The organism is Microcoleus sp. PH2017_08_TRC_O_A, assembly GCF_020738665.1.
Taxonomy (GTDB): domain Bacteria; phylum Cyanobacteriota; class Cyanobacteriia; order Cyanobacteriales; family Microcoleaceae; genus Microcoleus.
Genome location: NZ_JAEQCE010000023.1, coordinates 27,094 through 84,764, shown reverse-complemented (window position 1 = coordinate 84,764; position 57,671 = coordinate 27,094). Strand labels below are relative to the sequence as shown.

The following is a 57,671-nucleotide window of genomic DNA, read 5'->3' as shown; positions in this document are numbered from 1 at the left end:
CATGAAGACTATTGATGGTAAGGAATTTTTGCAGACTCGAAAAGTGCCCGTAGGATCGAATTGGCCTCTTAAAACAGTTAATAATCCACCTAAACCTGCGGTGGTGGCAATTCGGCGGGTGAATTCGCAGCCGTTGACTTAGTTTCAATTTGAGCGCAAAGGGCGATCGTCCTTTGCGCTCAAATCCGTCAATCGAAAACCTAAGTATGTCGGGTGCTTGTGTCTGCACCTTACTGCTATTGGGCATCTTGCAGGCGATCGCTTATGGCTTATGGCTTATGGCTTCTGCTATGAATTTGTACGATCGATAAATTACCACCACAGCCCAAAGCTTGCACTCCCGGCACTTTGACTTAAAAAGTGCAACAAATGACCCAGCGCTCGCAATATTACCTCTATTTATTGTAGAATCGAAAGCAGGCGTTTGTATTTATTCATTCATGCACTAAAAAATGTTGTAGAGTCGAGCGGTGCACGCTTCTGTTCAAAAGTTGCACCTCAAAAATCAGCAGACTCTGGCAAGACGGAATAACCAGAATAAAACTTACGAAAAGAAACCGGGTTTTTACAACAAATCTTGGTTTGACAGCGACGAATCTGGTTGCTAAATCGGTTTCTCAACTCCTGTGCATCCCAAAGAGAGCGAAATACGGCATGGCGATTTGGGCGGGCCGTCAATTTTTTGCAGGTGGATGTCGCCCGCCTGCGAGTATTTCTGAACTCAAAACAATCCCGATCCTAATTAGATCCAGCACTAACGTTGTGAACAAAACCCCATCTACTGCCACCGAAGCCGCAAAAACTGCTCGCTCCCGAACCCTGCGAACAGTTCTGATAGTTCCCTTCGTCTTGCAACTGTTCGCGGCGGTGGGACTGGTAGGATATCTCTCATTTAAAAACGGACAGAAGGCAGTCAACGAAATTGCCGATCGACTAATGACAGAAGTAGGCAGCCGCGTCCAACAGAATCTCGGTGCTTACCTGACTGTACCCCATCAGGTCAACCAGATCAATGCTGTTGCGATCGAACTCGGCACCCTCAACCTGGAAGATGTACCTGTTTTACAGCGTCATTTTTGGCGGCAGCTTCAGATATTTGACACCCTCACTTTTACCGGTTTAGGATTAGAACAAAGAGACAACTTGGGGGCAGAAAGGCTCGACAACGGATCGCTGACTTGGAGAGTATCGACAGCAGCAAGTAACTATGATTTCCGCACCTATGCCACCAATGAATCCGGCGAAATCGGCGCAGTATTAAACAACAAAATTAATTTTGACCCGCGCACTCGCCCCTGGTACAAAGCTGCGGTAGCTGCTGGTAAACCCACCTGGAGTCAGATTTATCCCAATACGGCTGGCATTACTGCCTATCTCGGCGCATCTATGCCTTTCTACGACAAACAAGGCAAATTGCAAGGGGTATTGCTAACTAATATTAATTTGTCCACCATTGGTAAGTTTTTGCAAAGCTTAAAAATCGGCGAAACTGGACAGGTTTTTATTGTCGAGCGATCCGGAATGTTAGTCGCAACTTCGACAGGAGAAAGACCGTTTCATACCATCAACAAAGAATACGGAGCCGAACGAGTTAAAGCAATTGACAGTAAAAATACTTTCACTCAAACCACGGCTAAATATTTACGAGCTAATTTTAACGAGTTTCAATCTCTGAAAACGGCGCAGTCACTAGAATTTGATGTTGAGGGGAAAAAACAATTTTTACAAGTTCTGCCTTGGCAAGATGACAAAGGATTGGATTGGTTAATTGTGGTGGTGGTTCCCGAAGCGGATTTTATGGCACAAATTAATGCCAACAATACTGCGACTATTTTGTTGTGCGCTGCTGCTTTTGTCGTCGCGATAATTGTTGGCGTTGTTACGGCTAGATGGGTGACAAAACCAATTTTATCTTTGAACGAGGCTGCCAAAAATATTGCTAAAGGTGAATGGGGCAAAAGTGTAACGCTCAACCGATCCGATGAAGTCGGGGAACTTGCCAATTCATTTAATAGTATGGCGGCGCAACTTCAAGTATCTTTCACAGAAATGCAAGCTTTGAATGCCGAATTGTCTGAGAGTGAAAGTCGATTAAACCAAATTTTGGAAGCAGTGCCGGTGGGTATATTTGTCGCCGAGTCTAGTGGCAAACCTTACTATGTTAATTCTCGCGCTCAGGATTTATTAGGTACAGGCATCATCGCTAATACTGAGTCAGAACTTCGAGAGATTTATCAAGCTTATCTGGCAGGTACCAACGAACTTTATCCAGCAGACAAAGAACCCCTTGCTAATGCTTTTAAGGGAGCCAGCGTTAACGTTGATGATATGGAAATTCGCCAGTCTGACAGGATTATTCCGATCGAGGTTTGGGGAACGCCCATTTATGATGATAAAGGAAAGGTGAGTTATGCGATCGCAGCTTTTGCCGATATCACCCAGCGCAAACAAGCCGAGAAATTGGTAGCGGAATACAACCGCACTCTCGAAGTCCAAGTCACCGAAAGAACCCAAGAGCTCAAAACAGCCTTAGACAACCTGCAAACCACTCAAGAAGAGCTGATTCAATCGGAAAAAATGGCAGCTTTAGGTCAATTAGTCGCCGGAGTTGCCCACGAATTGAATACTCCTCTGGGCGCAATTCGATCGAGTGCCGGAAGTATGACTACTTTTTTAGAGCAAACCATCACCAATTTGCCCTCACTGTTTCAGTCGCTTTCCCCCGCAGAATCTGAAAGTTTTAACACACTACTGTATCGCTCGCTACAAAAAGATCTGACTTTAACAGCTAAAGAAGAAAGGAAGTTAAAGCGGGCTTTGATTCGTCAACTCGAAGACGAAAATATTGACGAAGGGAATGCGATCGCCGACACTTTGGTAGATATGGGGATTTACGAGGCTGACGACTTTCTGTCTCTGCTGCAAAAGGTCGATCGCGATCGCATCTTAGAAATGGCTTACAAACTCTCCGAAATCCAGCGAGGAACCCAAACAATCAATACCGCAGCCGATCGCGCTTCTAAAGTCGTATTCGCCTTGAAAACCTATGGCCGTTACGACTCATCAGAAACGATGGCTGCATCTAATATAACCGAAGGCATAGAAACCGTACTCACCCTGTATCAAAATAACCTCAAACACAACGTCGAAGTCATCCGCAATTTCCAAACAATACCGCCCGTAATGTGCTATGCAGACCAACTCAATCAAGTATGGACAAATCTGATTCACAACGCCCTGCAAGCGATGGACAATCAAGGCACATTAACTCTGGATATCCTTCAGGAAGGCAACAATATCAAAGTCGGTGTTACAGATAGCGGCGCCGGAATTCCATCCGAAGTAATGCCCAAAATATTCGCTCCATTCTTCACCACAAAACCCCCCGGAGAAGGCAGCGGTCTGGGTCTCGATATAGTCAGAAAAATTATTGACAAACATCGCGGTAAAATAGAAGTTGAATCTGTTCCAGGCCAAACTACTTTTACAGTTGTTCTACCTGTCAATCTCTCCTAAAACTTAGTTAATTAGCAAAAATGTCTAAACCAATTATCCTGTGTGTTGATGACGAAAAAGTAGTTTTAAAAAGTCTGAAAACGCAACTAAAATCTGCCTTTGGGAATGCTTATCTTTACGAGATAGCAGAAAGTCCCGCCGATGCTCTAGAGTTAATTGATGAATTCACTGACGACGAAATCTCAGTTATCTTGATTGTATCGGATTGGTTAATGCCAGGAATGAAAGGAGATGAATTTCTGATTCGAGTTCATCAAAAATTTCCAAAAACAGTAAAAATTATGCTGACCGGTCAAGCCGATGAAGAGGCAGTCAAGAGGGCTTTTGACGAAGCCAACCTCCATCGGTGTTTGCAGAAACCTTGGTCGGAATCAGAGTTGATCGAAACCATTAAAACAGCCTTATCATTATGACCAAACAAGTCATTATTTGCGTTGACGATGAAAAAACAATTCTGAAAAGTCTTAAAACAGAATTAAAAGAAGCTTTAGGCAATACTTATGAGATTGAAATTGCCGAAGGAGGTAAAGATGCCCTAGAGTTAATTGCTGAATTGCTCGAAGACGGCTATGAAATCCCTTTGATTATCTCGGACTACGTGATGCCTGACATGAAAGGCGATGAATTGTTGCGGCTAGTTCACGAAATTTCCCCCAAAACTCTCAAGGTGATGCTGACGGGTCAGGCGACTATTGAAGCGGTAGGAAATGCCATCAAACAGGCAAAACTCTACCGCTACATCGGCAAACCTTGGCAAACTGAAGACTTAAGATTGACTGTGACAGAAGCCGTCCACAGCTACAGTCAGGATAAAAAACTAGCAGAACAAAATGCCGAACTTCGGAAAATCAATCAGGAGTTAGAAGTTGCTCTGTCACAGCAATTAAAATTAACAGAAGCTGCTAAACGCTTTGTGCCGAATGAATTTGTCTCGCTGCTAAGCCACGATAGCTTGAGCGACGTTCGACTCGGCGACAGCGTGGAAAAGGAAATGTCAATATTGTTTTCCGATATTCGGGATTTTACGGCTCTTTCTGAGAGCCTGACACCTCAAGAAAATTTCAATTTTATTAATTCCTATTTGAGTCGAATGGAGCCAAACATTATTAAAAATCACGGCTTTATTGATAAATATATTGGCGATGCAATTATGGCTTTATTCGGTCAGAGTGCCAGCGATGCCGTGAATGCTGCAATTTCTATGTTGCACAGTCTCGCTGAATACAATCAACATCGCATGAGTTGCAGTTACGCACCTATTAAAATTGGGATTGGCATCAATACGGGTTCATTGATGTTAGGAACAGTTGGGTCAACTAACAGGATGGACAGTACGGTGATTGGCGACGCTGTGAATTTAGCCTCGCGGCTGGAAACTATGACGAAAAGTTACGGGGTGTCGATGTTGATCGCTCAAAATACTTTTTTGCAGTTGACCGATCCCAAAAGTTACTCAATCCGAAATATCGGCTGTGTTCGAGTAAAAGGTAAATCGGATTTGATGACAATTTACGAAGTTTTTGATGCCGATCCACCTGAATTGAAAGAGCGTAAGTTAGCAACTTTACCCGTATTTGTCGAAGCACTGTATAATTACGCTGCTGCTAAACATCAAGAAGCGGCAGAACTGTTTGCGGATTGTGTACGCAAGAATCCCCTAGATAGGGTGGCGCAAAATTATCTGCAACGCTGTCACGAAATGCACGCAATATTGCCCCAAAGTAATTCTGACTTTATTTAATATAATAAATTGAATACATTCCGGTCATTACCAACTATAAATGAACCGGAAATAGGAAAGAAAGCTTTGGGTTTGAGTCCATAATCTTATCTCAAGAACCCGGTTTTTTTACTCTCAGAGCGAGAAACCAGGTTCCTTTCAAAAATCCTGGGTTGAGCAACAAAAAATACAGTCATACAGCGGGTTGATGAGCGTCTAGTGCCTAGCAGCGTCCTCTCTTCAGAGAACAGTCTCATACGATTTTCCATTTTCCGATTTGAGATTTGAGATTCGTAATGACTGGCATGAGGGTTGGGATCCTGCATAGAGTCGCATTCTTTTTTTGAACTGGTATCAGTTGAGTGAAAGTCGCGACTATCTTGGCAAATCAGTTGAACTGCGGTAAAATAGTGATTTTAATTGACAGCTCTAAAAAATAACACAAGAGAGTTTAAGCGATCGTGAGCAGCCAGCAAATAGTCCCACCAACGGCGAATATTCTTGTAGTTGACGACACTCCAGCTAATTTGCGCCTTCTCGCTGGGATTTTGACAGAACAAGGGTACAATGTTAGACCCGCACGGGATGGAAACCAAGCTATATCAATTGCCCAAACCATTGCTTTGGATTTGATTTTGCTGGATATTAATATGCCGGTGATCGACGGCTATCAAGTATGCGAAAAGCTCAAAGCGGACGATCGCACTCGCGGCATACCCGTGATCTTCATCAGTGCCTTGAGCGATGTACTGGATAAAATCAAAGCTTTTGGCGTCGGCGGAGTAGACTACATTACCAAACCTTTTCAAGTAGAAGAAGTTTTGGCTCGTGTCGCAACTCACTTGAGTTTACAAAATCTGCAAAACAATTTGCAATCTAAAAATGATGAGCTAGCGGAAACTAATGAGAGATTGAATGCTACTTTGCTAGAATTAAAGTCTACTCAAAACGAACTAATTAATTCAGAAAAAATGGCTGCGTTGGGACAATTAATCGCAGGAATTGCTCACGAAATCAATACTCCATTGGGAGCAATTCGCTCTTCGGCGGGGAACATTTTTAAGTTTTTAGAGCAATCTCTACAGCAGTTGCCTGCACTATTTCAGTCTTTATCTATAGAAGAAGCGGAAATTTTTTTAGCATTAATCAATAGGTCGCTCCAAGAAAAACCCAGTTTCTCTGCCAAAGAAGACCGCAAAGTGAAAAGGCTTTTTATCAGTCAATTTAACTCCGAACAAGTTGCAAAACCAGAGGATTTGGCTGATACGATTGTGGACATGAGAATTTATGACAAAATAGAGCCTTTTTTGCCACTGTTAAAAAGATCTGATAGTTTGTATATCTTAGATAGTGCTTATAAAATATCCGGTATGCAAAGAGGTATGCAAACCATAGCAATAGCAGCAGATAGAGCGGCAAAAATAATATTTGCTCTCAAAGAATACACAGGAGGTCAACCGTCGAGCGATAAGAGTTTAGCCAAGATAGGTGATGGTATCGAAACGGTGTTGACTCTCTATCACAATCAAATCAAAAATCGAGTGAATATAGTGCTGAACCTTCCAGAACTACCCCCTGTACTTTGCTATCCTGACGAACTCAATCAGGTGTGGACAAATATCGTCCACAATGCTTTACAAGCTATGGACTATCAAGGTACTTTAACTATTGACGCGATTGAGGCAGGTGAGCAGATAAAGATTACTATTGCCGATACAGGCAAAGGTATACCGTTGGATATTCAAGAGAAAATATTTGAGCCTTTTTTTACAACAAAATCCTTAGGGGAAGGTAGTGGTTTAGGGTTGCATATTGTTAAACAAATAATTGACAAACATCAAGGTAAAATAGAAGTAAAATCACTTCCCAGACAAACCACGTTTACAGTTTATTTACCGAGGAATTAGTAGCACAAAACTGAAGTCATACCATTTGAGATTTGAGATTTGAGATTTGAGATTGGGAATGACTGATGACTATCAGGGTTTGAATCGCGGGCTTACATTTGCATTCTTTCTTGAAACTGGTATTACGGATCGACGGGTAGCTGTTTCTGCTTTCTTTTTCTCCCAATTCCCAATTCCCAATTTCCAATCTCCAATTCCCAAGTCACAATTTTTAGTGTAAAGAGTAAAATGCCTAAACCAGTAATTTTATGTGTTGATGATGAAATCGCTGTATTGGAGAGTCTCAAAGTGCAACTCAAGTCAGCTTTTGGTACTGAATATTCTTATGAACTGGCCGAAAATGCGATGGATGCTCTAGAAATGCTAGAGGAGCTTACTGAAGAGGAGTCTCAAGTTCTGGTGATTGTATCAGATTGGTTAATGCCCGGGATGAAGGGGGACGATCTGCTGATTTGCATCCACCAAAAATTCCCAAAAATCGTGAAAGTTATGCTAACAGGTCAAGCTGATGAAGCTGCTATTGCCAGGGTAAAAAAGGAAGCAAACCTTCATTCGTGCTTGTATAAGCCTTGGTTGGAATCGGAGTTAATTGAGATCATTAAATCTGGGCTTAAAAAAACTTGAACCCACAAGTAATTATAGGAGGTGATGGTGAGCAAACTACGATCGCAAGTCTGAATTAATATTCCGGGGAAGTATTACTACTTTGCGATCGCACGTCACATCCAAGTCTGGGTCAAACATTTAGGTATTGCACTAAATAACTGTTCGATCCTTCGGACTTCAGTCCTCTCTTTGAAGGTGAAGAAGGACTAAAGTCCTCACTGCGAACCTTTTTAGAAGGACTCGCATTGTTCACTACGAATCATAGCTCAAAACTTCGCTGTCCATTGCCAACAATGAAGTTTCGAGCAATCTCCTGCAACCGCAACAGCCCCGACGATATCTGAACAGGGAATTAATTCAATTAAAGACCATTTCGATGATTCTTCGGGGTTTTGTTCAACATTTAATAGTGCTGCGGGTTCTCCTGGTGTGAGGGTCACATCAAACTCATTCAGGGGAATAGATAATCCTTTTCCGACTGCTTTGATGTAGGCTTCTTTCCGAGTCCAGCAGGCAAAAAAAGCGTGGTTTTGGAGATTTTTGGATAGAGAACGCAGCACGGTGTTTTCTAATGGTGAAAAAAACTTTTCAGCAATCTCTAGACAGGGAAAGTTGGGATTTATTCGTTCAATATCGACGCCAATATCTCGATTTTTGGTAATGGCAATTAGCCCAAGTTCGTGAGAGTGAGACAAATTGAAACGCAGGGTATCTCCACTTTGGGCGACGATGAGAGAGGGTTTGCCGTAGGGGTTGTATTCAAAGCTTAGATGGCTGGGATTTATGTGCAGGTAGCGACTCAGAATTTCTCTCAGCGCACCGCGAGTCACAATAAATTGCGATCGATCTTTTGGAAAGTGAAAACGCTCTGCTTTTGTCTGTTCGTCGGTAGAGAGAGTCTCTGCTAAAGTCCGCACGCAAGACGCCGTTTGAGCCAGAGAGACGCGCCAAACATGAATTTCGTTGATGTCTAATGTCAGGTTTTCTGGTGGGGAATTCCACGAAGGAACAACAGCAGTCATGTATTTGCCCTTTTTTTGGGCTTGGTGGGTCAAAATATCGTCTCTGGCGATGAGACTATCGATCGAACTATGGGGGCTTTGGGCGGTGGAAGTTGTTTGCTTGGCGGATGTGTTTCCCGACGTGAAATCGCCAATTACAAAGGATTCTACCATGAGATGTGCTAATTTTTTGCTTGAGTCTGGCGATCGCACTTGCACGCATCGCACGAGTCTCGATATTATTTTGTATTAGGTAGATTTCACGCCCAGAGCGATCGCACTTTTTTGTTGTCAGCGACCTGAAGAAGGAAAATTTAAGCCAATTGGCTTAAACAATTAAGACAAATTGCTAATGTATGTGTTCCCAAAGATGAATATCTTTATTTCAGCTCTCAGGTCAAAAATCCGGAATATTTAGTGTTTGTTTTGCACTAAAAATCCAGATATCCGCTCCCAAGTTCCCTTTTACATAATTACGTTTTTCTGGTTTTTATAGCAAAAATTGTAGCTTTAGGGGGGGGCAAGGATATATTTATTTTTCCTGCGAGCCATCGGGGGCAAAGCTGCCGATCAGCTCGTATTTACAATTTAATAACTTAGGACTCAGCCTAAAAAGTGATTTTACACGCTACTCATAGCCGCAAGTAAGGTGATGCACGCCACACCCTACATCTAGAAGTTCTGCGTCGAGGACTGGAACTGCAACAAATTCCCAAATAATCCGGATATTCACTCTATTTGGTTGTAAAATTAATTACAGTTGTTTTCCTTTGATTCGTTTTGTCAAATAAACTGCGATCGTGATAGCAAATCTAAAGGATGTCTGCTTTTTTCTGTATGCGCGATCGCCAGGATAACTGCCTGCGTATTTACAGCATCATTTTTTTGACAGCACTGAGGAAACAGGAAATACTGTCTGGCGATGCTTGCGAGTAGGCATCCAAATTTTTAAGGTGGATGTCGGCCACCTACAGTAGTACCTGTAACTAAAGTCAATCAAGAAGTATTAGATGGGGCGATCGCTGTTGCCGGACGATTTGCTTGCTATAATACAGCAAAAATCGCTTGCGTGCACTACAGCAAGGCCAAATTCACAATCAGGGTGCTGGGATAACAAATCATAACTTGTTGGGTGCAACTAATTAAATCCAGAAAGTGTTTTCTAAGCAACAAGTTTTTCCAAGCATGACTACTCCTTCAAACATCAAATTTTTACAACCAACCAAATCTGCTGGCAGATTAGTGGTAAAAGCAGTTCGCTCCCTCCCTTTGCGAACAGTTCTGGTAGTTCCATTCGTGGTGCAAATATTCGCAGCAGTCGGAGTTGTGGGGTATTTGTCATTTCGCAATGGACAGCAAGCTGTTAACGAAGTTGCTACCAAATTGCAGGAAGAAATTAGCGATCGCATCTCCGAAAGAATCCAAGCATACATGGCATTTCCCCACCAACTAAATCAATTCAAAGCCAATGCTTTTGAGCTGGGGGATCTCAACTTGCAAAACATTCCGCAAATACAGCGCCACTTCTGGAAGCAACTGCAAACTTTTGACACAGTAAGCGTTACGTATATTGCCACTCCAGGCGGAGATTTTATTGCCGCGAGGCGCACTAATGAGGGAAATTTTTTATTGCAAGAACGCACCGAGCTTACAGACGGCAACATGAATTATTATGCTGCTAACAACCGCGGCGAACCAACGAACTTAGTTAAAGTAAAACCTAAATTTGACCCGCGAGTTCGTCCCTGGTACACAGCAGCAACCGAAGCACAAACGGCAACTTGGAGCAAAATTTACGCCGACTTTACCAGCAAAGGATTGGGAATTACAGCGGCGCAACCGTTATACGACGAATCGGGGCAGTTGCAGGCAATTTTAGGCACTGACTTACTATTTTCGCGAGTTAACGAGTTCCTCCAAAAGTTAAAAATTGGCAAATCTGGTCAAACGTTTATTATTGAGCGATCGGGTGAATTAATTACAACATCAACGCAAGATCCAGTATATTTAATCAAAGGTGAAGAGACAGAAAGAATTCAGGCAACTGCCAGCCAAAACGCCACCATCAGCCTCACTACTAAATACCTGCAAGAGCATTTTGGTAACCTCAACAACATTCAGCAAAACCAACAGCTTAGGTTAAAGATTAAAGACCAGCTACAATTCATGCAAGTTACGCCCATAAAAGATGACAAAGGTTTGAACTGGCTGATTGTAGTAATTATTCCCGAATCAGATTTCTTGGAACAAATTAATACCAACAACAAAACTACTGTTTTGCTGTGTATTGCAGCTTTGGCGGCAGCTATAATTGTCGGTATACTAACAGCTAGATGGGTGACAAAACCAATTTTACACTTAAATGAAGCAGCAAAAAATATTACCAAAGGTCAGTGGGGGAAAACTGTAGAAATAAACCGGAATGATGAAGTTGGCGAACTTGCTAACTCATTTCAAACTATGGCACAACAACTGCAATTTTCTTTTGAGGAAATGCAAAGTTTGAATGCTGAATTATCCGAGAGTAAAAGCCGACTCAACCAAATTTTAGAAGCCGTGCCGGTGGGGATATTTGTAGCAGAACCCAGCGGTAAACCCTACTACGTTAATTCTCGGGCTCAATCCTTGCTTGGTAAAGACATGGTTGACGATATTAAATCTGCTGAAATTGGAGAGGTATATCAAATTTATCTCGCCGATAGCGGGGAAATATACCCTCAAGAAAAAGACCCGATAGTGTGTGCTTTTCGAGGGGCAAGTGTCAATGCTGACGATATAGAAATTCACCAGCCAAACAGGACTATTCCGCTCGAAGTTTGGGGAACGCCAATTTATGATGACAAAGGAAAGGTGAATTATGCAATCGCAGCTTTTACCGACATTACCCAACGCAAAGAATCCGAAAAATTAGTAGCCGAATACAACCGCACTCTCGAAGTTCAAGTTACCGAAAGAACCCAAGAACTTAGAACAGCATTAGAAGACCTACAAACCACCCAACAAGAGTTAGTTCATTCAGAAAAAATGGCTGCTTTAGGACAATTAGTAGCGGGAGTTGCCCACGAACTAAATACTCCGCTGGGTGCGATCCGTTCGAGTGCCGGAAATATGAGCAAATTCTTGGGACAAACCCTCTCCAACTTGCCCGAACTTTTTCAATCGTTTTCTCCCGAAGAAGCCGATAACTTCTTCATGTTATTAAATCAATCGCTGCAAAAAGATATAACTTTGACAGCCAAAGAAGAAAGGAAATTAAAGCGAACTTTGGTAGGTCAACTAGAAGATGAAAATATTGACGAAGCCGATGATATCGCGGACACCTTAGTAGATATGGGGATTTATGAAGCGGATGACTTTATGTCTCTGTTGCAAAAACCCGATCGCGAGCTAATCTTAGACATGGCTTACAAACTCACAGAAATCCAGCGAGGCACCCAAACAATTAATACCGCAACGGATCGAGCATCAAAAGTCGTCTTTGCTCTGAAAAATTATGCCCGACACGACTCTTCAGAAGTGATGATTCAATCGGATTTAGTTGACGGCATAGAAACCGTACTTACCCTTTATCAAAACAACTTGAAACACGGGGTAGAAGTATTGCGAAACTTCCAAGAAATTGAACCTGTACTCTGCTACCCCGATCAACTAAATCAGGTGTGGACAAATCTCATCCACAATGCCCTGCAAGCGATGGATAATAAAGGTACATTAACTCTGGATGTTTTTCAAGAAAGCAATCGTGTCAAAGTGGCTGTCACGGATAGCGGTAAGGGAATTCCTGAAGAAGTTATCTCGAAAATATTCCAGCCTTTCTTCACAACTAAGCCACCGGGAGAAGGCACAGGTTTAGGGCTTGATATTGTCAGAAAAATCATTGAAAAACATTGCGGTACAATCGAAGTTGCATCGGTTCCTGGCAAAACGACTTTTACCGTTTCTATACCCGTCAATCCCGGATAACCTCTTTGAGGGTAGGCATTGCTCTTATCGCTTCTGCAACTTGCGTTATGCGTTTTTTTGGGGACAGTGCCTGCCCAACAAACTAGAGGATACACTCAATGGCAAACAAAGAACGGCTGAGAATAAAAAAGTATGTCTAAACCTGTTATCCTGTGCGTTGACGACGAAAAAGTAGTTTTGAAAAGTCTCAAAACTCAACTCAAATCAGCCTTTGGCAATACCTACGTTTATGAATTAGCGGAAAATCCCGCCGATGCTTTAGAATTGATAGATGAATTTAATGATGATGATACAGCGATCATCTTGATTGTTTCTGATTGGTTGATGCCGGGAATGAAAGGAGATGAATTCCTAATTCGCGTTCATCAAAAATTTCCGAATATAGTTAAAGTGATGCTGACAGGTCAAGCAGATGAAGATGCTGTTCAAAGAGCATTTGACGAAGCTGATTTGCACCGTTGCTTGCACAAACCTTGGTCGGAAGAAGAGTTAATTGAAACCATTAAAACGGCTTTATCGCTATGAGCAAACAAGTGATTATTTGCGTCGATGACGAAACTACGGTTCTGAAAAGCCTCAAAGCTGAATTAAAAGATGCTTTAGGCAATACTTACCGGATTGAAATTGCGGAAGGAGGTGAGGATGCTCTAGAGTTAGTTGCCGAACTTATGGAAGACGGAGAAGAGATTCCTTTAATTATCTCCGACTACGTGATGCCTGATATGAAAGGAGATGAATTATTGAGGCGGGTTCATGAAATTTCTCCCAAAACTCTCAAGGTGATGCTAACAGGGCAGGCGACAATTGAAGCTGTGGGAAGTGCGATCAAGCACGCGAAACTCTACCGCTATATCGGCAAGCCTTGGCAAACTGAAGACTTGAAATTGACCGTGACAGAAGCCGTTCACAGCTACAGTCAGGATAAAAAACTAGCAGCACAAAATGCCGAACTGCGAAAAGTGAATGAGAGGTTAGAAATAGCCTTGGAACTGCAATCACAATTAACTAAGGCTGCCAGACGGTTTGTGCCGAATGAATTTGTCTCGCTACTAAGCCGTGAAAGCTTGGTTGATATCAAACTCGGCGACAGCGTGGAAAAGGAAATGTCTGTCTTGTTTTCTGATATTCGGGATTTTACGACTCTTTCTGAGGGAATGACTCCTCAGGAAAATTTCAAGTTTATTAATTCTTATTTGAGCCGCATGGAGCCAACGATTATTGAAAATAACGGTTTTATTGATAAATACATTGGCGATGCAATTATGGCTTTGTTCGGTCACAGTGCCAGCGATGCTGTGAATGCTGGAATTTCTATGCTACACCGTCTCGACGATTACAATCAACACCGCGTTAATGAGGGCTTTGCACCGATTAAAATTGGGATCGGTATCAATACGGGCAACCTGATGCTGGGAACTGTTGGGGGAACAACGAGGATGGATAGTACGGTGATTAGCGATGCGGTGAATTTAGCTTCCCGCGTGGAAACGATGACGAAAAGTTACGGGGTATCGATGTTAATTACTAACAATACTTTTTTACAGTTAAATGTAAGTGAATACCAAAAATATGCAATCAGAAATATTGGTCGAGTTAGAGTTAAAGGCAAATCTGAGTTGGTGACGATTCATGAAGTATTTGATGCCGATCCGCCGGAAGTTAAAGATGGCAAGTTAGCAACTTTTAATATATTTATAGAGGCTTTGTGGAACTATAGTGCGAGCAAACATAAGGAAGCGGCACAACTGTTTGCTGAGTGCGTTCGCAAAAATCCGCTCGATCGCGTAGCACAGAATTACCTGAAACGTTCTCAGGAAATGCAGTCACTATTAACTGAGGGTAAGTCGGATTTTTTTTGATTGTTTATTAGTCCTATCAAATGCGGTTTGATCGTTCGGAGTTTAGTCTTTAAATCCCAATACGCTTGGGATTATAAAGTCCGATCGGCAAAATGAGAGTGAAAAACAGATACGCTCGATTGCTTCGTTCCTCTCGAAGGACAAATCCTAAGCCAAGCGTATTGCCCTTAAACCCAAGTTTGTAGAACTTTTCCGGCTATTTGCTGTCCCAACCAAGGTGTGTTTGCCGATCGCGATTTCAGACTGCGCCCTTCAACCGTCCAAGTCATGAGCGGGTCGAACAAAATCAGCTCAGCAGAGGCTCCCAGCGCCACCTTCGCGGGGGTTTGACCGAGACAAACGGCGGGGCCTGTACTCAACACTCGCCACAGTTCTAAAGCGGAAAATTCACCAGTTTCTACGAGTCCGTGCCATAACAGAGGTAGCGCTAATTCCAAGCCGATCGCCCCTGGGGGACTATCCGCAAAAGCCACGGTTTTTTCTTCGTAAGTACGAGGATTGTGGTCGATCGCGATCGCATCAATCACCCCATCTTTCACAGCTTGAATTAAGGCTAATTGGTCGCTCAGATTGCCTAACGGCGGTTCGAGGTGTAAATTCGGATCGTAGGGAACCGAAGCAGTTAGAGCATTTTTGCCAGCGGAATCTTGAGAGTTTCCTGAGATTGCGCCGACATTTAACAGCAAGTGCATCCAAGTTACACTCGCAGTCACCGGTAAATCCCGCGCTTTGGCATCTCGAATCAATTCCACGCTTCGGGCGGTTGAAACGCGCATGATGTGCACTCTTGTTCCCCCAGATGCCACTAACTCCAGGATTGCCGCCAAAGCCGATGTTTCTGCACTTGCGGGAATTCCTGGTAAACCCAAGCGCACGGAGACTGCACCTTCCCGCGCGGCGCCATTTCCGGCTAAAGTGCGATCGCACGGCCACAAGGCGATCGACTTATGCAAGGGCTGGATATACTCAAGCAAACGCCTCACCAGAGCCGGATTAGACAGCGGGAAACCGTCCGCAAACCCTACTATTGGAGAGGAGGCCAGCTCCCCCAACTCGGCCATCTGCTGCCCTTTAACGCCCGCTGTCAGCGCGCCCCAAAAATACAAGCGGGGTAGGGAGGGCGATAAATTGCGGATGTGTTGTTGCAACAAGGCTAAACCGGCCAAGTTGTCCACAGGTGGGGATGTATCGGGCAAAATTGCTAGGCGGGTAAAACCGCCAGCCGCCGCCGCCTGCATTAAGGATTCTAGGGTTTCTCGTTCCTCAAAACCCGGTTCTCCGCTATGACTGTAGATATCGGCTAATCCTGGCCCTAAAATTAGGCCTCGGCAATCCCGGACTTCTGTGTCGGCGGGAATTTCGGTGATGTTTTCTTCTATTGCTTGGATCTGATTTTCGGTAATTAGAATGTCAGCGGTGCGATCGATCTTTGAAATTGGATCGATTACTCTTATGTTTTGTAGCAGTTCGCGATTCATATAGAAGGAAGAGGGAAGAAGGAAGAAGGAAGAAGGAAGAGGGAAGAGGGAAGAGGGAAGAGGGAAGAAGGAAGAGGGAAGAACGAACCGCGAAGACGCTAAGGACGCGAAGCAAGAGGGAAGAAAGGCAAGGGTTTCTGCAATTGATGTTTCGTGGTTGCTATTAAAATTCAGACTTTTGTCCGGCGAAGCGTGGGGGAGGGTATTGGTATTCGTGTTAACTTAAGCTTTAAACGTGCTATCAATCTACTGTTTGATAATTAGGCCTTCGATCCCCCCGCATTCTTGCCCCCTACTCCCTCTTAAGAAGCAGGGCGGTTTTATTGTCCGAAAAATAAATCTGAAACTACTGAAAGCATCGCTCAAACGTCGGGTGGCGTATTAGACGCAACTGTCATATTAATCAAGGTACGTAGTTGGGCTTGGGCCCTCTTTATAAATACGTCTAAAGAGGGCTGAAGCCCAACTACGTACCTATTTCTATGATGACTATAAAACCACCCTGCCTACTCCCCCTTAAGAAGGGGGGAACCGGAAGCACTCTTGCAGCCCCCGGATAGTCTGAGGACTTTGATAAGGCTCTTGTCCCCCCCCTTAAGAAGGGGGGTTAGGGGGGATCGAGACTACGCTAACAGCGAGATTTATCAAGGATTTTAGACTTAAGTTAACACCTCAAAAATTACAGTGCTCCGGCTGCTGTTTGATCGAAAACACCGCCACTTAAATGAGTTGTGATATTCATCGCCTGCAATACGGGCAAACCATCGGGGCCGTGGGGATAATCAATCACGCTAACCGCGCCGTTTCCTTGTTTGAATTTCCAGAAATGTTCGGGTTCTAAGTTGAATAGGTGGCAGAGAAGGGCTTTGTTGACGGCATCGTGGGCAACTACAATTCCTGTACCGCTAACTGATTTTACAATTTCTCGCCACGCTGCGATCGCCCTTGTCCAAACTTGCTCTAAATTTTCTCCTTCTGGCATTTGCACTTTTTCGGGAGATATTTTCCATTCTTCGAGCAAACCTGGATAGGATGCTTCTATTTCTGATTCAAATTTTCCTTCCCAAAGTCCGTGGCTAATTTCGCGCAATTCGTCGCGGAGTTCGAGTTGCAAATCGCCGTGATATTTGAGAATAATTTCGGCAGTTTCTTTCGGGCGCAGCATGGAACTGCTGATGGCAAAATCTAATTTTACATCCTTAAGAAATTCTGCGGCTTGTCGAGCTTGTTCGCGGCCGTTGTCGTTGAGTGGTACGTCTATTTGTCCTTGAAATTTACCTGCTCTATTCCAGTCTGTTTCGCCGTGACGCACTAGCAACAAGCGCGGGCCGCTGTGTCCGTCCCTCGGTTTGGGGAAGATTTCTCCGGTATGGGCGGTTAAATTCAGCGATTCTAATTGAACAGCAATTTTATTGTTGGACTCTGTTTGTTCATCGGCAGATCCCAAATTGATGACACTAATTCCGCAATTTGATTGTTGAATTGATTGATAGTAATCTGGGGCGATTTCTGAAGCTGTGGCGATTAGGGCGCGGTTGATTCCGTTGTGACCTACTACTAGAATTGTGCCAGAAGTGTGGCGTGATAAAAGTTCTTTCCAAAACTTGCGGGCGCTAGCAAAAACGGCTAGTACCGGAAAGTGTTCGATTTCTCCTTCGGGGGAGGGGATTTTCATGGAAAATTTGTCGGGATGTTGTTGCCATTGCTGATATGCTTCGGGGAATTGGTCGATCGCCTCTTGACGCAGCATTCCTTCCCACAATGGCAAATCGATTTCCATCAATTTATCAGTTGGCTGGAGTTGTGGCGGATTTGTCAAGCGCGACAGGATGATTTCGGCTGTTTCTTTGGCTCGTTGCAGGGGACTTGTATAGGCGGCATCAAAGGTGATACTGCTCAGGATGTCGCCTACTTGCTTTGCGCCGGCGCGGCCTGCTTCTGTCAAAATTGATTTATCAAGGCGGCCTTGGATGCGACGTTCTTGATTGTATGTGCTTTTGCCGTGACGGACTAAGATAATGCGGGTCATTCGATTTTAGATTTTAGATTTTAGATTTTAGATTTAGCCTGTTACTGAGTCCGTGGGTGCTGGTGCGTACCTTACCCAGTCTTCGGGTGCGAGGCGAGTCAAAAAGATTAACCAGTGAAATTTTACCAGGTGGCGGGATACTCTCGGCTGCAACGACCTATGATTAAAGATGGGAAAGAGTTAGACACAGATTTGCGCGGGACGGAAAACCAGGAATGACACTGAAGCGGATAATTTTAGGTATTTTAACGGCGATCGCGATCGCTCTGGTCGGTTTATCTTTACTTGCTAGTTGGAGTGAACCCCAAATCCAAAGCCGGCTGGAACTCTATCAGACAAATTTGCTGCTGCACGCCTCGGAGTGGCAAGGAGAAAATAATCAGGGTGCTAATTTAAGTTCGGCGCGCAACAATATTATCGGTTCCGATCCTCTAAATACGGCTTTAACGCAGTATAAAGACGCGCGAGATTCGACTCAAAAAACTCTCGAAACAACTCAAGCACAATTCAAACAAATTCCGCCGACTCTCGTCTCAAAGTCGGAAAATTCTGCTCTCAAATCGGCACAACAAAAGGCTGTGCAAGAGTTGACAAGCCAACAGTCAGCGCTGCTAAACGAACTTGACTTGCGATTGGGAGTTTTGCAGGCAAGCAGCGGCAAAACGAAGGAGGCGATCCAAACTTGGCAGGGTTTAGTTACGCGGTACAAAACTGAAATTGATGCCGATCCTTCCGTGGTAACTGCTCAGGTTTTAACGGGAATTTGGAGCAATCCGCCTCAACTTTTGCCGGATGCTGAGCCGCGCATTCAAAAGTCTTTGGATGGGTGGTTTCGCTATCGCGCTCTAGCACAACTTTACAAGCTGCAAGAACGTTCTAAAGAGCTGGTGGCGCTGCAAGCAGCAGAGCAAGTAACGGCTGAGCAAGCTATAGAAAAGTTGGCAATTGTTGTTGGCGTTCCGGCTATATCTCTTTGTATCGGCACGGTTTTGCTGGTTGGTTTGAGCGTGCAGTGGCTGTTGCAGCGCCAGCAGTTAGATAAGGCAGGTTCGGGGCCGCTGTTGGCGCGCAATGCCAGCTTGACTTGGGATGTGCCTTGGGATGGCGAGATTGTTTGGCAGGTGCTGGTGGTCGGCTTTTTCTTTGTCGGGCAAATCTTGATTCCCTATTTTTTGCTGCCAGTTTCTCTAGCTGTTCTTAAACTGAACCCTGCTACTTTTGACGGGCGCGAAAAGGCTTTTTATATCTTTGCTACTTATTTGTTGCTGTCGGCTGGCGGGCTTTCGGTACTGTATTTTTCGGTCAAGTCTTTTCTACCTTTACCTGATGGTTGGTTTCGGATAGATTGGCGGGGAAATTGGTTTTTGTGGGGGTTTGGCGGCTATTTTGTGGCTTTGCCTTTGGTGGTTGTGGTGTCGCTGATCAATCAACAATTATGGCAGGGACAAGGCGGCAGCAATCCGATTTTGCCGATCGTCCTTGAAGGTAGGGACAACGTGGCTCTGGCGGTGTTTTTCGGCACTGCTGCGATCGCCGCTCCGGTTTTTGAGGAAATCGTGTTTCGGGGCTTTCTACTGCCTTCTCTGACTCGCTATTTGCCTGTTTCTGGGGCGATCGCAGCTTCGGCTTTTTTGTTTGCGGTGGCTCACTTGAGTGTCTCTGAGATTCTGCCTTTGGCGACTTTGGGCGCGGTGTTGGGGTTTGTGTACACGCGATCGCGCAATCTCCTCGCCCCCATGCTTCTCCACAGTCTTTGGAATAGCGGAACTCTCTTGAGTCTGTTTCTTTTGGGCGGCAGCGCGGGTTAATTCGGGCGGTTGTTAATAATTGTGAATAAACCGGGCTTTTGTGACATCTATCGGCATTGTCTGCTGAGGTGGAATTTGGCGATCGCCCGGTCGCTGACTTTAACGGAAAAACTTGCTTTAACATTGAAGTAATATCTTGTAGGTCGATCGATGTCAGGTTAGCCCGGGCGATCGCACCCAACCGAGCGTGACCATTCTGCTAATTTTTATGTTAAATTTAAGTAAGGATGAGGTTTCAAACCAATGAGCAATTTCAACAGCCACAAGTTAGAGAGAACGCCAAGTTGGATGCGTTTCGCACCCTACGCAGCCCTAGGCATTTTAATATTTTCTGTCAATTCCGGTAGCGAACTCAATTATTTCTTGAGAGGCTACTCAGTCATTCTACAGGCTCAAGCCGGTATAGTTCTGCTGTATTTTGCGATGTCCAAGTTTCGCAAAAACCCAAATAAATGAGTAAAAATTAGAATTAGTAATATTGCTTGCCTCGATCGCATTCGTTGTCTATCGCGTTCGTTAAAATAAAAAACTGGGGAAAGGGAAAAATGGTAAAAGATAAAACCGTAGCAGTTGTGTTAGCTTTCTTTATCGGAGGTTTCGGAGGCCACAAATTTTATTTGGGCAACAATGTAGCAGGAGTATTCTATTTGCTCTTTTCGTGGACATTAATTCCCTCACTGATCGCATTTTTCGATTTCATTGGGCTGCTGCTGATGTCGGAACCAGCTTTTAATGCACAGTACAATGGCGGAATGTTGCCGTCTGGGTATGCCCTCAGAGGGGCAAAAGATGTCACAGGGGCGATCGCAGAATTGAAAGGACTTTACGATATGGGCGCAATTACCGCCGAAGAATATGAAGAAAAACGCCAAAAACTGCTGCGGGAATTGTAGTTAAGAAGGAAGAAGGAAGAAGGAAGAAGGAAGAAGGGAAGCCACTATCAAAAGGCTGGGATTTACACAAGAGTCAAATATAAACCAATACGCTTCAGTTAAGCCCGGAGATCCCCCCTAACCCCCCTTGCAAAGGGGGGGACAAGATATTCTCTTTCGTCCCCCTTCTTAAGGGGGATTTAGGGGGATCTCCGGGGAAGAAACATTTTTAAGTGAACCGTATTGAAATCTAAAGTCGAGCGAGGATAGAACTAAAGTGTCTCAAGATTTATACTGGCTGCGTCAAACTCCAAACTGGGTGTGGTATTCTTTTATTCCGTATTTTGGCGGATTGGCGATCGTCTATGCAGGGCAAAAAACAAATATTCGCAGTTGGATGGGATGGGGTGTTTGCTTTACTTTAGCAGCACTAGCGCTATCTTCTTCAGCTAATTTCGGCACCCTCGTTTGGATAGCTCAAATTGTCACAGCCTTTGCTTTGAAAAAGCGCTATCTGATCAAAACCGCACCCAGAGGCTTGCTGGTTCCTGCAACTGCGACAAATGCCGAAGAACTAGCCAACGTGCGCGGCAAAATAGATATTAACGAGTGTACCAAAGATGATATGGTCAGAATCTTGGGTTTGCCGATCGTCTACGCTAACGATATTGAATCTTTGCAAAACGAAGGCTACCTTTTTACCCACGCCGAAGAGTTATCGGAAATCGCCGGAGTACCCGAAAGTCACGTCAGACGCATCGCCCCGATGATTTGCTTTAGCTACAATTATCAAAAAGAATCGCAGTTTACTTGGAAGCGGTTAAACATTCTTTCGCCGTCAGAGTTGATCGAAAGCGGTTTAGATGGGGTTGTGGCTGAAAAAATAGTTAGAGAAAGGCAAAGCAAAGGCGCGTACAAATCAGTTGTTGATGTCAAGCGGCGGACGGGACTGCCTTTTGATTCCTACCGCCATATTTGTTGATTTGTTAATTGGTAGTTGTTAAGCTGTTGTGGATTTAATTTTTATTTTGAGGGCGGGCGAGAAGCCCACCCCACAAGAGTTTGATGCACGCAGACCTCAGAAACCCGGTTTCTGACTAGATTTCTTGTGACTCGACCCAAAACTCGTAGAAACCGGGTTTCTTGCTCCCCATGCGTCAGCAATGAAAGTGTCCAAATTGTTGAATTAGGAACAGCTTATGACAACAAAATTAGAAGTTGACCGACATAAATTGTATGATACCGATTACCTCAGATGGATTGAAACCACTGTGGAAAAGTTGCGGTCTCGCGACTACTCAAATATCGATTGGGAAAACTTGATTGAAGAAATAGAAGACATGGGCCGAAGTGAACGCAGGAGTTTGGAAAGTAATCTTGTGGTAATTATCCTGCACTTGCTGAAGTGGCAATTTCAACCCGATCGCAGAAGCGGTAGTTGGAAAGCTAGCATTGCTGAACACCGTAGACGTATTCGCAAAGCTGTGAAAGATTCATTAAAGTCGGCGACCCTCTCACGAGAGCCGCCGCTCTCCAAAACCGTGCGTGAAAATTTCTCTTCACACGGCTCCTCAGTGACTTGGTGCTTGTCACGCATTCCTCATTACCAACATATCCTCATCCCAAAACCAATTCAGTTCGGAGGGTGGTTTAGGCTCGGCACTGTTACAGCCAGATTTTCTGCCAGGACTGCCATCACTGGTAGTCTTTGTGTCGTGGCAATGTCTGTGTAGAAGTTGCCAATTTTTATAATCATCCTTTCCACCTTGCGATTTGGGGATAATATGGTCAATTTCCATCACATCGTTTTCACGGAAAAACAATCCACAGTGGGCGCATTTTCCCTTTTGCCATTTCAAGAGTGATGAGACTCTTGTAGGCATTTCTGGGTTGTTGCCCATTCTTGTACTCCAATAAACCAGATTCCCGTCAAATGGGGACAGTTTGCCTTTGACTTTTACATGACGCACTATTTTAATGCGGGCATGGTCAAGTAACCGAAGTGGGTTTTTCCCAACTTCAGTGGTTGCAAATACCCAGTTATCATCGCCTATGGAGTGCCAATATTTCTTTGACACCCATCCCTTTGATTTCTTTGGGTGGCGGAATTGTGCCCAAGAGACAAGCTTTTGATACACTAGGTCATCTAACTGAGCGTAGATTTCCTTACTTATGACAGTCGAATAGAAGTTAGCCCAACCCCTAATGATAGGGTTTAGTCGCTTAATTAGCGCCGCTTGCGGTGCTGACTTATGGGAGTCAATTACATCTGACAGACGGTCATAATGTGCCTTCACTTTTTCTTGACTTGGGGTAATGATGGTCTTAAAACCGAGTAATTCCCCTTTCGTATTTTTACCTGTATGGTGTTTCCCTTTGGGGAACTGACGTATATTAAATCCAAGGAAGTTGAATCCTGGCTTTTCCTCAACAAAAGTTGAAAGAGTGTGCGTCAGCCGAGTTTTACTGGGTTTTAATTCCAAGCCTATGCCCATTAACCATTCCGAGATTATTTCCCGGCATCTTTGAACAACGGTTATGTCTTCATGGAGAATCACGAAGTCATCGGCGTACCTGATTAAAGTAGCTCCTGGCTGATAGCCAGCGTATTGACCTTTCTTGACAATTGTGCCACTAGGAAAGGCGCTTTTTATCCGGTTTTCCATCCCGTGGAGGGCTATATTTGCCAAAAGCGGCGAAAGACATCCGCCTTGTGGCGTTCCCTCAGATGTAGGAAACAACTGCTTACCATCCATCACCCCCGCTTTTAACCATGCACGAATTTGACGGCGAATGGTGGGAGATGTATTCAGTTTTAAAAGCAGTGTTTCATGGTCGATACAGTCGAAACACTTCGATATGTCAGCATCAAGTACAAACTTTTGTTTATACCTGATGGAGTTAAAGATTGCTTCGATTGCATCATGACATGACCTTCCGGCTCTGAACCCGTATGAGTTTGGTTCAAATCGCGCTTCCCATTCTGGTTCTAATGCCAGTTTGACAAGCGTTTGCAAGGCGCGGTCATCCATTGTAGGTATTCCTAAAGGTCGCTTCTCGTCACGTCCAGGCTTGGGAATCCATACACGCCTAGTCGGGCTGACCTTAGAACCCAGTTTTATTTGATTTATCAAGGCAAGACGGAGATTAGGAGTCAGCGATTTAACGCCGTCTACACCTGCTGTCTTTTTGCCGCAATTATCCTGGGTAACTCTACGAACCGCTAACGCTCTTGCTGACCAAGAATTCATCAGCGTTTTTTGGAGTCTGCGATATGTTTTTACATCGCCACGTTGAGAGGCTTGATAAATTCTCTGTTGCAGCTTATACACTCTACGTTCTAGCTTTCGCCAGTTAATAGAACGCCATTCCACCGTAGTCTTTAAACTCGTATTAGACATATTTACTGCTACTGGAAACTTTATTTTCCAAATCACCGTGATTCTGTCTGCCTATCCTCACCATTACAGTCAGGCGTTTTGCTTTTGAATCAATCTTGCCTACTCTTCGTATTAGTTAGCACCTACTCAATCATTGAAGACTGAGAACGGACGAGAGGTTACTTCGTTTCTGATAGTCATTGTTTGAGTTTTTAGAGCGGTACTATCCACCGGGTTTAGAGGAAGTGCTTGTTGGTCAACCAGGAACTTGCCAACTCCCCATTATCCTTGCCCATTTTGGGACTCCCAACGTAAACAGCCTGATTTCGCTGGTTATTCATGACGATGGTTCAAATGTACCTTTGTATTCCTACTCATGAACTCTTGCTCGGTGTTTACCAGGTTAGGCTTCCAGTATTGACACCTTTCACCCCCGCTTCAGGGATTGATGGCTAGTCGCTACCCTGGGGGACGCAATTCTTGACTGCGCTCTGTGTGCTTTCACTCCTGCACCTGGAGGGTGGGACTTAGTTTTCTAGGATACTTACCTCACCCACATGACTATCAAATTGTCTTGCCGAAGCCTCTTCTTTTGGGAGAAGATTCTTGTGTAGCTTGCGGGTAATCCTCTACCCATTTCAGGGTTAGTTTCTACCCAACGAATCGCACCCCCAGTCTAAGACCATATCTGGAAGAGGTGTTAGCTGAATGTTATGCGGATGCAGTAGAACAAGCAAGTGCTGAAACTGGGTTGTCGATAGAGACGTTTCCGCAATTGTCCGTTTATACTTCTACTGAGGTTCTAGATTCCAACTTTTTGCCCGATGAAATAATCTCAAAGTAGCATCGTCTGAAAATCCGATCGCCAGATCGTAATTAATCCCATATCAAAAAATATAATACCCAGATTTCCGACAACTTCTCCCAAGTCAGGGATCTAAAAAATTGTGGACTAGACAATGCTTGGAATATTGGTGCTATTCTACAGAATTATTAAAATGCAAAACGACACAACAGCAGATTACCCCTAAAATCACACTTATGTCTGACTCTCCTCCATCCCAAACTCCCCCAGAAACCGCAGCAGACAGTCCTCAAGCAGACAGCCGCAGTGCCAAAACTCGGCAAATGTTGGGTATGAAAGGGGCTGCTAGCGGGGAAACTTCCATCTGGAAGATTCGCTTGCAACTGATGAAACCGATTACCTGGATTCCCCTGATGTGGGGCGTGGTGTGCGGGGCGGCTTCTTCGGGAAACTATGTTTGGAATTTAGAGAATTTTGCGATCGCCTCCGCTTGTATGTTGATGTCAGGGCCTTTGCTGGCTGGCTACACTCAAACTTTGAACGATTTTTACGATCGCGACATCGACGCCATTAACGAACCCTACCGCCCGATTCCCTCCGGTATCATCTCGATTCCCCAAGTAGTTACCCAAATTTTGGTATTATTAGCCGCAGGCATTGCGGTAGCCTATGCTCTAGACTTGTGGGCGGGTCATGAATTCCCCATCATGACTGTTTTGACTCTCGGCGGTGCATTTTTGGCTTACATCTACTCTGCACCACCGCTGAAACTCAAGCAGAATGGCTGGTTGGGAAATTATGCCCTAGGTGCTAGCTACATTGCTCTGCCTTGGTGGGCAGGTCAAGCTTTGTTTGGTACACTAGATCCCACCATTATGGTTTTGACGCTGTTTTACAGTTTGGCAGGACTGGGAATTGCGATCGTAAATGATTTCAAAAGTGTCGAGGGCGATCGCCAATTAGGGTTAAAATCTTTGCCAGTGATGTTTGGCATCGGCACCGCAGCCTGGATTTGCGTGTTGATGATCGACATATTTCAAGCAGGCATTGCAGGCTACCTGATCGGCATTCACCAAAACCTTTACGCTGTCATTCTCCTGCTGTTGATCGTTCCCCAAATCACTTTTCAGGATATGTACTTTTTGCGTAATCCCCTGGAAAATGATGTTAAATATCAGGCAAGTGCTCAGCCTTTCCTGGTACTGGGTATGCTGGTAGCGGGTTTGGCACTGGGCCATGCTGGTTGAGAAAAATTTTGAGTTGGCAATTTTGAGTTAAATATTTTTAACCAAAAATAAACAACTCAAGATTATGCACAGTTTTCTTGAAGAAAAAATGTCAAATTAAAAATTAAAAATTGAAGGGGGTTAGCCTTTTTAATTTTTAATTTTTAATTTAAATTGATGAGGTTTGAAGGTCTGAACGTGTCAGAATTTTTCTCAAATATCAAGGATAAATTGAGTAAAGTCACTAAGGGAGTAGGCGATAATTCCGATCTAGAATCGCCAAATGCTGCCAATAGCACCGGGCTAAACTCATCGCAATCCCCGCCTGAATTGTCGGGGCGGATAACTGGTGAGCGATCGGAGTATGTGATATCAGAAGATGCTGAACCTCCAGAAGAGTCAGAATTAGCATCAGAATATTCCTACTCAGAACAGGATGAATTTCCCATAGTCAAGCGCGATTGGGAAGGATTGAGGCGCTTAATCGTTTGGTTGGAAATTGAACCTCAAGTTAGCAGCTTGCAAGAAAAAGGCAAGAGATTGTTGGGGCCGGGCTTGAGTTTGCTGGGAAATAAATTACCAGAACAATCTCATAGTAGCGAGTTGCCGGAAAATAGCGCACCGCCAAATACCGAACTGCAAATAAATACCGAACTACAGGAAAATAGCGCACCGCCGAATACCGAACTGCAAATAAATACCGAACTACAGGAAAGTATTGCACCGCCGAACACCAAACTGCAAATAAATACCGAAGTACAGGAAAATAGCGCACCGCTAAATACCGAACTGCAAATAAATACCGAACTACAGGAAAGTATTGTACCGCCGGAAGATAGCGCACCGCAGAAAAATACTAAAAAACGGCTCTCCAGGCGCCCTAAATTTTGGATAGGTTTAGGTGTTCTCAGTATAGGAAGTGGCGCTTTAATCTACGGTTTGTGGATTTTATACACCTTAGACAAAGGTTTGCCGGATGTTAACGATTTGTCGGCTTTTAACCGCGACGGGACGCTGACAATTAAGGCGGCTGACAATACGATTTTGTTGCAGTCGGGGCCGGCAACTAGAGATAAGCTGAAACTTAAGGAAATTCCCGAACTGTTGACTAAAGCTTTTATTGCGATAGAAGACCGCCGTTTTTACGAACATCGCGGGGTGGATTATCAAGGTATTGTGCGATCGATCGCTTCTAATGTGATAGCCAGAGATTTGGTGCAGGGCGGCAGTACAATTACCCAACAATTGGCCCGCGTGGTTTTTCTCAATCAGGAAAGAAGCCTTAAGCGGAAGGTTCGGGAAGCTCTTTTAGCTCAAAAAATAGAGCGGGAGTTGACTAAAGAACAAGTCTTAGAAAGATATTTAAATCTGGTTTATTTGGGTTCAGATGCTTACGGAGTGGCGGATGCGGCTTGGGTTTTCTTTAGCAAACCCGTCGATAAATTAACTTTGGCAGAGATGGCAACTTTGGCGGGTTTGCCGCCTGCCCCGAGCGAATATTCGCCTTTAGTTAATCCGAATATTGCTAAGCAACGTCGCAATATTGTGCTGCAACAAATGCAGGAAGCGAAGGTAATTACAGAGGCCCAGGCGAAGGAAGCCCAGGCGGAACCGATAAAAGTGAAACAAAGTCAGCCGAAACGATTTAAAGTAGTCGCGCCTTATTTTGCTAGTTACATTCGCAAGGAATTGCCGCGCTATGTTTCTAAGGATGCTTTGGAATCTGGTGGTTTGACTGTCGAGACGACGGTGGATTTGAAGTGGCAGAAAATAGCGGAACAAGTTATTAAAGATGCGATCGATGTTGATGGCCGCCGTCAGGGTTTTGAACAGGCGGCTTTGGTTTCAATAGAAGCTAAAACTGGGGAAGTTAAGGCCCTGGTAGGTGGCGGAAGTTTTAAAGACAGTCAGTTTAATCGGGCTACGCAGGCTTTGCGGCAGCCCGGATCGACTTTTAAGGGGTTGGTTTATGCGGCGGCTATGGGGGCGGGTTTTTCGCCTTACGACAGCTATGAAGATGCGCCAATTATTATCGACGGCTATCAACCGAATAATTACGGGAAAAAGTTTAGCGGTTGGCGATCGATCTCTGATGCTTTGACGAGTTCGGTAAATGTCGTAGCTGTCAGAGTGTTGATGGATGTCGGGTTTGAACCGGCGATTAAATTAGCCCACGATATGGGAATTAAGTCTAAATTAAGTCCGATTTATTCCCTAGCTTTGGGCTCGTCTGAGGTTAATTTGCTGGAATTAACTAATGCTTACGGTACTTTAGCGTCGGAAGGTAATTTTATTGAAGCCCACGGAATTACTAAGGTGATCGATCAGCGGGGAGATGTGATTTATAAGGCTGATTTTAAACCGAAGCGGGTTTTGGATAAGGATAGTGCGGCAATTACTACTTGGATGTTGGAGGGTGTGGTGACTGGTGGTACGGGCGGGCCTGCTTCTTTGGGCGATCGGGCTGTGGCTGGTAAAACTGGCACTTCGGAAAAGGTGCGGGATTTGTGGTTTATCGGTTACATTCCGCAGGTAGTAACTGGGGTTTGGTTAGGGAATGATGACAATTATCCGACGGGGGGAACTAGCGGTACTGCTGCTTACAATTGGCGCGATTTTATGAGTAAAGCTGTGAAGGGAATGCCGGTGCAGGAGTTTCCCAAGTTGCCTAAGTTGGAGGGCCGCAAAGGCAGTATTAAGGCGAAACCCGTCGAACCGAAGGAGATTATTCGAGGGATGATTATGAATGACGATGGTGCGATCGTCCCTTACAATCCCAATCCCGAACCGAAGCATCGCGAACCAGCTTATCAAGAACCAGCTTACCAAGAACCAGCTTACAAAGAGCCGGCTTATCAAGAACCAGCTTATCAAGAACCAGAGCGTTATCAAGAACCGAGATATTAAGCAATAATTACAAGCAATTGCGATGTGTAGGGGCAGGTTCACCAATAATCCTTAATGAGTACCAACAATTGAAATAAACCTGCCCCCACCCAACCAACAATTTAAATGTACATTGGATTGATTGCAAGAATTGGAATTGGGAATTTTTAACCGCAGATTATGGCAGATTAACACGGATTAACGCAGATGTATTTGCGGACTTCAATCCGATCGCAATTTAATCTCGTTTCAGCCGCACCATAAAAAAGCCATCCATTTGATGCTTGTGCGGCCAAACTTTGACCCATCCTTCTGGTGATGGCTGGACTGGTAAATCAATGGTTGGCGGTTCGATTTGCCAGTCAGGATTGCTATCTAAGAACGATCGCACAACCTGTTCATTTTCCAAAGGATGAATCGTGCAAGTTGCGTAAACTAAGACGCCGCCGGACTTGACAAATGTCGCTGCATTTGCTAGTAATTCCGATTGCAGTTGCGATTGTTGTTGAATATTTTCGGGAGTGTGTCGCCAGCGGGCGTCGGCGCGGCGGTGGAGGGTTCCGAGGCCGGAACAAGGTGCGTCTAATAATACTCTGTCTGCTAGGTTGATAAATTCTGGGAAGTGGCGGCTGTCTCCGGTATGAATTTTAATAGATTTCATCTGGAGTCGATCGGCATTTTCAGCAAGTTTTTTGAGTCGGCTAGCGGTTTTGTCGCAGGCGTAAATAGTACCTGTATCCTGCATTAATTCAGCGCTGTGGGTGGTTTTCCCTCCCGGTGCAGCGCAGGCATCGATGATGGTTTCCCCCGGTTGCGGATCGAGTAAATGGGTGACTAATTGAGCGCTACTATCTTGAATTGTCCACCAACCTTCGCTATATCCGGGGAGATTTTGAATTGCGCCGGTGCTGCCATTTAGTCTTAATGCTTGGGGTAAATGGGGGATTCTGCTGGTTGAGATGTTCTGGGCTTGGAAGGCACTCTCGATTTGGGCGATCGAGCTTTTTAAGGGATTGATTCTCAGGTCAATTGTGGGAGATTGGTTGAACCATTCGCAGAGTTGTTCTGTTTCGGTTTCGCCTATTTGTTCGTTCCACAATTCTACTAGCCAGTCGGGGAAGCTGTGGAGAATTCCGAGGCGTTGGACTGATGATTTATAGTTAGTAACTGTTAATGGGTTTAAGTCGGTTTCTGTTAAACGGATATATTGCCGCAGCAAGCCGTTGACAAAACTGCTGAGTCCTGATAATTTGTTTTCTTTTGCTAGTTGAACGGTGGTGTTGACGGCGGCGGAGGGGGGAATGTGGTTGAGATATTGGAGTTGATATAAGCCTAAATGTAGGATTGTACGTAGATCGGGCGGTTGTTGGGAGGCTTTTTTGGTGGCTAGTTTGTCGATGATGAAGTCGATCGCGCGCATTCTCCTGACACTACCATAGACTAATTCTGTGACTAAACGGCGATCGAGGTCGTTGAGTTGGGAATTGCGAAAAGTGCGATCGAGGGCGGCGTCTGCGAATGCACCGCGACGGTGGACTTCGCGGAGTGCGAGAAAGGCTATTTGACGGGGATTTTGCATAGTCTAAGATATGGCGGCCGAGAAATCGGGTTTTTTACGATAATACTTCGTTACAGCCCGCAAATTCGATAAAAACCCGGTTTCTTTGTCGGAGTGCATGGGGCCGAGAAACCGGGTTTTTACGATAATACTTGGTTCGTACTCGAAGATTTGATAAAAACCCGGTTTCTTTGTCGAAGTCCCTAAATCCTATGTACTCTTATTCTACCTTTCCCAACACCAATGGTTCTAATAAATTGCGTTCTTCAATGGGAAGTTCTAACAAAACTCGTCTGTCGCCCTTTGTTTCCTTATAGCGGACAGCCGCATTCAGCAGGCGCATGGTAATTTGGAATTGTTCGTAGTTGCTGGTTGGTTCTTGCCACCATTCTAACCAAGTGCGGGCGGCTTTGTCGCTGGCCATTTCTGACATTAGCGCGGGGATATTTCGCACAATTCCCTGTCCTAAGATTGAGAGAAATTTGTATTTTTTGTAAACTGCAATTAGGCTAGTGATGTGAGTTTTAGATATCGTTGGATCGTGCGTGTTTGCGAATAGGTTTCTGATAATTAACTCGGCATCTTGTGAAGCAGCTTCTTTTTGATGTTCGAGGCGTTGGAATGCGTCGTCTAAGGCAACGATGCCTTCATCCCAACGATTTAATCCGAGAATGGCAATGGCACGATTGAAGAAGACATTTGAATATTTATTACCAAGTGCGATGGATTTATCGCAAGATATTAAAGCTTCTTCATAGCGGCCGAGATTATCTAGTACCCAGCCTCGGCTAGACCAAGCCCACTGATAATTAGCATCAAGTTCGATCGCGCGATCGTAAGATACTAAAGCTTCTTCATAGCGTTTGAGGTTTTTGAGTACACTGCCTCGATTAGCCCAATCCCACTTATCATTGTCGTCAAGTTCGAGCGCGCGATCGTAAGATATTAAGGCTTCTTCATAGCGTTTGAGGTTGTTGAGTACAATGCCTCGATTAGCCCAAGCCCACTGATAATTGGCATCAAGTTCGAGCGCCCGATCGTAAGATTCTAAAGCTTTATCATAACGTTCGAGGTTGTTGAGTACATTACCTCGATTAGCCCAATCCCACTGATAATTGGCATCAAGTTCGAGCGCCCGATCGTAAGATTCTAAAGCTTCTTCATAGCGTTTGAGGTTGTTGAGTACATTGCCTCGATTAGCCCAAGCCCACTGATAATTGGGGTCAATTTTGATCGCGCGATCTAAAGATACTAAGGCTTCATCATAGCGTTTGAGATTATTGAGTACAATGCCTCGCATACGCCAAGCCCACTGATAATTGGCATCAATTGCGATCGCGCGATCGTAAGATGCTAAAGCTTCATCATCGCGTTTGAGGTTGTAGAGTGCCCAGCCTCGATTAGCCCAAGCCCACTGATAATTGGCATCAAGTGCGATCGCGCGATCGAAAGATACTAAGGCTTCATCATAGCGTTTGAGGTTGTTGAGTACATTGCCTCGATTAGACCAAGCCCAGTGATAATTGGCATCAAGTTCGATCGCCCGATGGTAAGATGCTAAAGCTTCATCATCGCGTTTGAGGTTGTAGAGTGCCCAGCCTCGATTAGCCCAAGCCCACTGATAATTGACATCAAGTGCGATCGCGCGATCAAAAGATACTAAAGCTTCATCATAGCGTTTAAGGTTGTTGAGTACATTACCTCGCATAGCCCAAGCCCAAGCCGACTTATTATTGGGATCAAGTGCGATCAGCCGATCGAAAGATACTAAGGCTTCTTCATAGCGTTTAAGATTTTTGAGTACATCACCTTTATTAGCCCAAGCCCTCGTATAATTGGAATCAATTTCAATAGCTTTTTCTAAACACTCCAAAGCTTCATCGTGGCGTTTAAGCCTATTCAAACAATGTCCATTTTCCGACCAATCCTTTGCCTCACCGCGACTTGCTACCAACTTCTCCGCATAGGCTAAAGCCGAAACATCATCTTTCTGTTCCCGACAATATTCAATTTCATCATAATAAGCCTTCAGACGCGGATCTTCCTCATCTTTTGCCTCCAGCGCTCGCATATGATATTCTCGATCCATCACAGCATCAAGTGGAATCGGTTCCAAATTTCGCCGATACATAAAATGACCTTCTTTCTCCGCAAAATCAACATCCGCCATCCTCAATCCCAATCGCTGCTGCAACTCTTCCCGCGTATACCAAACCCGAATAAAATCCACAATTAATCGAATCGGTTGATTGCGCTGCTTCTTCACCTCCAGACAAAAACGCATCAAAGGTTCCCGCAATTCATACCACGATTCCCGTCCAATCTCTTCTTTTTTGACATAACCTTTTTCCGACAAATCTTTAAGTTGATTAGACACTGTTTGGTGAGTAATAAAACAGTATTTAGCAATTTCTTTCACTGGTGCAGCACCACCTCGATCGCACAAAAAGTCAACTATCTTTCGTTGCTGATTTGAAATATACTTCATCCGATCCTGATAGTATGGCGTGAGGCTATCCAGCATTTCCATGAACGGTTCCACCAATTTATCCAGCGATTCAGGAGTCATCAGAAAAGCCGAAAAAACAATATACACGCGAGGACTGCCACCAGAAAGGTAATGCACAACTTTTATGCGATCGCGCCCGGTTGGAGTTTGAATAAAAGATGCTAAATCGGTATTCCCTTCTAACTTAGCAATGTGATTCAACAAATCTACAGCATCATCAACCTTAAACTCATTTAATATATGTGAATAGAAGAAACCATAAAAAGGATTATCATAGAGTTTGACTCCATCAAACAAACTTTGTGATGTCGCCAAAATAGTCAAAAACGAATGATTTTGAATGTACGCCCTCAACTGCTTCTGCCCAAAATCTCCCAACCCGCTAAATACGTCCTCTAAATTTTCAACAATCAACAATAGCACCCGATTCCCAACAAACTCTCTCAGCAATTCTGCCGCCTGATATTCAGCTTGTTCCAGCGACAAATCATAAAGCTTTTCAACCTCATCATGTAACTGAGCTTTATATGCTGCGGGATATTCTTGAGCAATTGCCCGGAATATTCCCCGCAATAAATCCAAAAAAGATGCAATCCCCCATTCCTCTTCGCGCAACCACGCAATCAGCAATTTATCCTGCAAATCTTCCATCTTGGCAACGCGATGATAAATCAGGGAAACCAAGTGTGTTTTGCCAATGCCGCGCGGCCCGATTAGTAGTTGAAAATACTTGTTATCTGTTGTGGCGCTATCCCGGATTTTATCGACTAAATAATTTGCTAGTGTGTGACGTTGTACTAAGATATCTTCGAGGGTTTCTGGTGCCATTAAGCTCGGAGTAAATCGAGAGATAAATGTATTTTTCATAGATTGATTCGGTTGGTTATTTAGTATTATTGGTCATTATCAGAGTATTGTCATTGTAAGTATTATTAGTCATTGTCAGAGTATTGTCATTGCGAGTATTATTGGTCATTGCCACTATTATTGTCATTGCGAGTTATGGGTCATTGCCACTATTATTGTCATTGCGAGTGAAGCGAAGCAATCGCCTAGTCTCTGCGATTGCTTTCCTTCGGATCACTTACGCTAACGCTTCGCTCGCAATGACATAGAGAAAGTAGCCGTAAGGTGCGTCGCCCTGAGATTGTTGATTGAATTTATAGATTTTTCAAGGCGACACACCCTACGAGAATATTTTAATTTGTAGGGGCGGTGCCCCCGTGCCCGCCCTCCATGCTCAACATCTCGATGATTTCCAGTATTTTTGAATCAGCGGATAACGAAATTGAAATCCCAAATCACTCTTTTGGATATAATAATCTTTCTGCAAAAGAGTTAACACTTTCCTGGCAATTTCCTTGTCTTGAGTGTCCGACTCTTGCTTGAGACGATTAAACAATTCATCAAATAACAAAGGCTCGTTTGCGACTGCCAAAATATCTAGTAAATTCCTGGCATAAGGACGCTGTTTATCATCGTAATAACTATCGATGCGCTCTGCGTAATGTTCCATCTTCCAAGGATTCATCGGGTCATCCAAAGAATCAGCAATGATTGCTTTAATCGCTGGTATATCCCCTGAACCACCGCGCAATTTGAGTTTAACAATTAAGTGGTGGATGTAGAAAGGAATGTTACTTAATTCATCGGCGATCGCAACAGCAGTTCCTTGGATATCCGGTGTCAAAATATTCTCGCCTTCCAGCAATTTTCGTGCTAAAATAGTTGCATCTTTAGTCGATAGCGGCGGCACATCTTGGGGATACATATCATTAGTCGGGTCGTTTGTATATCCCACTTTTCTCAGATCGGCAATTACGTGATGTAAGCCGATCGAACCTGTATAAACCATTCTAACACGAGGATACATCTGGCGGAGCGATCGCAAAGTATCGAGCAATTCCATCGCCGCTTCATCACCGATGTTACGCAGCATATATGGGAGTTCATCCCAAAAGAAGATGAGTGTGCTGTCTTGATTTTCTACCAAATCTGCGATCGTTTCAATCAGCAATGCTTTCCAGTGAGGCGCGGCAATATCGGGTAATTTGAAACCGCTAAATTCTGCTCCTCCCAATTTGCTTAAAAATTCGTGAGTCTTCTTAGTGGTGCGATTCAAAGGTGTTAAATGTGCTTTGACATCCAGAAAGACTGTGTTGACAAACTCTATGGGCGATTTTACATCTTCCAAATCGCGATAAATCGGCAACTTATTTGCGGTAGCTTCCGATCGCATCTTCTTAATTACCGAAGTTTTCCCCATCCTTCGTTCGGCACTCAACATAACACTTTGCTGCTCTAAAATCCCCCACAAATCAGAAATTAGCTTGTCTCTACCCATGACTTCGGCTGAAGCAATTTCGCCCCCTGGATTCGCTTTCATATTCTTTCCTTAATTATATTTATGCAATTTACTTTTTATATTGTACGTCTATTTTGACGTATATCGGGAATCGACCAACAAAATCGATCGAACTCCTGTGGGATGGGCATCTTGCCCGTCCCTGCTTCCCAGGCTCTGTCTGGGAACCAATATCCAGAGACTCTGCCTCCCTTGTCTCTGATTCGCGGGAGGCAGAGCCTCCGGATCTACCTCCCCAGGCAGAGCCGGAGAATGAGAAAAAAGTATATAAAAATCGGCAAAATCTTCTTGAAGTTTTGTTACAATACGCAAAACTTGATATTTTAAACTATACGGAATGACCTTCTTCAACGCCTCCGAACCCCTAATCCGCTCCAAACAAGAACATCTCGACGTACAAGACCTCGCAGGCCTGTTGCGCCTCCGCTGGCAAGTCGGAAATATTACTCTTTTCTCAGGATTTTATACCCGCATTGACCAAACTTTTCTGCTTTGGGCTTTGGTGACGGCGGGGATTTTTTTTACGGCTCAGTTTGTCCCGCTTAGTTGGAGCTTTCAGGCGATTTTGTGGTCAACAGTGACTCTAATTGGCACTGCGATTATGGCGGTTTTGACTTTGTTTTGGGTAAAGGTTGAGCGGGTTAGCTGGATTCTTTACTCTTGGGCGATTTTGATGATTTCTGGTTTGATTTTGACGGATTGCAGTATTTTTGCGGGTTGGGGATTTTGGTTGCTGCATCTGTGCGATTTGTGGTTGGGGTTGAGCGCGATCGGCTATTTTTGTACTGGACTCGGTTTGCGATCGCGCACTTTTATCCTCATCGGGCTAACTCATTTATTTAGCATACCTCTATTAACATTCGTTGCCCCTTGGCAATATCTAACCACAGGGATAATTATGGCGGGATGTTTGCTGTTACTCTCAGAGTTGCAGTGGGATATGCGATCGCCGATCGACAATACGTTGCTGTGCGAAGAACAAAAAGAATTCAACCGAATTCAACAGCAACGGCGGCAGTTGGGCGCGAATGCAGCCAAATAACTCAAAAATCTTAACAGTCCGCAATCTTATAATTCGCTGAAAACTCACTTAAGCTGCGATCCCCGAACCTAAGTCTGAGAGAGGATTCCAAAAGTGCGATCGATCTCTTAATCAAAACAAAAACAGCATCTTTTAGATCGAAAAAGTGTAAAGAATTCTGTACAACAGGTCACAATTTAGAGAAATCGCAGAGAATAGAAACATACAGCATAAATAAAAAATCAACCTTAACCAGAACAGGAGTTTTGTTGTTTTACCTGTGAATCGCCAACCTAAGGAGAACGGTGTCCGGGAGGCGACTGGCGAAAAATGCTGTACTTACCACGATAAAAGTTAATTCTGGTTGACAGTAGTTGTCAAAACCAAAAAGTGGTGCAGGGTTTTTACCGTTTCCCCTGCTTTGCAGTCTCTGAGGAGAGGCTAAACCCTCTACTAGAACAGCCTGAGGAGATTGGCACACAATTTGACAGGTGGTCAGGCGGATGTTTGAGTTACCTTGTTTAATAAAATTGAGGAAATGCTCGCTTAGCAGCATTGCAGGACTTAGGATTAAATAAGTCCTGCTTTATCATAGGTTCGTAGTAAGGACTTTAGTCCTCCCTCTTGAATTTAGAAAGAAAGGACTGAAGTCCTGACTACAAACTTGTAGGTTATGTTTTACTCGCTACGTGCCTTTTCGCAAAAGGGTGCATCTGGTTTTGGAAGAGGGCGAAGCATGACCGTATATAAGTTATTAGTTCTAATCTCATATTGACTGCGGTCATGCTTCGCCCCTACAGATATATTTGTCAAACCCAGATACACTATCGCAAAATTTCTCGCACTTCCATTAAAATCTGTCCCAACATATTTTTGCCACTGCCATCTTTCCCACAACCCCAATAGTAATCTCCAGGTGCGTTTTCGACTATTTCTTCATCCCCGGTAGCGAGTAAAATTTCGCGGATATCGGCATGAGTTTCAAATTTGCGTAATACGCATTTTCGCATGATATCATCTTTGACTTGTTCCCAATCTTGGCGCAGGGGACGAGAGCGTTCGCGCCCCATTGTTGCTGCATCTTTCGGCGTTTTTGCTTGGCGAATTTGCTCGCAGTGTTCCGTTTGGGGAAACTTTTGTGCTTGAAAATAATGTTCGGTAGTCGGCCAGTATTCTCCGTCTAACTTGAATCCGTGACGGGAAAAGTTAGAGAAACTACCGTATTCGCTGCGAGTGCTGTAAAAGTAGATAGTCATAATGTCTCCGATTTCAACCGCCATAATAACTTGGGTCTACGGCCAGCTTTACCTATCTTGATTCTCCACTATCTTAAACTGCAAATCAATATTTTCAAGATGGGAACCAATGTAAGACAACAAAGCGTAGATAAATACGATCGTTCCCACCATTTCCAAAATTTCCTCAACCGAAGCCAGCAAACCGTAGATCAAAGTTCGCTGACCTACCGCATCTGCATAATAACCGCAAACCATTTCCATGCCAAGCGCTCCACCTACATATATACTGCCTGCGAGTAGAAATAAATCCCTGGTTTTTCGGGGTAAGTGCCAGAGAAACTTGAGATAAGTCAGCCCAGTAACTGCAACAAAAATCGCCCCCGGAATTACCCAAATGAAGTAAAAAAATCCCCCTAAATTCAGTGACTCTCGCAAGTCGTTAATAATTAATATTTCATGCAGGCTCAAGATTTCATCTAAAGAGAATAATACAAAGATGAACCCTAGTGCCTTCCAATGCCGAAAATATCGATCGCCCTGCTTCTGCTTGGCAGCAGCAATAATACCTAGCAAAATCCCGCAAAACAGTAAAGTAAATGACGAGTACCACGAGGGATAATTTATTTCTCTGTCTAAATTAAACAAATGAATCCAGCGTTCGCGATAGTTAAAACCGTAGCGCAGAACTTGTACGGTGAAACCAGCAACAGCAAAGAAGAGCACCCAAATGCTAAGAGAGAAGGCAACTCTCTTTGGCGAAACAGAAATAATGAATTTCATCGACTTTTTGGTAAACTAGAACAAGCAAAATAAAACTATAAAGTAAAAAATAAAAAATGCAAACATCCGCGCTATCCGTCTCTGCTGATTGTTCTGTATAAAAAAATACTAATAACTGAAAATGCGCGTTCAAATTCAAACCTTCACTGTCCGCAAGCGGTTTGCACTTACCATCAGCCGCGGTACAACAGCCCAAAGTACCAATTTGTGGGTAAAATTAACACACGAAGGTATCGAAGGTTGGGGAGAAGCATCGCCCTTTTCCACAGGTTCTAAGCCCCAAACTACCGAGAGTCTGCTAGCAGCATTGCAGGAAGTTGCACCGCTACTAGAAAAGTTTACTCCGTGCGATCGCCAAAAAGTCGAACAAATCTTCACAGAAATCGAGTTACCCTCCGCCGCCCGCGCCGGCATCGACATGGCAATGCACGACTGGCTGGGCAAAAAAGCAGGCTTCCCGCTGTGGAAAATGTGGGGATTAGATCGATCGCGCATTGTCCCCACATCCGTCACCATCGGCATAAATTCGCCGAGGAGTGCGAGAGACAGAGTGCGCGATTGGTTTGGCAAAGATGCGACAGATCCCGCCAGCATCAAATACCGCGCTGTCAAAATCAAGTTGGGAAATCCCGCAGGAATTGAAGCCGACAAAGCTATGTTGATCGCAGTATTAGACGAAGCGCCGGCTAACATTCAAATCAGTGTAGATGCTAACGGTGGTTGGAATTTGAAAGAAGCAGTAGAAATGTGTAGCTGGCTGGAAAAATATAACATCAATTATGTCGAACAACCGCTTTCACCAGTCGCGGATCTGGCTGGATTTTCGGAACTGTACCGTCAATCGCCACTGCCAATTTTTGCTGATGAAAGTTGCTTTAATAGTTCTGATATACCCAAGTTAGCACAGTGCGTCCACGGCATCAATATCAAAATGATGAAATCCGGCGGATTGAGCGAAGCTATGCGGATGATTCACACAGCCAAAGCCTGCAATCTGCAAGTGATGTTCGGCTGCTATTCCGATAGTGCGATCGCAAATACCGCAGCAGCACAACTTTCTCCCCTCGCTGATTACTTGGATTTGGACAGTCACTTGAATTTACTAGACGATCCTTTCAGCGGCGCAGTCGTTGAAAATGGGTGTTTGCTGCCAAATGGGCGATCGGGATTGGGAGTGCAGCGAATTGACCTTGTAGAATAGAAGTATCGTTAAACAGTTGACAGTTGACAGTTGACAGTTGACAGTTGTAGCGTGCGTCGCCACCAACCATCACAAATAAAAATCGACCATTGATGAGCGACGCACCTTACTTACAGTTGACAGTTGATAGAGGAAGCACGAGGTTTTCAGGATGGGGATTTACAGCCAACCCTAAAAATATTCCACCTAAAGACGAGCGTTTTAAAACCATGAATTTCGATCAAAACAAATCTGGAGATACTATGATGCCAGTAGAATCAATAGGACAGGGAATTGATAGAGAAGCCAAGCTTTTTTTTGAAGAACACAAGCCGCCCACTGATTTAATCTTTGATGATGGTGCAGAAATGGAAAGCAACCGCCACCGCATAGCAATGACCGTTTTAATCCGTTCGGCAGAACAAGGTTTAGCTAACCGGAACGATTTTTTTGTCGGTGGCAATATGTTTATCTACTTCAGTGCCCAACAGGTTCGCAATCGGGATTATCGAGGCCCAGATTTTTTCGCTGTGTTGGGTGTTGACGGCAATACTTCCCGACAGGGCTGGGTAGTTTGGGATGAAAACGGACGTTACCCGGATATCATTGTGGAACTGCTTTCACCATCAACGGCTAATGAGGATATAGGCAAAAAAAAGGATATTTACGAGCAGGTTTTCAGAACACCAGATTATTTTGTCTTCGATCCTTTCGATCCGAATTCTTTGCAGGGATGGCGTTTAGATAATAATCAACGCTATCAACCGTTAGTCCCCAACGAACAGGGCTGGCTGTGGAGTCAAAGTTTGGGCTTTTGGTTGGGGACTTGGGACGGAATTGTCGATCGAGAAACAGCAACTTGGGTGCGTTTTTACGACGAATCTGGCAATCTAATTCTGTTACCTGAAGAAGCTGCTCAACAGCAAGTCGAAGCTGCTCAACAGCAAGTCGAAGCTGCTCAACAGCAAGTAGAAGTTGCTCAACAGCAAGCGGAACAGGAACGCCAACGAGCCTCGCGACTAGAAGCCAGATTGCGAGAATTGGGAGAAGATCCGAATGCTTTAAACCAGTAATCGCAAATCACAGCGAACAATCAATTGTAGATTATAGATTGTAGATTGTAGATTTAATCTACAATCTACAATTTTTCAGCTTAAAAGTGAACCAATGACTAAAAACTATCCTATCAAAAATGGCAAAGTTGCTATCTTGTTGCACGAGGGAATTCTCGGCACTTCCGGCAAAACAGGCTTAGCATTTTTGCGCTACAGTGAAGCACAAATTGTAGCAGTAATTGACCGCCAATGTCCGGGAAAATCTTTATCTGAATTAACTGGCATTCCTCAACAATTACCGATCGTTGCTTCCGTTGCAGAAGCACTGCAATTTGCGCCGGATATTCTGCTAATTGGTATTGCTCCATCCGGCGGTGTTTTGCCGCCGGAATGGCTGCCAGAAATTAATCAAGCGGTAGCAGCAGGTTTGTCGGTTGTCAACGGTTTGCACGCGAAACTTGCACCTTTGATAACGGTTCCGTTAACCGAAAATCAATGGATTTGGGACGTGCGTCAGGAACCGAAGTCTGTTGGGGCGATCGCCTCTGCCGCAGCCGCTAAATTAAGCTGTCGCCGCGTGTTAACCGTCGGCACAGATATGAGCATTGGCAAAATGTCAACCAGTTTAGAACTCAATCGCACTTGTTTGCAGCGGGGTTTGCGTTCCAAATTTTTAGCAACCGGACAAACGGGTTTAATGATTGGAAATGAAGGCATTGCTTTGGATGCAGTGCGAGTTGATTTTGCCGCCGGTGCTGTCGAACAAGCGGTGATAACATTGGGTTCTGAATGCGATATTCTGCACGTAGAAGGGCAAGGTTCGCTATTGCATCCGGGTTCGACGGCGACTCTGCCACTGTTGCGGGGCGCGCAACCAACTCACTTAATTTTAGCGCACCGAGCCGGACAAACTCACATTCGCAATCACCCGCACGTATCGATTCCTAGTTTGTTGAAAGTGGTTGAATTGTACGAAATGGTGGCCGCTGCTGCGGGTGCTTTTGTTGGGGCAAAAGTCAGTGCGATCGCTCTAAATACTCATCACTTAACTGACGCAGAAGCGCTGTTAGCAATAGCAGGAATTCAAGCAGAAACGCGATTGCCTTGTACCGATCCGGTGCGGTTTGGCGCGGAGGTGTTGCTGGGGGCGATCGCCAATTGATATGCTACAATAAGTTACAACTAGCTAAGAGCTACAGAAAACTATGACACAAAGCATTCAAGCAAAAACACTGACACTGCGCGATGTCAAAACAAAATTTAACTTCCAACTTGCTGAAGACGAGCAATTCTTCCGGGAGTGGATTGACGATTTACCAGAAATTACTGAGGTCGAAAAGCGATATCTAGACAAAATAAAGGTTGGCTATATTAACAGTGCCGAGTACCCCATGATAGAAGATACCGTAAAAATGGTGGTACTGGCTCCCTTGCTATTTTTAGCAGATTTTTTCCTAACTCCGTTTCACATAGAGTCCGAAAAATCGGTGGAACTTCTTACATTGGATGAAGGTATACTGGTCAGAGGCAGCATTGATATTCTGCTTTTAATTGAATCTTTTTGGGTTGTGGCGATCGAAGCGAAGCGAGCTCAATACTCTCTTGAGGCAGGACTTCCACAGCTACTCTTTTATATGCTGAGTAACCCCAATCCTGACAGACCAACTTTTGGGATACTGACAAATGGCAGCAACTTCAGATTCATTAAATTGGTTAAACAAGATACTCCGCAGTACGCTTTATCTTATGAGTTCGTAATCGATCGCGCCCAAGACTTTTACGAAGTTTTTCGCATTTTCAAACGAATCGCTGCTGTAGTTTCCAGCTATAACTCATGATTGCAAGTTCTTTTTCCTTACCCCCAGAATGCACAATCCGCCAAGCGTCGGAGCAAGATATCAAATCAATTAGAAAGTTAGTTTGGAGTGCGAAACTCGATCCGACTCAATTGCGCTGGGAGCAATTTTGGGCGATCGAATGTGAGGGGAAATTGGCTGCTTGCGGACAATTGCGGAAGTTTACGGGCGCGGAAGAGTTGGGTAGTTTGGTGGTGGCGAAGGATTGGCGCGATCGCGGTTTGGGCATTTACCTGACAAAACATTTAATTCAACAGGCTACAGAACCGCTATACTTAGAATGTTTGGGAAAGCGACTCGCATCATTTTATACTCGCTTTGGCTTTGTAGAAGTTTCTGTGGAAGATTTGCCGCAGTCGCTTAAATTCAAGTTCGGTTTGTCTCAGTTAGGTAAAACTTTATTCAGAATTCCGGTAACAATTATGCAGTATCAAGCAGGTTCTTGATAATTATGACTTTTATGAATTTGAGATTCTGAATTTATGAATTGATTTTAAGTTCGATCTGTTCAATAATTGGGATTACAGGCTCGGTTCGTAGTGAGGACTTCAGTCCTCATCAGATGAGAGAGGGCCCAAGCCCAACAACGTCCGCGAATCTTTCTGAGAACCGCTATATGTATGGATGTTCCGGATTGCCCGATCGACTTTGCGTAAACTCAGGATTCACAGCCTGCGCTAGTCCAGTTGCCTAAATTGGCACAGCTACCAGTCAGATGAGTAGGCTAAAACCTTTAAAAAATCGTTGTTTCCTGGCGGACAAGTGTCCTGTGCCAGTACCAGACGATAAAAGTGTCAGGGCGATCGCACCAAACACATTCGATTCCTGGGAAATTAGTAAGTGTCAAGCAAACGAGTCACAGCCCAATCACAAAAAAGCAACCCCAAAAATAAAACATCTTCACAGCAGCAGTAATGCGGAATCAGCCAATCCCTAGTGTAGATAACCACATCTACCCTTGAGGTAAATCCCACCCACGGCTCAACCACTAAATCGTTAATTCAATACCTCGGAATTACCGAATTTAAACTCCCGCAACCGCTTCTCAAATCCCTTCTAAATTTCAAAAATTCTTGGGCTTCGATCCGGATAAAAGAAGGAAAGACAAGAACAATGAAATATCAGGACAATCAATCAATCTCAACCGAGGAAATGCAGCCTCTCAAATAGCACAAACCGACAATTACACATCCATTTATTGTAACAAAACAGGAGTAAATATTATGTTCAACGTAGTAAAAGCTTTCGGCTCTATCTTCTCCACTCAAGGATACAGCACCGAAGAAGCAGTCGTCGATGAATCGATTTACCCGAATCAAACAGGTCGCGTCCGCTTCCAAGGTAGCTGGTGGCCCGCACGGTGCGATCGCCAAATCACTCTCACACCGGGAGACACTGTTTATGTGATCGGCGTTGACAGCATCACTCTGTTAGTTTCCCTCGTTCCCGCAGACTAAGACTAAATCAGAACATTAACAACCAGGAAATGCGACCTTTTAAATAGCAGAAACAGGCGATTAAAATTCCATATATTGTAACACAACAGGAGTAAATATTATGTTCAACGTAGTAAAAGCTTTCGGCTCTATCTTCTCCACTCAAGGATACAGCACAGCCAACAATCTGTTAATCAAAAATTCGATGAATCGATTTACCCGAATCAAACAGGTCGCGTCCGCTTCCAAGGTAGCTGGTGGCCCGCACGGTGCGATCGCCAAATCACCCTCACACCCGGAGACACGGTTTATGTCATCGGCGTTGACAGCATTACTCTGTTAGTTTCCCTCGTTCCCGCAGACTAAATCAGAGTTTGAAAAATCAGGAAATGCAACCTTTCAAATAGCATACACAGGCGATTAAACTTCGATATATTTTAAAACAAAAGGAGTCAGGGAAATGTTTAACTTAGCAAAAGCTTTCGGTTCGATTTTTTCTATTCACACCTACAGCACAGAAAACAATATGTTAGTGGATAACTACATCAACCGATGAATCGATTTACCCGAATCAAACAGGTCGCGTCCGCTTCCAAGGTAGCTGGTGGCCCGCACGGTGCGATCGCCAAATCACCCTCACACCCGGAGATACTGTTTATGTCATCGGCGTTGACAAAATCACTCTTTTAGTTTCCCTCGCTCCCGCAGAGTAAATGAGAAAGTAATTCAAACTTTTTTACGGTTAGAGCCCCGACTTCTTCAAGAAGTCGGGGCTCTGACTATTCTGTTTTTTAGTGGCAATTTGGCTGAAATACCCCTTTTATTTCTTAGCCCGCGGAGGCGGGCTTTGTTTGTGTAGTAGCGGTTTCAACCGCCGGATTATAGCTACAATAAAATGGCATTTTTGAGAGCTTGTTTGTTGGGGCGATCGCCCATTTGAGATTCGCTACTTTCTGGACTGACTGCTGTTGTTTCTGATGCTTTAGCTGGCGGTAGTGGTTCGAGCAGTTTGGATTGAGCTTCCTGAATTGAAGGGTAATTTTCAGCCCAGGATGAAATCACTTCTGAAAGAACATCGCTTTTATCGGATAAGGGTTCAATTAGCTGCGCTAGTTCAGTTAATTGTGTGGCCGAAAAGAGCGATCGCTGGTGAGTTAATAGTTCGATCAACGAGTCAATCTTTTGTTCGGGGACTGACATGGATTCCCGTTGGATTTTGTGAATTGTTTGCCGCACAAATTCTACAGACAAATCTAATAATTGTGCGATCGTCTCTAAATTCATTCCAAATGCTATCATCCGACGAATGGCTTCTAACTTCGCCTGCTGCCCACCTTGTTCGAGTCCTTCTTCTAAACCTTCTTGCTTGACTTCCTGATAAAATCGAGTTTGTCTGAGTTCGCTTAAATTTAGCATGGTGGCAATTTCCTCGCGGCTTTTTTGGGGGAGTTTGTAGACGATAATTGTTTCGATGAGGTTAATTAAATCGCGTAAAACGGTGGGATCGGACAACTGTTGGCGGGCCATTGCGATCGACTGCCGTGCTTGTTCTGCGGCTGTCTCTGCTGGCTCGATTACCAGTTTAACAACTTTGACTCCCAGCGATCGATCTGCGGCTTCTGGCAATTCATCGAGGTAAATCCGTTGCACCCGCTGACTGGTTAGGAGTTCCTGAAATTGCAGCATCTGTTCGTGTTCGATCCGACGGCTAGGATAGATGACAACCACGCGCCAAGGATTGACGGGTTTGTATTGTCGCAGATAGAGAAAGAGCTCGCCAAAGATGCGGTAGTACAAGTCGGGATCGGGTTGAAACTGAACTTCCGCTAAGTAAAATGGTTTTTCCGGTTCTTCGGTGGTGGGGAGAAATAAGCCATCGATGCGGAATGCCAGTTGTTTGATTTCGCGGGAGGTGAATTCATAGGCGGCGGCTTCTTCTGGAGGGCGATCGATCAGTTCAAAGAAGAAGCTGGGAAATTCCTGAAACAGGCTGTAGAAAATGGTGTCTGTTTTCATGAGTTGTCGATGGGAATCGAAGATTGGTATTATACCATGCCAAGAGAGGAACAAACATAACGCAAGAACCCACAATCGGGGAAATTGATTTTTAGGCTTGGCAACATTTTATGCTATTGTCTAACTTTGTTTTTACAGGAAATTTCGGATAAAATGGTCGATAACAAAGATACTACAGAAGTGCCTTTACGACCTCTTGTTTGGATGGGAGACTCTCGCAAAAATATCCGCGAGTTTCCTGAAGAGGTACAAAAAGCCGTAGGTTATTCCCTACAACTGGTGCAAGCTGGGGAAACACCTTTGTCAGCCAAGCCCTTTAAAGGGGTGGAAAGCGGTGTGTATGAAATCGTCAAACGTTACGATACCGATACTTACAGGGCAGTTTATGCTGTAAAGATTGGTGAAAAAATCTATGTATTGCACGCTTTTCAGAAGAAATCAAAGCAAGGGATTAAAACCCCACAGGCTGATGTTGACTTAATTAAAAAACGCTATCAAGACGCACTAGCTAGGGAGGAACAATTATGACAGAAGAAACTATTTTTGAAGAAAGCAGTGGTAATGTATTTGCTGACCTTGGATTGGCAGATGCTGATGAACTTTTTGCGCGAGGTAAAATCGGTATTCAGGTACTTCGCCTGTTAAAACAGCGCAACTTAGAACAGCGTGAAATGAGCGAATTACTTGGAATTCCACAGCCAGAAGTATCTCATTTAATGAACGGAGAGTTTCAACGGTTCAGCGAAGGAAAACTACTGATTTTCCTGAAGCGACTCGATACGGAAATCACCTTACATCTTCGCCCTCGTAATGGGGGAAATCAATCTGCTGAAACTGTGATATTGCTATAGGAATTGGGGAACCGATCGCCCTGTTGAATTTTTTCGCAAAGGCGATCGGGGCTTCTAGCTTTTATCTATTTGACTCGTCTCTCTCATCTTTCTGCAACTCTGTCAGGATTAGAAAGCACAGCTTGAGCACAAAGAGCAGAAGTCCTGCTTGGGGATTGAGGCAAGTGGCAACGCCCACCACTGCAAACTCGGTTACTTTCAGCAGTTTCTTTTTGTTGGACAGTTTCATCATCAGTAGTTTGAAATCGACTCTTACATCGTTTCAAAAAGGCTCGGAAGCATGGTCAGGGTAAGTGTTTGACTATTTGTCAGACTTGTCAGACTTGTCAGACTTGTCAGATTTGCCATAATTGAGAGGATAAATTTCTAGGTTTGTTAATGGCACGGCGAACGCTCCAAGCTTCTACACAAGGTATTAAAGACATCCGAAAAGCCTTGAGACGAAAACAAGGAGGACAAACTTACCTGGCTGGTGCTGTGGATTGTTCTCGACAAACCATCTGGAGTTTGCTCAAAGGCAACCCAATTGATTGCGATGTTTTCATGGATGTATGCACAAAGCTAGGGCTAAAGTGGGAAGACATTGCTGAACCAGAAGCAGCAGAACCAGTGCAAAACAAAGACTCTAATCTGGATGCGTTAGTTCAGCAAGTGCGATCGCGCCTTCTGCCTTTCATCACTGCCCCAGATAGCATCATCGGCACAATGCGGATGTTCTCAGTGAGTCAACCTGTGCCAGTGGACAAAATTTACATTGACCTGAATGTGTTAGAGCAAGTCAGTTCTTCACGTCATTTTTCTAACTGGCGGGGCGAATATGAACCAGGTAATCGCCAGGATTTCGATCGCCTGAGTTTGAGTCAGGTTAAACAGAAAGGAGTGGAGGCAATCTCAGTCATCAAAGACTACGCCAAATTGTTGGTGTTAGGTAAACCTGGAGCAGGAAAAACAACATTTCTTAAATCATTGGCAGTAAAGTGCATTCAGCCAGAGGAAGAATTTTTTGCTGATTTAGTACCGCTGTTTGTGGCGTTGCCAGAGTTTGCGAAAATGGTTCACAAAATGAAAACGTCGTGGAATCTGTTGGATTATTTGGCTAAGGAATTGGCAAACCAATCGAACGGGTGCGATGCAAATGCCAAAGAGATTTTAGTGCAGGGAAGATCGTTAGTATTGCTCGATGGCTTAGATGAAGTTCCTCCAGAGGATATCGAGAATGTGATTGATGCGGTACGAGATTTTGGATACCGCAACAACCGATTGGTCATTACTTGCCGAACCCAGAGCCAGAAAGAGCTAGAAGGTTTTACGGATGTCGAAGTGGCTGACTTTACGCCAAAACAAGTCGATCGATTCGTGGAAAATTGGTTTAACATAGTGGATTCAGGTACTCAGGCATCCCTTACAACTCAATTACAGCATCAACTTCGAGCAACAGAGAACAAAACTATTGCAGAACTCACCGTTACACCTGTACTGCTAAATTTGATTTGTGCAGTGTTTCGGGATGAGCAGGGCAACCTACCTAAAAAACGCTCTCAGCTTTACGAAAAAGGGATGCGTCATTTATTGGAGCGACTGAAACGAATGCCCAGCGATCGGAAATTAACCATTGATATCAAAGAGGAGTTTTTGGCAGAGTTAGCAGTAATGCTATTTGAGAAAAATGACTATTTCCCTGAAGAACAAACTCTAGAAAAATTCATTTGTAACTATTTTGGAGTTGAACGTTCTACTGCCAGAAACATTATGAAAATATTCGAGACAGAAACCGGATTACTGATCGAGCGCTCGGCAGGCTATTGGTCATTTTCTCATCTGACTTTTCAAGAGTATTTAGTAGCGAAGTGGTTTCATGGTCATACAGGGTTAACAGGTTTGGTCAACGCTACTACAGATCATTATTGGCGTGAAGTTTTCATATTAATGGCTGAAATGTCATCAAATCTCGAACAATTTCTAGTAGCACTGAAATCCGAAATAGATTTACTATCTAATTCAAAACCTCTACTAACGAGTTTTCTTGGGTATATCGAAGGTAAATCTTTAATTGTACAAACTGAACTTAAAATCCCATATAGTTTAGCAATTATTCGGACATTCTATTTTGAAAAATGTTTATTATTTGTTTTACGTCAGACAGGGTTGTCAATCCACGCTGGATTCAAGAGTGGGGAGCCTATCCTAGATGTCATGGCTCTCGACAGCACTCTTATCCAAACCTTTATTTCGGGACATATCTGGATAGGTGGTCGAGAGCGCTTTCAGGGCGAGATGAAAAATAGAATTTCCAATTTTGTTAAAGTATTCGATGTTAATGCTTGTCAAAACGCTTATGAAGATAATCTTAAATATTTCCTTGAAAATTTACGAGATAGATTACCAAGTTCTGATGATGATTTAGATGGTTGCTTTAGCTGGTGGCAAGAAAACGGTTGTATGTGGCTCTCAGATATACATAAAGTAATTAAATATCGTAATCTATTCTTGATTTTTGGAGAACAATGGAGCGAACAATATCAAAACTTAAGTGAAGAACATCAAAATTACTTTAGGAAGTATCATACGCTTAATTGGTTCCTAATCGATTGCTTGAATAGTGATACTTCCGTCAGTAATAATGTTCGGCAGGAAATTGAGGAAACATTACTCTTGCCGAGCCAGCACAGAAATTGAAAAAAGCCCGCAGAATTATATCGATCGCCCATTTGTTATAATCAAAGTAATTCCTATCCTCACATCACCGCGCTAATGCAAATTATTCTAGAAGTCCCCGATCGCCTCGGCGAACAACTGCACGCATTGGGCGATCGCCTCCCAGAAGCCCTCGATCGCGCACTCCAGGAACTCACCCCCCCAGAAACCATCCCCTACCAAGACGAACTCCAAATCGTCGAACTGCTTGCGAGTCAACCCAGCCCAGAAGTCATCCTCGCTATCCGCCCCACGCCTGCATTGCAAACCCGGATGAGCGAATTGCTCGATCGCAATAAATCCGGTACTCTCTCGCGATCGGAAGAAGTCGAACTCGAGCGATACTTGCTCCTAGAACATTGGCTGCGCTTAGCCAAAGCTCATGCTTACAAACACTGATCGATATAGAAAACATTGCTATCGATCGCCATAACTCGATCGATACAATATACCTGAAAAAAGAACTTAAATATCCAGCGATACATGGTTTATTTCAATAAACATTGCCTTGAGTATGCTTAAATAAGTTTAGACACTTACTAACCATATTTAAACCAGTGAACTTTCAATCAGTCATTGCCACCTTAAACAAATTCTGGAGCGATCGAGGCTGCCTGATCGCCCAATCCTACGACACAGAAAAAGGTGCAGGAACCATGAATCCCCACACTTTTCTCAGAGCAATTGGCCCTGAACCTTGGTCTGTCGCCTACGTAGAACCCTGTCGCCGCCCCACCGACGGACGCTACGGCGAAAATCCGAATCGCTTCCAACATTACTATCAATATCAAGTTCTGATTAAACCTTCTCCTCCCAACATTCAAGAAGTTTATTTAGACTCGCTCAGAGCATTAGGAATTAAACCGGAAGACCACGACATTCGCTTCGTAGAAGATAACTGGGAATCTCCAACTTTAGGCGCTTGGGGCGTGGGTTGGGAAGTCTGGCTGGATGGCATGGAAATCACCCAATTTACCTATTTTCAACAGTGCGGCAGCATTGATTGTCGCCCGGTTTCGATTGAGATTACCTACGGGCTAGAACGCCTCGCAATGTATCTGCAAGAAGTCGATGCGATGACCAAAATCCAGTGGACAGATGGCATTACTTACGGCGATGTTTACCTGCAAGGAGAAATAGAACAGTGTACTTATAACTTTGAAGCTTCCAATCCTGAATTGCTGTTTACTTTGTTTGGGCTGTACGAACAAGAAGCAGAACAATTGACTAAGAAAGGATTGGTTTTGCCTAGTCTTGATTATGTGTTAAAATGTTCGCATACTTTCAATTTGCTCGATGCTAGAGGTGTGATTTCGGTAACGGAGAGAACTCGGTACATTACCAAAATTCGCAACTTGGCGCGGCGGGTGGCTCAGCTTTATTTGGAACAGCGGGAACAGTTGGGTTTCCCATTGGAGAAAGCTGTGAAGGTTTGAGAAGTAAGTAATGTGAAATTCGGGTGCATCTGGGTTTTGAAGAGGGCGAAGCATTACCGCATATAAGTTATTAGTTATAATCTTATGCTGATTGCGGTAATGCTTCGCCCCTACACACATATTTGCTTGCAGAAATATCATATTTTAAATTAATTTAATGCCTAATTATTCTGAAAATTATCCAGAAACTACTCCTCAATTGCGGGTTGATGGTGTAAGTTTTAAAACACCGATCGCCTCTAGCTACTTATTGGACAATATTTCGTTTCAGGTACAAAAGGGATCTCGCGTGGCAATTGTCGGCCCTTCGGGGGCTGGGAAAACCACGCTGTTGCGGTTGCTGAACCGACTCAGCAGCCCCACGACTGGCTCGATTTATCTGGAAAATACAGATTATCGGCAAATTCCGCCGATCGAACTTCGGCGCCAAATTACCCTGATTCTACAGGAATCGAAGCTGTTGGGGATGTCGGTGCGGGAAGCTTTGGCTTATCCTTTGAAGCTGCGGGGCGTGGCTGCATCAAACATTGCTGAGAGAATTAGCGGGGCGATCGCACAACTGCGGATACCCCAAGAATTACTCGATCGCACGGAATTGCAGCTTTCCACGGGCCAAAAGCAGTTAGTGGCGATCGCCCGCGGCATCATTCTACAACCAAAAATCTTGCTTTTAGACGAACCAACATCCGCCCTCGATGCAGGAAAAGCCGCCAACCTTTTGGAAGTATTGACACAGCTAACTAACAATCAAACCACAATTTTAATGGTCAATCACCAATTAGAATTATCCGAGCAATTTAGCACCAGAATTCTGCATTTACAGCGCGGAAAACTCATCGAAGATTTGCCATCTAATCAAATAGATTGGGTGCAACTACGACAAAATTTAATCCAAGCAGAAGCAGAAGCCCAACAAGAATGGTGAATAAACTAAAAAACATTTCTTGAGGTACGTTGTTGCGCTTCAGCGCTTTTTTATATAGAAGAAAGCGCTGAATCTCAATGAGCACCCCCACCACCAGCACCCGGTTTCACCTTTTGAAAACCCAAAATAGCAATCCCGCTTAACAACAAAGCAATTCCCACAAAGTAAAAACAATCATTAAAAGCCATCACATAAGCTTCGCGGCGCACAATACTATCAATCGCCTTAATTGCCTGTTCTTTCGCCACGCTCAAATCAGCACCGCGACTTACAAAATACTGAGTCATTTGATTGATTCGTTCCTGCGTCGCTGGAGAGTACAAAGAAACAGATTCCCCCAATCGATTCGAGTGAAATTGCTCGCGTTGAGTAACCAAAGTTGCTAGGGCCGCAATTCCCACCGAACCACCCAGATTTCGCATCATATTAAATAAACCCGAAGCCGAACCAGCCTCGTGTTTCTCCATACCAGCGGTGGCGATCGTTGATAGTGGTATCATAATTAAAGGCTGCCCCAAAGCGCGCACTAATTGCGACCAACGCAACTGATCGATACCCGTTTCATGAGTCATACTAGCATTCATAAAACAACTGATCGCAAAACAACTCACACCGATCGCAATTAGCAACCGCATATCAATTCGCTGCATCAATTTCGGTACTAGCGGTACGATGAATAACTGCGGCACCCCAGCCCACATAATCACCTCGCCAATTTGCATGGCATTGTACTGCTGGATCTGACCTAAATACAGTGGTAAAATGAACACCGAACCGTACAATCCTACACCTAACGAAACATTGACAATAGTTGCTAAGCCGAAATTGCGGCGAGTTAGCAGTCGTAGATTAATAAACGGTTTTTTTCGAGTTAGTTCAATCCAGAAAAAAGCGCCGAGAAATATAGCAGAAACTATGCTTAAACGCACAATAAAATCAGAACTAAACCAGTCTTTGCGGCTGCCTTCTTCTAACACAACTTGGAGGGAACCCAAGCCGATCGCCATTGAGGCAATTCCCCACCAGTCGCCACCTTTGAGCAGTTCTAGCCGCAACGGTGCAGGGGCGACGGCATACCACACAGCAGCTAGCAGCATCAGCCCCGGCACCAAGTTTAAATAAAAGACATATTGCCAGCCGTAATTCTCCGTCAGCCAACCTCCCAATGTCGGGCCAATCGATGGTGCAAAAGTCGCTGTCAGTGCAAACATCGCCATGCCAATCGGCTGCTTTTTGGGCGGCAAATTGGTCAGCAAAAACGTAAAAGCCATCGGAATTAAAATTCCGCCACTCAATCCTTGTAAAGCCCTAAATACAATCATTGAAGTCAAATTCCACGCCCAAGCGCAGCACATGGAAAAGAAGACAAAGAAAGCGGCATTTACCAAGATGTAGCGGCGCACTGAGAACACCTGCGACAGCCAACCCGTAATCGGAATGACGACTATTTCTGCGACTAGATAGGCGGTGGAAATCCAAGAACCTTCTTCTAATGTTGCGCCTAAAGCTGCTTGAATATCTCGGAGAGAAGCGTTGGTGATTTGGATGTCCAAAACTGCCATGAATGCGCCGAGAATTGTTCCCATGACGCCGATCCAGGTTTTTAGGGGAACGCGATCGTCGCTCTGCTTCTGGGGAATTGCACTGGTATTTGCCATTGGTTTTACCTCTGGTGTAATGAATTTGGATTTTTTAACCGCAGAGGGCGCAGAGGGCGCAGAGTAAGAGAGGGGAATCAAGAAGGAGAGAAGTTTACCAATTTTTTAGCAAATTAAACCCATTTTTTGATAAAGTGGTCTGACTAAGTTTTTTAAAGCTGGCAACTGTCTGGTAAAAATTATTGAACCTAAAATACAAATTATACCACCAAGTATGACTGTATTGGGAGAGCCGATATAATTTGCCATTCCACCTGCTACTAAATTACCAAACGGTGTCACTCCAAAAAATGCCATCGTGTAGATGCTCATTACTCTGCCACGTTTGTCGTCTTCTACTATTGTTTGCAAAAATGTGTTTCCTCCGGCAAATTGGATGATGAAACCAAATCCTACAAACAACATCATGATTAATGACAGCCACAAAATGCGGGACAAGCCAAAACCAATCAATCCAAATCCCATGATTGCTGGCGAAATTGCAATCAGTTTGCCGATGCCTACGATACTTTTTCGTCCGATTAAATAAATCGCGCCTGCAAATGCTCCGACTCCGGAAGCTGCCATCAAAAATCCGAGGGTTTGCGGGCCGCCGTTGAGAATTTTGGTGGCAAAAATTGGGACTAATACTGTGTGGGACATTCCGGCGAAGCTGACTAATGCTAATAGCAGTAAGATGGCTCGAATCGGGGGAAATCCGAAGGCGTAATCGAATCCTTCTTTTAATCTTTGTAAGGGTTTGGTATTGCTTGCTGCTATTTTACGGGGTTTGATCTGCATTGCTAATAAGCCTGCAATCACAGCGATGTAACTGATTCCGTCAATCAGAAAACAATAACTGGCGCCCACTGTACCTATTACCAATCCGGCAATTGCTGGGCCGATTAGTCTGGCTCCGTTGAACATGGAAGCGTTGAGGGCGATCGCATTTGCTAAGTCTTCTTTCTTTTCTACGAGTTCGGGGACAAATGCTTGCCGTGCGGGCGCGTCAAAGGCGTTAATTGCCCCTTGAAATAAACTCAGTACCAAAAGCTGCCAAATGTTGACGGCTCCTGTTAGCGCTAAAAATGCTAGGGCTAAGGATTGAACCATCGCTAAGATCTGAGTGGTAATTATCACTCGGTGCCGGTTCGTGCGATCGATTAAAACTCCGGCAAAAGGCAGTAAGATTAATGTGGGAATTTGACTGGTAAATCCGACTACGCCCAGCATCCAAGGTGAATCGCTTAAATTGTAGACCAGCCACACTGTAGCAACTTGGGTCATCCAACTGCCAATCAGCGAGATGCCTTGTCCTGCAAAAAATAGGCGGTAGTTTTGCGATCGCAGGGCTGGCGGAAGTTTGATTTTTTTGATTTTTGCTTGTAGATTCATGTATCAGTACGGCTTGAGCAATCCTATGTGATTCGTAAACATTTTGTCGGGATAGCACCCCTAAGCCTACGCCTAATTAGCGAGGGGCAAACATCCGTGGGCTTCCCCTAGACTTATTTTAGGAATCAAATAGAATTGCGGTATGGGCCTCTGGTTCTATTTTAGGATTTCGGAAAATTAGGATTTGAGTATTCAGGGTTTATGCACTCCTTGCAAAGAAACCGGGTTTTTTGCGTATCTGCGGGCTGCAATCTAGTATTTTTGAGAAAAAACCCGGTTTCTGGCCATCGGTGCGATCGCGAATTATCTTGTTAATTTCTTCCCTACAGCAAAACGATCGCCACAGTGATATCTTTCTGTCGCGATCGCCTGTTTAGCTAAAATTTGCTTCCGGGAACCTCAATCAATGCTCAACAGCCAAGTCCCTAAATAACGCATCAATGGAACGTCCCCAGGAGTGCGAATGCGGACGTTGAAATGGTACATTCCGCCCGGACTTGGGTTTCTGACGTTGGAGAGGACAACTTCAACGTTGTTACCGGCAGGAATTGGCTCTGCGGGATAAATTTCTATGAATCGATTTTCTTTGTCCCAGATTACTTCTTGCAATGCTATTGTTTTGTCTTTGACGCGCACTTTAATGTCTTTTTGGTCGAATTCGCCTTTGTAATAGTCTGGATAAGTAATGTTGAGTTGGGCGATCGCCAAACTTACTTTTTTGGAAGGAATTCGCAGCCGGTATCTGTCGCCAACCATTCCGGCTTTGCCGTAATCCAAGCGATAGTTTAACTGGTTGGCGCGTTCTGGGCCGCCGAAAATCGTGAATCCGGGCATCGACTGGGCTAAACTGATGGCCGGTAAGCCTGTCAGCAAGCAACCTGTAACTGCTAGTGCTGAAAATAATCGTTTCATAATCACTCCTCTAATCAAACTGCTGGTGAAGCTTAAATATCGATCGCCCGAAATTTGCGATCGAGCCTACAATATACCGAATTTCTCAATAATTCTCTCAGCCGAAACGCCCGCGCTCGCTCAATTTTTTTTTGCGTAATAATACTGACAACAGACATTCAAACTACCGAATTAGGCAGCATTGTATCATATCACCCTGGGCTGCAAGGTTAACAGTTTAGTGAATTTGAATCTATAAGACAAGTTAAAGAAGCGAGTGTAATTTTGGGGATCGGCTTTAGTATCAACGTGAGAAGCCAGCGATTGAAGTCGCACGCCAAACAAACGAAGACAGCCAGCGATTGAAATCGCGCCTACACAAACGATGTCCGCCGGACGCCGACTGGGAAATTTGAATTTCAACCTGCTCCCGTCAGGTTTTGTCTGTGTAGACGCGGTTTCAACCGCCCTGTCTATGTCTGTGTCTAGAGTATAAGGAGAGTCCATGAAATTAGCGATCGCCAAAGAAGTCGAAGCAGAGGAACGCCGGGTAGCCTTAGTACCCGACGTTGTAGCCCGATTAGTCAAACAAGGCGTCGAAGTTTGGGTTGAGGCGGGTGCGGGTGCAAAATCCTTTTTCTCGGATCTTGCTTACGAAGAAGCCGGAGCTCGTGTTGTCGCCGATACCGCTACGCTGTGGGGCGAAGCCGATGTCGTCGTCAAAATCGGGGAGCTCAAAGAATCAGAAGTTCACCAACTTCGCGAAGGAGGAGTTTTCATCGGATTTTTGAATCCCTTGGGAAATCCGGCGTTAGTACAGCGGTTGGCCGATCGCAAAATAACTGCATTCAGCATGGAAATGATTCCGCGCACCAGCCGCGCCCAAAGCATGGATGCACTATCATCCCAGGCCAACGTCGCCGGCTACAAAGCCGTACTGATTGCAGCCTGTGCATTACCGAAATATTTCCCGATGTTGACAACAGCGGCGGGTACAATTCGCCCCGCGAAAATATTGGTGATGGGTGTGGGCGTTGCGGGCTTACAGGCGATCGCCACAGCACGTCGTTTGGGCGCAGTCGTCGAAGCATTTGACATCCGCCCGGAAACAAAAGAACAAGTGCAAAGTTTGGGCGCTAAATTTATTGATGTCGAACTCAAAGAAGAAACTGTAGCAGCAGGCGGCTATGCTAAAGAATTATCAGAAGCAGCTAAAGAACACACCCGCCAAGTGCTCACCCAGCACGTCGGCGCTTCTGATGCAGTAATTACAACCGCTCAAGTTCCTGGTAGAAAAGCCCCGATTTTAGTTACCAGAGAAATGGTTTCTCAAATGAAACCGGGAGCAATAATTGTTGACTTGGCAGCAGAACAAGGTGGGAATTGCGAGTGCACGGAAGCAGGCAAAGATGTTGAATGGAACGGAGTTAATGTCATCGGTCCGATTAATTTACCGTCGTCGATGCCAGTACACGCTAGTGAAACTTACTCGAAGAATGTCTCGGCTTTGCTTCAGTTGATGCTGAAAGATAAGGAACTCAATTTAAATTTTGAAGATGATATCATTGCTGGTTCCTGTGTGGCTCGTGATGGCGAAATTAGCAACCAGCGAGTGCGGGATGCTTTGGCGGCTCAGGCTTCAGTCGTTAGTTAGATGATTGTTTGCAAGAATACCCGGCGATTGAAATCGCGGCTACACAAACAATGTCCGCCTCCGCGGACTAATGAAGCCCCGGCGATTGAAATCGCGGCTACACAAACAATGTCCGCCT

46 protein-coding genes and 2 pseudogenes (1 of these 48 running past the window's edge) are annotated in these 57,671 nt (G+C 44.4%); 34 read left to right on the top strand and 14 right to left on the bottom strand.

The features are described from left to right. From JGK22_RS10385 to JGK22_RS10360, 6 genes are all read left to right on the top strand, one after another. Nucleotides 1–142 carry the end of an alkaline phosphatase PhoX gene (locus JGK22_RS10385; RefSeq protein ID WP_293191005.1) on the top strand. The gene continues 2,117 nt to the left of window position 1, outside the view, so only the last 142 of its 2,259 coding nucleotides appear in the window; its start codon lies off the left edge, out of view; the stop codon is at nt 140–142. Between the two features lie 440 nt (nt 143–582). Further along, on the top strand, nt 583–3,516 hold the full coding sequence (locus tag JGK22_RS10380) for an ATP-binding protein (protein WP_293312811.1): 2,934 nt from the start codon (nt 583–585) through the stop codon (nt 3,514–3,516). A gap of 20 nt (nt 3,517–3,536) precedes the next feature. Further along, a complete protein-coding gene (locus tag JGK22_RS10375; protein ID WP_293146959.1) occupies nt 3,537–3,929 on the top strand; it encodes a response regulator in 393 nt (130 codons plus the stop codon). Next, entirely contained in the window at nt 3,926–5,257 is a 1,332-nt protein-coding gene (locus JGK22_RS10370; RefSeq protein ID WP_293178044.1) for an adenylate/guanylate cyclase domain-containing protein, read from the top strand. The genes JGK22_RS10375 and JGK22_RS10370 overlap by 4 nt, the downstream gene beginning before the upstream one ends. Before the next feature lie 440 nt (nt 5,258–5,697). Next, the gene (locus JGK22_RS10365; RefSeq protein ID WP_293178047.1) at nt 5,698–7,143 is read left to right on the top strand and encodes a response regulator; all 1,446 of its coding nucleotides are present in this window, start codon (nt 5,698–5,700) and stop codon (nt 7,141–7,143) included. 228 nt (nt 7,144–7,371) lie between these two features. Beyond that, a complete protein-coding gene (locus JGK22_RS10360; RefSeq protein ID WP_293178050.1) occupies nt 7,372–7,767 on the top strand; it encodes a response regulator in 396 nt (131 codons plus the stop codon). Nucleotides 7,768–8,015: 248 nt separating this feature from the next. Here the strand turns inward: JGK22_RS10360 and JGK22_RS10355 are convergent, their stop codons facing one another. Beyond that, nucleotides 8,016–8,924, bottom strand: a complete 909-nt coding sequence (locus JGK22_RS10355) for a 4'-phosphopantetheinyl transferase superfamily protein (protein ID WP_293276821.1) — start codon at nt 8,922–8,924, stop codon at nt 8,016–8,018. A gap of 1,011 nt (nt 8,925–9,935) precedes the next feature. On the opposite strand from JGK22_RS10355, the gene JGK22_RS10350 reads away from it, so the two are divergent. From JGK22_RS10350 to JGK22_RS10340, 3 genes are all read left to right on the top strand, one after another. Further along, complete coding sequence (locus JGK22_RS10350) at nt 9,936–12,713, top strand: ATP-binding protein (RefSeq protein ID WP_293178056.1); 2,778 nt, start codon at nt 9,936–9,938, stop codon at nt 12,711–12,713. A 132-nt stretch (nt 12,714–12,845) separates the two neighbouring features. Beyond that, nucleotides 12,846–13,238 carry a response regulator gene (locus tag JGK22_RS10345; RefSeq protein WP_293178059.1) on the top strand — a complete coding sequence of 131 codons (393 nt, stop codon included), beginning with the start codon at nt 12,846–12,848 and terminating at the stop codon, nt 13,236–13,238. Then, nucleotides 13,235–14,572: an adenylate/guanylate cyclase domain-containing protein gene (locus JGK22_RS10340; protein WP_293178061.1), complete on the top strand. Its 1,338-nt coding sequence runs from the start codon at nt 13,235–13,237 to the stop codon at nt 14,570–14,572. The genes JGK22_RS10345 and JGK22_RS10340 overlap by 4 nt, the downstream gene beginning before the upstream one ends. 167 nt (nt 14,573–14,739) lie before the next feature. On the opposite strand, the gene JGK22_RS10335 is transcribed toward JGK22_RS10340, so the two are convergent. Together JGK22_RS10335 and JGK22_RS10330 are read right to left on the bottom strand one after the other, a co-directional pair. Further along, nucleotides 14,740–16,050 carry a dihydroorotase gene (locus tag JGK22_RS10335; protein WP_293178064.1) on the bottom strand — a complete coding sequence of 437 codons (1,311 nt, stop codon included), beginning with the start codon at nt 16,048–16,050 and terminating at the stop codon, nt 14,740–14,742. Nucleotides 16,051–16,729: 679 nt separating this feature from the next. Beyond that, on the bottom strand, nt 16,730–18,079 hold the full coding sequence (locus JGK22_RS10330; protein ID WP_293178066.1) for a histidine phosphatase family protein: 1,350 nt from the start codon (nt 18,077–18,079) through the stop codon (nt 16,730–16,732). A gap of 215 nt (nt 18,080–18,294) precedes the next feature. Here JGK22_RS10330 and JGK22_RS10325 point away from each other — a divergent pair, with 215 nt between their 5' ends. The 5 genes and pseudogenes from JGK22_RS10325 to JGK22_RS10305 form a co-directional block, all read left to right on the top strand. Continuing rightward, entirely contained in the window at nt 18,295–19,887 is a 1,593-nt protein-coding gene (locus JGK22_RS10325; RefSeq protein WP_293178069.1) for a type II CAAX endopeptidase family protein, read from the top strand. A 243-nt stretch (nt 19,888–20,130) separates the two neighbouring features. Beyond that, entirely contained in the window at nt 20,131–20,343 is a 213-nt protein-coding gene (locus tag JGK22_RS10320) for a hypothetical protein (protein ID WP_293178072.1), read from the top strand. A gap of 89 nt (nt 20,344–20,432) precedes the next feature. Then, nucleotides 20,433–20,780, top strand: a complete 348-nt coding sequence (locus JGK22_RS10315; protein ID WP_293178075.1) for an NINE protein — start codon at nt 20,433–20,435, stop codon at nt 20,778–20,780. Nucleotides 20,781–21,036: 256 nt separating this feature from the next. Next, entirely contained in the window at nt 21,037–21,741 is a 705-nt protein-coding gene (locus JGK22_RS10310) for a helix-hairpin-helix domain-containing protein (RefSeq protein ID WP_293178078.1), read from the top strand. A gap of 217 nt (nt 21,742–21,958) precedes the next feature. Beyond that, a pseudogene (locus tag JGK22_RS10305) lies at nt 21,959–22,255 on the top strand (DUF29 domain-containing protein); the annotation flags it as partial. 93 nt (nt 22,256–22,348) lie between these two features. Here the strand turns inward: JGK22_RS10305 and ltrA are convergent. Beyond that, on the bottom strand, nt 22,349–24,160 hold the full coding sequence (gene ltrA / locus JGK22_RS10300) for a group II intron reverse transcriptase/maturase (protein ID WP_293205831.1): 1,812 nt from the start codon (nt 24,158–24,160) through the stop codon (nt 22,349–22,351). 655 nt (nt 24,161–24,815) lie between these two features. Here ltrA and JGK22_RS10295 point away from each other — a divergent pair. The 3 genes and pseudogenes from JGK22_RS10295 to JGK22_RS10285 all read left to right on the top strand — a co-directional run. Beyond that, nucleotides 24,816–24,983 (top strand): annotated as a pseudogene (locus JGK22_RS10295) (DUF29 family protein); the annotation flags it as partial. A gap of 197 nt (nt 24,984–25,180) precedes the next feature. Further along, entirely contained in the window at nt 25,181–26,191 is a 1,011-nt protein-coding gene (gene chlG / locus JGK22_RS10290) for a chlorophyll synthase ChlG (protein WP_293146994.1), read from the top strand. A gap of 156 nt (nt 26,192–26,347) precedes the next feature. After that, nucleotides 26,348–29,077: a penicillin-binding protein 1A gene (locus JGK22_RS10285; protein ID WP_293211318.1), complete on the top strand. Its 2,730-nt coding sequence runs from the start codon at nt 26,348–26,350 to the stop codon at nt 29,075–29,077. Between the two features lie 217 nt (nt 29,078–29,294). Here the strand turns inward: JGK22_RS10285 and JGK22_RS10280 are convergent, their stop codons facing one another. From JGK22_RS10280 to JGK22_RS10270, 3 genes are all read right to left on the bottom strand, one after another. Further along, nucleotides 29,295–30,635 (bottom strand): 16S rRNA (cytosine(967)-C(5))-methyltransferase, encoded by a 1,341-nt coding sequence (locus tag JGK22_RS10280; protein WP_293211320.1) that lies wholly within the window; start codon nt 30,633–30,635, stop codon nt 29,295–29,297. 199 nt (nt 30,636–30,834) lie between these two features. Then, a complete protein-coding gene (locus JGK22_RS10275; protein ID WP_293312808.1) occupies nt 30,835–33,990 on the bottom strand; it encodes a tetratricopeptide repeat protein in 3,156 nt (1,051 codons plus the stop codon). Nucleotides 33,991–34,363: 373 nt separating this feature from the next. Continuing rightward, nucleotides 34,364–35,509, bottom strand: coding sequence for a hypothetical protein (locus JGK22_RS10270; protein ID WP_293225289.1), 1,146 nt, complete (start codon nt 35,507–35,509; stop codon nt 34,364–34,366). A 316-nt stretch (nt 35,510–35,825) separates the two neighbouring features. On the opposite strand from JGK22_RS10270, the gene JGK22_RS10265 reads away from it, so the two are divergent. After that, complete coding sequence (locus JGK22_RS10265) at nt 35,826–36,530, top strand: hypothetical protein (RefSeq protein ID WP_293178096.1); 705 nt, start codon at nt 35,826–35,828, stop codon at nt 36,528–36,530. An 803-nt stretch (nt 36,531–37,333) separates the two neighbouring features. Here the strand turns inward: JGK22_RS10265 and JGK22_RS10260 are convergent. Further along, nucleotides 37,334–37,765: an NADAR family protein gene (locus tag JGK22_RS10260; protein ID WP_293178233.1), complete on the bottom strand. Its 432-nt coding sequence runs from the start codon at nt 37,763–37,765 to the stop codon at nt 37,334–37,336. 48 nt (nt 37,766–37,813) lie between these two features. Then, nucleotides 37,814–38,527, bottom strand: a complete 714-nt coding sequence (locus JGK22_RS10255) for a hypothetical protein (RefSeq protein WP_293178099.1) — start codon at nt 38,525–38,527, stop codon at nt 37,814–37,816. A gap of 121 nt (nt 38,528–38,648) precedes the next feature. On the opposite strand from JGK22_RS10255, the gene JGK22_RS10250 reads away from it, so the two are divergent. From JGK22_RS10250 to JGK22_RS10210, 9 genes are all read left to right on the top strand, one after another. Continuing rightward, nucleotides 38,649–39,728, top strand: coding sequence for a dipeptide epimerase (locus JGK22_RS10250; RefSeq protein ID WP_293178102.1), 1,080 nt, complete (start codon nt 38,649–38,651; stop codon nt 39,726–39,728). A 245-nt stretch (nt 39,729–39,973) separates the two neighbouring features. Continuing rightward, nucleotides 39,974–40,780 (top strand): Uma2 family endonuclease, encoded by an 807-nt coding sequence (locus JGK22_RS10245; RefSeq protein ID WP_293312819.1) that lies wholly within the window; start codon nt 39,974–39,976, stop codon nt 40,778–40,780. 94 nt (nt 40,781–40,874) lie between these two features. Continuing rightward, nucleotides 40,875–41,924 (top strand): DUF1611 domain-containing protein, encoded by a 1,050-nt coding sequence (locus JGK22_RS10240; RefSeq protein ID WP_293312806.1) that lies wholly within the window; start codon nt 40,875–40,877, stop codon nt 41,922–41,924. 43 nt (nt 41,925–41,967) lie between these two features. Then, nucleotides 41,968–42,600 carry a type I restriction endonuclease gene (locus JGK22_RS10235; protein ID WP_293312805.1) on the top strand — a complete coding sequence of 211 codons (633 nt, stop codon included), beginning with the start codon at nt 41,968–41,970 and terminating at the stop codon, nt 42,598–42,600. Next, nucleotides 42,597–43,064 (top strand): GNAT family N-acetyltransferase, encoded by a 468-nt coding sequence (locus tag JGK22_RS10230; RefSeq protein ID WP_293312804.1) that lies wholly within the window; start codon nt 42,597–42,599, stop codon nt 43,062–43,064. Before JGK22_RS10235 ends, JGK22_RS10230 begins: the two co-directional genes overlap by 4 nt. Before the next feature lie 323 nt (nt 43,065–43,387). Next, complete coding sequence (locus JGK22_RS10225; protein WP_293217608.1) at nt 43,388–43,555, top strand: hypothetical protein; 168 nt, start codon at nt 43,388–43,390, stop codon at nt 43,553–43,555. A gap of 286 nt (nt 43,556–43,841) precedes the next feature. Beyond that, nucleotides 43,842–44,075 (top strand): NfeD family protein, encoded by a 234-nt coding sequence (locus JGK22_RS10220; protein WP_293312802.1) that lies wholly within the window; start codon nt 43,842–43,844, stop codon nt 44,073–44,075. A gap of 147 nt (nt 44,076–44,222) precedes the next feature. Then, nucleotides 44,223–44,420, top strand: coding sequence for an NfeD family protein (locus JGK22_RS10215; RefSeq protein WP_366025464.1), 198 nt, complete (start codon nt 44,223–44,225; stop codon nt 44,418–44,420). Between the two features lie 170 nt (nt 44,421–44,590). After that, a complete protein-coding gene (locus JGK22_RS10210) occupies nt 44,591–44,767 on the top strand; it encodes an NfeD family protein (protein ID WP_366025462.1) in 177 nt (58 codons plus the stop codon). A 172-nt stretch (nt 44,768–44,939) separates the two neighbouring features. Here JGK22_RS10210 and JGK22_RS10205 read toward each other — a convergent pair whose 3' ends face one another. Continuing rightward, nucleotides 44,940–46,070, bottom strand: coding sequence for an Rpn family recombination-promoting nuclease/putative transposase (locus tag JGK22_RS10205; protein WP_293243363.1), 1,131 nt, complete (start codon nt 46,068–46,070; stop codon nt 44,940–44,942). A 153-nt stretch (nt 46,071–46,223) separates the two neighbouring features. Here JGK22_RS10205 and JGK22_RS10200 point away from each other — a divergent pair, with 153 nt between their 5' ends. The 6 genes from JGK22_RS10200 to JGK22_RS10175 all read left to right on the top strand — a co-directional run bounded on the left by JGK22_RS10200 (nt 46,224) and on the right by JGK22_RS10175 (nt 51,976). Beyond that, nucleotides 46,224–46,598 carry a type II toxin-antitoxin system RelE/ParE family toxin gene (locus JGK22_RS10200; RefSeq protein WP_293178124.1) on the top strand — a complete coding sequence of 125 codons (375 nt, stop codon included), beginning with the start codon at nt 46,224–46,226 and terminating at the stop codon, nt 46,596–46,598. Continuing rightward, the gene (locus JGK22_RS10195; protein ID WP_293178127.1) at nt 46,595–46,921 is read left to right on the top strand and encodes an XRE family transcriptional regulator; all 327 of its coding nucleotides are present in this window, start codon (nt 46,595–46,597) and stop codon (nt 46,919–46,921) included. Before JGK22_RS10200 ends, JGK22_RS10195 begins: the two co-directional genes overlap by 4 nt. 378 nt (nt 46,922–47,299) lie before the next feature. Continuing rightward, entirely contained in the window at nt 47,300–49,597 is a 2,298-nt protein-coding gene (locus tag JGK22_RS10190; protein ID WP_293276831.1) for an NACHT domain-containing protein, read from the top strand. 75 nt (nt 49,598–49,672) lie between these two features. Then, the gene (locus tag JGK22_RS10185; protein WP_293312800.1) at nt 49,673–50,014 is read left to right on the top strand and encodes a hypothetical protein; all 342 of its coding nucleotides are present in this window, start codon (nt 49,673–49,675) and stop codon (nt 50,012–50,014) included. Between the two features lie 158 nt (nt 50,015–50,172). Then, a complete protein-coding gene (gene glyQ, locus JGK22_RS10180; protein ID WP_293205817.1) occupies nt 50,173–51,051 on the top strand; it encodes a glycine--tRNA ligase subunit alpha in 879 nt (292 codons plus the stop codon). Between the two features lie 157 nt (nt 51,052–51,208). Then, complete coding sequence (locus JGK22_RS10175) at nt 51,209–51,976, top strand: ATP-binding cassette domain-containing protein (RefSeq protein WP_293281451.1); 768 nt, start codon at nt 51,209–51,211, stop codon at nt 51,974–51,976. 74 nt (nt 51,977–52,050) lie between these two features. On the opposite strand, the gene JGK22_RS10170 is transcribed toward JGK22_RS10175, so the two are convergent. The 4 genes from JGK22_RS10170 to JGK22_RS10155 form a co-directional block, all read right to left on the bottom strand. Further along, nucleotides 52,051–53,634 carry an MDR family MFS transporter gene (locus JGK22_RS10170; RefSeq protein ID WP_293217588.1) on the bottom strand — a complete coding sequence of 528 codons (1,584 nt, stop codon included), beginning with the start codon at nt 53,632–53,634 and terminating at the stop codon, nt 52,051–52,053. Nucleotides 53,635–53,739: 105 nt separating this feature from the next. Beyond that, entirely contained in the window at nt 53,740–55,008 is a 1,269-nt protein-coding gene (locus tag JGK22_RS10165) for an MFS transporter (protein ID WP_293312798.1), read from the bottom strand. 399 nt (nt 55,009–55,407) lie between these two features. Continuing rightward, nucleotides 55,408–55,920, bottom strand: coding sequence for a DUF2808 domain-containing protein (locus JGK22_RS10160; protein ID WP_293178156.1), 513 nt, complete (start codon nt 55,918–55,920; stop codon nt 55,408–55,410). Between the two features lie 32 nt (nt 55,921–55,952). Then, nucleotides 55,953–56,078: a hypothetical protein gene (locus tag JGK22_RS10155; RefSeq protein WP_293178159.1), complete on the bottom strand. Its 126-nt coding sequence runs from the start codon at nt 56,076–56,078 to the stop codon at nt 55,953–55,955. A gap of 326 nt (nt 56,079–56,404) precedes the next feature. On the opposite strand from JGK22_RS10155, the gene JGK22_RS10150 reads away from it, so the two are divergent. Beyond that, complete coding sequence (locus tag JGK22_RS10150) at nt 56,405–57,553, top strand: Re/Si-specific NAD(P)(+) transhydrogenase subunit alpha (protein ID WP_293196695.1); 1,149 nt, start codon at nt 56,405–56,407, stop codon at nt 57,551–57,553. The last annotated feature ends 118 nt before the right edge of the window (nt 57,554–57,671 follow it).

Coding starts and splice junctions, on each gene's coding strand:
- JGK22_RS10260 (WP_293178233.1), bottom strand. CDS start 37,765: ATGACTATCTACTTTTACAGCACTCGCAGCGAATACGGTAGTTTCTCT.
- JGK22_RS10220 (WP_293312802.1), top strand. CDS start 43,842: ATGTTCAACGTAGTAAAAGCTTTCGGCTCTATCTTCTCCACTCAAGGA.
- JGK22_RS10325 (WP_293178069.1), top strand. CDS start 18,295: ATGACACTGAAGCGGATAATTTTAGGTATTTTAACGGCGATCGCGATC.
- JGK22_RS10285 (WP_293211318.1), top strand. CDS start 26,348: ATGAGGTTTGAAGGTCTGAACGTGTCAGAATTTTTCTCAAATATCAAG.
- JGK22_RS10230 (WP_293312804.1), top strand. CDS start 42,597: ATGATTGCAAGTTCTTTTTCCTTACCCCCAGAATGCACAATCCGCCAA.
- JGK22_RS10265 (WP_293178096.1), top strand. CDS start 35,826: ATGACCTTCTTCAACGCCTCCGAACCCCTAATCCGCTCCAAACAAGAA.
- JGK22_RS10360 (WP_293178050.1), top strand. CDS start 7,372: ATGCCTAAACCAGTAATTTTATGTGTTGATGATGAAATCGCTGTATTG.
- JGK22_RS10355 (WP_293276821.1), bottom strand. CDS start 8,924: ATGGTAGAATCCTTTGTAATTGGCGATTTCACGTCGGGAAACACATCC.
- JGK22_RS10350 (WP_293178056.1), top strand. CDS start 9,936: ATGACTACTCCTTCAAACATCAAATTTTTACAACCAACCAAATCTGCT.
- JGK22_RS10235 (WP_293312805.1), top strand. CDS start 41,968: ATGACACAAAGCATTCAAGCAAAAACACTGACACTGCGCGATGTCAAA.
- JGK22_RS10200 (WP_293178124.1), top strand. CDS start 46,224: ATGGTCGATAACAAAGATACTACAGAAGTGCCTTTACGACCTCTTGTT.
- JGK22_RS10375 (WP_293146959.1), top strand. CDS start 3,537: ATGTCTAAACCAATTATCCTGTGTGTTGATGACGAAAAAGTAGTTTTA.
- JGK22_RS10150 (WP_293196695.1), top strand. CDS start 56,405: ATGAAATTAGCGATCGCCAAAGAAGTCGAAGCAGAGGAACGCCGGGTA.
- JGK22_RS10335 (WP_293178064.1), bottom strand. CDS start 16,050: ATGAATCGCGAACTGCTACAAAACATAAGAGTAATCGATCCAATTTCA.
- JGK22_RS10345 (WP_293178059.1), top strand. CDS start 12,846: ATGTCTAAACCTGTTATCCTGTGCGTTGACGACGAAAAAGTAGTTTTG.
- JGK22_RS10330 (WP_293178066.1), bottom strand. CDS start 18,079: ATGACCCGCATTATCTTAGTCCGTCACGGCAAAAGCACATACAATCAA.
- JGK22_RS10195 (WP_293178127.1), top strand. CDS start 46,595: ATGACAGAAGAAACTATTTTTGAAGAAAGCAGTGGTAATGTATTTGCT.
- JGK22_RS10190 (WP_293276831.1), top strand. CDS start 47,300: ATGGCACGGCGAACGCTCCAAGCTTCTACACAAGGTATTAAAGACATC.
- JGK22_RS10155 (WP_293178159.1), bottom strand. CDS start 56,078: ATGTCTGTTGTCAGTATTATTACGCAAAAAAAAATTGAGCGAGCGCGG.
- JGK22_RS10160 (WP_293178156.1), bottom strand. CDS start 55,920: ATGAAACGATTATTTTCAGCACTAGCAGTTACAGGTTGCTTGCTGACA.
- JGK22_RS10370 (WP_293178044.1), top strand. CDS start 3,926: ATGACCAAACAAGTCATTATTTGCGTTGACGATGAAAAAACAATTCTG.
- JGK22_RS10175 (WP_293281451.1), top strand. CDS start 51,209: ATGCCTAATTATTCTGAAAATTATCCAGAAACTACTCCTCAATTGCGG.
- JGK22_RS10250 (WP_293178102.1), top strand. CDS start 38,649: ATGCGCGTTCAAATTCAAACCTTCACTGTCCGCAAGCGGTTTGCACTT.
- JGK22_RS10280 (WP_293211320.1), bottom strand. CDS start 30,635: ATGCAAAATCCCCGTCAAATAGCCTTTCTCGCACTCCGCGAAGTCCAC.
- JGK22_RS10315 (WP_293178075.1), top strand. CDS start 20,433: ATGGTAAAAGATAAAACCGTAGCAGTTGTGTTAGCTTTCTTTATCGGA.
- JGK22_RS10255 (WP_293178099.1), bottom strand. CDS start 38,527: ATGAAATTCATTATTTCTGTTTCGCCAAAGAGAGTTGCCTTCTCTCTT.
- chlG (WP_293146994.1), top strand. CDS start 25,181: ATGTCTGACTCTCCTCCATCCCAAACTCCCCCAGAAACCGCAGCAGAC.
- JGK22_RS10245 (WP_293312819.1), top strand. CDS start 39,974: ATGCCAGTAGAATCAATAGGACAGGGAATTGATAGAGAAGCCAAGCTT.
- JGK22_RS10270 (WP_293225289.1), bottom strand. CDS start 35,509: ATGAAAGCGAATCCAGGGGGCGAAATTGCTTCAGCCGAAGTCATGGGT.
- JGK22_RS10165 (WP_293312798.1), bottom strand. CDS start 55,008: ATGAATCTACAAGCAAAAATCAAAAAAATCAAACTTCCGCCAGCCCTG.
- JGK22_RS10275 (WP_293312808.1), bottom strand. CDS start 33,990: ATGAAAAATACATTTATCTCTCGATTTACTCCGAGCTTAATGGCACCA.
- JGK22_RS10205 (WP_293243363.1), bottom strand. CDS start 46,070: ATGAAAACAGACACCATTTTCTACAGCCTGTTTCAGGAATTTCCCAGC.
- JGK22_RS10170 (WP_293217588.1), bottom strand. CDS start 53,634: ATGGCAAATACCAGTGCAATTCCCCAGAAGCAGAGCGACGATCGCGTT.
- JGK22_RS10320 (WP_293178072.1), top strand. CDS start 20,131: ATGAGCAATTTCAACAGCCACAAGTTAGAGAGAACGCCAAGTTGGATG.
- JGK22_RS10185 (WP_293312800.1), top strand. CDS start 49,673: ATGCAAATTATTCTAGAAGTCCCCGATCGCCTCGGCGAACAACTGCAC.
- JGK22_RS10340 (WP_293178061.1), top strand. CDS start 13,235: ATGAGCAAACAAGTGATTATTTGCGTCGATGACGAAACTACGGTTCTG.
- ltrA (WP_293205831.1), bottom strand. CDS start 24,160: ATGTCTAATACGAGTTTAAAGACTACGGTGGAATGGCGTTCTATTAAC.
- JGK22_RS10240 (WP_293312806.1), top strand. CDS start 40,875: ATGACTAAAAACTATCCTATCAAAAATGGCAAAGTTGCTATCTTGTTG.